Source organism: Novosphingobium oxfordense (assembly GCF_044029435.1).
In the GTDB taxonomy this organism is placed as follows: domain Bacteria; phylum Pseudomonadota; class Alphaproteobacteria; order Sphingomonadales; family Sphingomonadaceae; genus Novosphingobium.
On the sequence record NZ_CP147008.1, the window covers coordinates 2020801 to 2078471 of the forward strand.

The 57671-nt window shown below is 64.0% G+C and carries 50 protein-coding genes (2 of these 50 only partly in view); 22 read left to right on the forward strand and 28 right to left on the reverse strand.

The window, feature by feature from the left end; genetic code table 11:
• Positions 1-1244: the 5' portion of a sensor histidine kinase gene (locus tag WBP07_RS31410; protein ID WP_395397167.1), read on the reverse strand. The gene continues 130 nt to the left of window position 1, outside the view; 1244 of the gene's 1374 nt are visible here — the first part of the coding sequence; its start codon is at positions 1242-1244; the stop codon falls past the left edge of the window.
• Positions 1241-1909 carry a response regulator transcription factor gene (locus WBP07_RS31415; protein WP_395397168.1) on the reverse strand — a complete coding sequence of 223 codons (669 nt, stop codon included), beginning with the start codon at positions 1907-1909 and terminating at the stop codon, positions 1241-1243. The genes WBP07_RS31410 and WBP07_RS31415 overlap by 4 nt, the downstream gene beginning before the upstream one ends.
• A gap of 216 nt (positions 1910-2125) precedes the next feature.
• On the opposite strand from WBP07_RS31415, the gene WBP07_RS31420 reads away from it, so the two are divergent.
• The 4 genes from WBP07_RS31420 to WBP07_RS31435 are packed head-to-tail and all read left to right on the forward strand — an operon-like array spanning position 2126 to position 5886.
• Positions 2126-2926 (forward strand): hypothetical protein, encoded by an 801-nt coding sequence (locus tag WBP07_RS31420; RefSeq protein WP_395397169.1) that lies wholly within the window; start codon positions 2126-2128, stop codon positions 2924-2926.
• Positions 2927-2957: 31 nt separating this feature from the next.
• Positions 2958-3686 carry a nucleoside triphosphate hydrolase gene (locus WBP07_RS31425; protein WP_395397170.1) on the forward strand — a complete coding sequence of 243 codons (729 nt, stop codon included), beginning with the start codon at positions 2958-2960 and terminating at the stop codon, positions 3684-3686.
• Positions 3686-5053 carry a lipopolysaccharide biosynthesis protein gene (locus WBP07_RS31430; RefSeq protein ID WP_395397171.1) on the forward strand — a complete coding sequence of 456 codons (1368 nt, stop codon included), beginning with the start codon at positions 3686-3688 and terminating at the stop codon, positions 5051-5053. Before WBP07_RS31425 ends, WBP07_RS31430 begins: the two co-directional genes overlap by 1 nt.
• The gene (locus WBP07_RS31435) at positions 5050-5886 is read left to right on the forward strand and encodes a hypothetical protein (RefSeq protein ID WP_395397172.1); all 837 of its coding nucleotides are present in this window, start codon (positions 5050-5052) and stop codon (positions 5884-5886) included. Before WBP07_RS31430 ends, WBP07_RS31435 begins: the two co-directional genes overlap by 4 nt.
• A gap of 40 nt (positions 5887-5926) precedes the next feature.
• Here the strand turns inward: WBP07_RS31435 and WBP07_RS31440 are convergent, their stop codons facing one another.
• The 4 genes from WBP07_RS31440 to WBP07_RS31455 all read right to left on the reverse strand — a co-directional run bounded on the left by WBP07_RS31440 (position 5927) and on the right by WBP07_RS31455 (position 9039).
• A complete protein-coding gene (locus WBP07_RS31440; protein ID WP_395397173.1) occupies positions 5927-6637 on the reverse strand; it encodes a response regulator transcription factor in 711 nt (236 codons plus the stop codon).
• 67 nt (positions 6638-6704) lie between these two features.
• Positions 6705-7022, reverse strand: coding sequence for a hypothetical protein (locus tag WBP07_RS31445; RefSeq protein WP_395397174.1), 318 nt, complete (start codon positions 7020-7022; stop codon positions 6705-6707).
• 159 nt (positions 7023-7181) lie between these two features.
• Positions 7182-7736: a DedA family protein gene (locus WBP07_RS31450; protein ID WP_395397175.1), complete on the reverse strand. Its 555-nt coding sequence runs from the start codon at positions 7734-7736 to the stop codon at positions 7182-7184.
• Between the two features lie 100 nt (positions 7737-7836).
• The gene (locus WBP07_RS31455) at positions 7837-9039 is read right to left on the reverse strand and encodes a glycosyltransferase family 4 protein (protein WP_395397176.1); all 1203 of its coding nucleotides are present in this window, start codon (positions 9037-9039) and stop codon (positions 7837-7839) included.
• A 283-nt stretch (positions 9040-9322) separates the two neighbouring features.
• Here WBP07_RS31455 and WBP07_RS31460 point away from each other — a divergent pair, with 283 nt between their 5' ends.
• Both WBP07_RS31460 and WBP07_RS31465 read left to right on the forward strand, forming a co-directional pair.
• Positions 9323-10003, forward strand: a complete 681-nt coding sequence (locus WBP07_RS31460; RefSeq protein ID WP_395397177.1) for a response regulator — start codon at positions 9323-9325, stop codon at positions 10001-10003.
• The gene (locus tag WBP07_RS31465; RefSeq protein ID WP_395397178.1) at positions 10003-11328 is read left to right on the forward strand and encodes a sensor histidine kinase; all 1326 of its coding nucleotides are present in this window, start codon (positions 10003-10005) and stop codon (positions 11326-11328) included. The genes WBP07_RS31460 and WBP07_RS31465 overlap by 1 nt, the downstream gene beginning before the upstream one ends.
• A gap of 8 nt (positions 11329-11336) precedes the next feature.
• Here the strand turns inward: WBP07_RS31465 and WBP07_RS31470 are convergent, their stop codons facing one another.
• Both WBP07_RS31470 and WBP07_RS31475 read right to left on the reverse strand, forming a co-directional pair.
• Positions 11337-12872, reverse strand: coding sequence for an MFS transporter (locus tag WBP07_RS31470; RefSeq protein WP_395397179.1), 1536 nt, complete (start codon positions 12870-12872; stop codon positions 11337-11339).
• A 161-nt stretch (positions 12873-13033) separates the two neighbouring features.
• Positions 13034-13561, reverse strand: a complete 528-nt coding sequence (locus tag WBP07_RS31475) for a nuclear transport factor 2 family protein (RefSeq protein WP_395397180.1) — start codon at positions 13559-13561, stop codon at positions 13034-13036.
• 248 nt (positions 13562-13809) lie between these two features.
• Between WBP07_RS31475 and WBP07_RS31480 the strand changes: the two genes are divergently transcribed.
• Both WBP07_RS31480 and WBP07_RS31485 read left to right on the forward strand, forming a co-directional pair.
• On the forward strand, positions 13810-15318 hold the full coding sequence (locus WBP07_RS31480; RefSeq protein ID WP_395397182.1) for an arylsulfatase: 1509 nt from the start codon (positions 13810-13812) through the stop codon (positions 15316-15318).
• 160 nt (positions 15319-15478) lie between these two features.
• Complete coding sequence (locus WBP07_RS31485) at positions 15479-16786, forward strand: ATP-binding protein (RefSeq protein WP_395397183.1); 1308 nt, start codon at positions 15479-15481, stop codon at positions 16784-16786.
• An 18-nt stretch (positions 16787-16804) separates the two neighbouring features.
• On the opposite strand, the gene WBP07_RS31490 is transcribed toward WBP07_RS31485, so the two are convergent.
• Genes WBP07_RS31490 through WBP07_RS31500 form a run of 3 tightly spaced genes read right to left on the reverse strand, consistent with a single transcriptional unit; the run spans position 16805 to position 19142 of the window.
• Complete coding sequence (locus WBP07_RS31490) at positions 16805-17836, reverse strand: zinc-binding dehydrogenase (protein WP_395397184.1); 1032 nt, start codon at positions 17834-17836, stop codon at positions 16805-16807.
• Positions 17833-18348 carry a nuclear transport factor 2 family protein gene (locus WBP07_RS31495; RefSeq protein WP_395397185.1) on the reverse strand — a complete coding sequence of 172 codons (516 nt, stop codon included), beginning with the start codon at positions 18346-18348 and terminating at the stop codon, positions 17833-17835. The genes WBP07_RS31490 and WBP07_RS31495 overlap by 4 nt, the downstream gene beginning before the upstream one ends.
• A gap of 2 nt (positions 18349-18350) precedes the next feature.
• Positions 18351-19142, reverse strand: a complete 792-nt coding sequence (locus WBP07_RS31500) for an SDR family NAD(P)-dependent oxidoreductase (protein WP_395397186.1) — start codon at positions 19140-19142, stop codon at positions 18351-18353.
• A gap of 136 nt (positions 19143-19278) precedes the next feature.
• Here WBP07_RS31500 and WBP07_RS31505 point away from each other — a divergent pair, with 136 nt between their 5' ends.
• Entirely contained in the window at positions 19279-20187 is a 909-nt protein-coding gene (locus WBP07_RS31505) for a LysR family transcriptional regulator (RefSeq protein ID WP_395397187.1), read from the forward strand.
• A 110-nt stretch (positions 20188-20297) separates the two neighbouring features.
• A complete protein-coding gene (locus WBP07_RS31510; protein WP_395397188.1) occupies positions 20298-22175 on the forward strand; it encodes a bifunctional sugar phosphate isomerase/epimerase/4-hydroxyphenylpyruvate dioxygenase family protein in 1878 nt (625 codons plus the stop codon).
• A gap of 43 nt (positions 22176-22218) precedes the next feature.
• On the opposite strand, the gene WBP07_RS31515 is transcribed toward WBP07_RS31510, so the two are convergent.
• The 3 genes from WBP07_RS31515 to WBP07_RS31525 all read right to left on the reverse strand — a co-directional run bounded on the left by WBP07_RS31515 (position 22219) and on the right by WBP07_RS31525 (position 26286).
• Positions 22219-23091, reverse strand: a complete 873-nt coding sequence (locus tag WBP07_RS31515) for a shikimate dehydrogenase (RefSeq protein WP_395397189.1) — start codon at positions 23089-23091, stop codon at positions 22219-22221.
• 37 nt (positions 23092-23128) lie between these two features.
• Positions 23129-24481 (reverse strand): MFS transporter, encoded by a 1353-nt coding sequence (locus tag WBP07_RS31520; RefSeq protein WP_395397190.1) that lies wholly within the window; start codon positions 24479-24481, stop codon positions 23129-23131.
• A gap of 383 nt (positions 24482-24864) precedes the next feature.
• Entirely contained in the window at positions 24865-26286 is a 1422-nt protein-coding gene (locus tag WBP07_RS31525; RefSeq protein WP_395397191.1) for an aldehyde dehydrogenase family protein, read from the reverse strand.
• 496 nt (positions 26287-26782) lie between these two features.
• Between WBP07_RS31525 and WBP07_RS31530 the strand changes: the two genes are divergently transcribed.
• Complete coding sequence (locus WBP07_RS31530; protein WP_395397192.1) at positions 26783-29233, forward strand: TonB-dependent receptor; 2451 nt, start codon at positions 26783-26785, stop codon at positions 29231-29233.
• Positions 29234-29328: 95 nt separating this feature from the next.
• Here WBP07_RS31530 and WBP07_RS31535 read toward each other — a convergent pair whose 3' ends face one another.
• On the reverse strand, positions 29329-30546 hold the full coding sequence (locus WBP07_RS31535) for an MFS transporter (RefSeq protein WP_395397193.1): 1218 nt from the start codon (positions 30544-30546) through the stop codon (positions 29329-29331).
• Positions 30547-30701: 155 nt separating this feature from the next.
• Between WBP07_RS31535 and WBP07_RS31540 the strand changes: the two genes are divergently transcribed.
• From WBP07_RS31540 to WBP07_RS31565, 6 genes are all read left to right on the forward strand, one after another.
• On the forward strand, positions 30702-30875 hold the full coding sequence (locus WBP07_RS31540; protein WP_395397194.1) for a hypothetical protein: 174 nt from the start codon (positions 30702-30704) through the stop codon (positions 30873-30875).
• Positions 30872-31504 (forward strand): gluconate 2-dehydrogenase subunit 3 family protein, encoded by a 633-nt coding sequence (locus tag WBP07_RS31545; RefSeq protein WP_395397195.1) that lies wholly within the window; start codon positions 30872-30874, stop codon positions 31502-31504. The genes WBP07_RS31540 and WBP07_RS31545 overlap by 4 nt, the downstream gene beginning before the upstream one ends.
• A 2-nt stretch (positions 31505-31506) precedes the next feature.
• The gene (locus WBP07_RS31550) at positions 31507-33201 is read left to right on the forward strand and encodes a GMC oxidoreductase (RefSeq protein ID WP_395397196.1); all 1695 of its coding nucleotides are present in this window, start codon (positions 31507-31509) and stop codon (positions 33199-33201) included.
• On the forward strand, positions 33198-34625 hold the full coding sequence (locus tag WBP07_RS31555; protein WP_395397197.1) for an MFS transporter: 1428 nt from the start codon (positions 33198-33200) through the stop codon (positions 34623-34625). Before WBP07_RS31550 ends, WBP07_RS31555 begins: the two co-directional genes overlap by 4 nt.
• Positions 34626-34834: 209 nt before the next feature.
• On the forward strand, positions 34835-35863 hold the full coding sequence (locus tag WBP07_RS31560) for a Rieske 2Fe-2S domain-containing protein (protein ID WP_395397198.1): 1029 nt from the start codon (positions 34835-34837) through the stop codon (positions 35861-35863).
• A gap of 110 nt (positions 35864-35973) precedes the next feature.
• Complete coding sequence (locus tag WBP07_RS31565) at positions 35974-36306, forward strand: hypothetical protein (protein WP_395397199.1); 333 nt, start codon at positions 35974-35976, stop codon at positions 36304-36306.
• Between the two features lie 189 nt (positions 36307-36495).
• Here WBP07_RS31565 and rpoD read toward each other — a convergent pair whose 3' ends face one another.
• Entirely contained in the window at positions 36496-38526 is a 2031-nt protein-coding gene (gene rpoD / locus WBP07_RS31570) for an RNA polymerase sigma factor RpoD (RefSeq protein ID WP_395397200.1), read from the reverse strand.
• 282 nt (positions 38527-38808) lie between these two features.
• Here rpoD and WBP07_RS31575 point away from each other — a divergent pair, with 282 nt between their 5' ends.
• A complete protein-coding gene (locus WBP07_RS31575; RefSeq protein ID WP_395397201.1) occupies positions 38809-39477 on the forward strand; it encodes a cold-shock protein in 669 nt (222 codons plus the stop codon).
• 204 nt (positions 39478-39681) lie between these two features.
• Here WBP07_RS31575 and WBP07_RS31580 read toward each other — a convergent pair whose 3' ends face one another.
• Positions 39682-39936: a hypothetical protein gene (locus tag WBP07_RS31580; protein ID WP_395397202.1), complete on the reverse strand. Its 255-nt coding sequence runs from the start codon at positions 39934-39936 to the stop codon at positions 39682-39684.
• A 1-nt stretch (position 39937) separates the two neighbouring features.
• Here WBP07_RS31580 and infA point away from each other — a divergent pair, with 1 nt between their 5' ends.
• Positions 39938-40204, forward strand: coding sequence for a translation initiation factor IF-1 (gene infA / locus WBP07_RS31585; RefSeq protein ID WP_395397203.1), 267 nt, complete (start codon positions 39938-39940; stop codon positions 40202-40204).
• 656 nt (positions 40205-40860) lie between these two features.
• Here the strand turns inward: infA and WBP07_RS31590 are convergent.
• The gene (locus WBP07_RS31590; RefSeq protein WP_395397204.1) at positions 40861-41067 is read right to left on the reverse strand and encodes a ferredoxin; all 207 of its coding nucleotides are present in this window, start codon (positions 41065-41067) and stop codon (positions 40861-40863) included.
• Entirely contained in the window at positions 41064-42380 is a 1317-nt protein-coding gene (locus WBP07_RS31595) for a cytochrome P450 (RefSeq protein WP_395397205.1), read from the reverse strand. The genes WBP07_RS31590 and WBP07_RS31595 overlap by 4 nt, the downstream gene beginning before the upstream one ends.
• Positions 42381-42777: 397 nt before the next feature.
• Here WBP07_RS31595 and WBP07_RS31600 point away from each other — a divergent pair, with 397 nt between their 5' ends.
• Positions 42778-43665, forward strand: coding sequence for a sulfotransferase (locus WBP07_RS31600; protein ID WP_395397206.1), 888 nt, complete (start codon positions 42778-42780; stop codon positions 43663-43665).
• A 32-nt stretch (positions 43666-43697) separates the two neighbouring features.
• Here the strand turns inward: WBP07_RS31600 and WBP07_RS31605 are convergent, their stop codons facing one another.
• Complete coding sequence (locus WBP07_RS31605; RefSeq protein ID WP_395397207.1) at positions 43698-45896, reverse strand: GumC family protein; 2199 nt, start codon at positions 45894-45896, stop codon at positions 43698-43700.
• Between the two features lie 35 nt (positions 45897-45931).
• A complete protein-coding gene (locus WBP07_RS31610) occupies positions 45932-46981 on the reverse strand; it encodes a glycosyltransferase (RefSeq protein WP_395397208.1) in 1050 nt (349 codons plus the stop codon).
• Between the two features lie 127 nt (positions 46982-47108).
• Between WBP07_RS31610 and WBP07_RS31615 the strand changes: the two genes are divergently transcribed.
• On the forward strand, positions 47109-48284 hold the full coding sequence (locus WBP07_RS31615; protein ID WP_395397209.1) for a glycosyltransferase: 1176 nt from the start codon (positions 47109-47111) through the stop codon (positions 48282-48284).
• A gap of 253 nt (positions 48285-48537) precedes the next feature.
• On the forward strand, positions 48538-50652 hold the full coding sequence (locus tag WBP07_RS31620) for a putative bifunctional diguanylate cyclase/phosphodiesterase (protein ID WP_395397210.1): 2115 nt from the start codon (positions 48538-48540) through the stop codon (positions 50650-50652).
• A 6-nt stretch (positions 50653-50658) separates the two neighbouring features.
• Here the strand turns inward: WBP07_RS31620 and WBP07_RS31625 are convergent, their stop codons facing one another.
• The 7 genes from WBP07_RS31625 to WBP07_RS31655 form a co-directional block, all read right to left on the reverse strand.
• A complete protein-coding gene (locus WBP07_RS31625; RefSeq protein ID WP_395397211.1) occupies positions 50659-51684 on the reverse strand; it encodes a hypothetical protein in 1026 nt (341 codons plus the stop codon).
• Positions 51685-51839: 155 nt separating this feature from the next.
• On the reverse strand, positions 51840-53183 hold the full coding sequence (locus WBP07_RS31630; protein ID WP_395397212.1) for an O-antigen ligase family protein: 1344 nt from the start codon (positions 53181-53183) through the stop codon (positions 51840-51842).
• A 42-nt stretch (positions 53184-53225) separates the two neighbouring features.
• Positions 53226-54356: a glycosyltransferase family 4 protein gene (locus tag WBP07_RS31635; protein ID WP_395397214.1), complete on the reverse strand. Its 1131-nt coding sequence runs from the start codon at positions 54354-54356 to the stop codon at positions 53226-53228.
• Positions 54353-55528 (reverse strand): glycosyltransferase, encoded by a 1176-nt coding sequence (locus tag WBP07_RS31640; RefSeq protein WP_395397215.1) that lies wholly within the window; start codon positions 55526-55528, stop codon positions 54353-54355. Before WBP07_RS31640 ends, WBP07_RS31635 begins: the two co-directional genes overlap by 4 nt.
• A 131-nt stretch (positions 55529-55659) precedes the next feature.
• Entirely contained in the window at positions 55660-56052 is a 393-nt protein-coding gene (locus WBP07_RS31645) for a DUF6379 domain-containing protein (RefSeq protein ID WP_395397216.1), read from the reverse strand.
• Complete coding sequence (locus WBP07_RS31650) at positions 56052-56969, reverse strand: alpha/beta hydrolase (protein WP_395397217.1); 918 nt, start codon at positions 56967-56969, stop codon at positions 56052-56054. The genes WBP07_RS31645 and WBP07_RS31650 overlap by 1 nt, the downstream gene beginning before the upstream one ends.
• Positions 56969-57671, reverse strand: the 3' portion of a protein-coding gene (locus WBP07_RS31655; RefSeq protein ID WP_395397218.1) for a sugar phosphate isomerase/epimerase family protein. Its footprint extends 311 nt past the window's final position; 703 of the gene's 1014 nt are visible here — the last part of the coding sequence; the start codon falls outside the window, past its right edge — the gene reads right to left on this strand; it ends in the stop codon at positions 56969-56971. Before WBP07_RS31655 ends, WBP07_RS31650 begins: the two co-directional genes overlap by 1 nt.

Consider the following 57671-nt stretch of genomic DNA (forward strand, 5'->3'; position numbering starts at 1 on the left):
GAAGTGGATGCGCCGCGCTCGAAGCGGCGCAGCAGCCGTTCGCGATCTTCAGGGGCAACGCCTCCGCCGCGATCGCCAATGGTGATGACCAGATGGTCGAAAGTCCGCACGATGGCGATATCGATGCACCCGCCCGCGCGTGCATGCCGCACCGCATTGTCGATCACTGCCGAGAGCGCGATCTGCAGCGATGCGGGATCGCACTGCCACCGCACGACGTGATCGGGCAGAACGGTAAACTCGATGGCGTCGGCCGGAAGATTGACCACCGCGTCAGCCACGACATGGGCGACAAGGTCGTGAACGTCGACCGACCGGGCTGACACTGCCGTGGCATTCAACCGGGCGAGCGTCAGCATGCCGTCCACCAGATCGTTGGCGCGCCGGACTGTCGACAGCAGGCGGTTCACCTCTTCTGGCAGCGATGCCGGCGCGGTTCTGGCCAGCAGTTGGGCTTGGGTGCGGATCGCGGCAAGCGGCGTGCGCAGTTCATGCGCGACATCGTCGGTGAAGGCCTGTTCCAGTTCATAGGCCTGTTCTAGCCGCGCGAAGAGCTTATTGAGCGCGGTAATCAGTGGGCCGAGATCGCGCGACCAGTTTTCCGGCGCAAGCGGCGTAAGGTCCGCCAGAGAGCGCGCGTTGAGTGAGGATGCCAGGCGCTCCACTTCAGACAGGCTCTTGCGCAAGGTCAGCCACAGCACGCCCATGGCTACCGCGATCAGCAGCAGCAGCGGCAGTGCGAGCTTGCGCAGGACCGGCACGACCGAGAATTCGCGCATGGCGTCACGTTCGGCGACCACGACCAGCAAGCGCGCGTCATGGCCGGGAAGTCCGTAACTGCGCCAGCGTTCGCCCACCGCTGAAAAGTCGTGCAGGCCGGGCTGGCGCGGGATCAGGTCCAGCGGGGCACCCCAGCCCGATTGGGCGACGGGCTGACCTTCCCAGAATACGGCGAACATGCACCAGTCGTAGGATGCGTGGAAGGCCCGCTTCTCCTCGGAGGACAGCAGCGGATCGGAGGCGGTGGACAGTCCCTTTCCGCGCGCGGCAAGCACTCCGGCGGTCAGTTCGTCCTGCATCATCATGTAGAGCAGGCGCGATGCGTTCACGAGCTGGGCGTCGGACGCGCGGCCGATTTCCTTGCTCGCAACGGAGTAGAGTACCGCGCCCATGGCAAGGCCGGTCAGCGCCAACAGCACCAACACGCGGCGATAGAGCCGTGTCGAGAGTGAAGAGCGCCTCATGCGTCCAGGCCGCCGACCATATAGCCAAGGCCGCGCGCGGTACGGATGAAATCGCGCCCGAATTTGCGCCGCAGTGCGGAGATGGCGACTTCGATCGTGTTGGATTCCACCCACTGGTCCTGATCGTAGAGTTCGCCTTCCAGATCCGCCTTGGAGACGAACCGGCGCGAGCGGCGCATCAGCAGGGCGAGGATGCGGAATTCCTTGGCCGTGAGCGGAACGTCCTCCCCATCCATGCTGGCGATGTGCCCGGCGAAATCGAGCGTGACGCGGCCGACGCTGATGCTGTCGTCATGGCGGCGGTCGCGGCGGCGAAGCTGCGATCGGATGCGGGCCGCCAGCTCCTCAAGGTCGACGGGCTTCACGACATAGTCGTCAGCCCCAGCGTCTAGTCCGGCGACGCGGTGGGCGGTGCGATCGAGGGCGGTGATGACGATGACCGGCGTTTCGTTCCGTTGCGAGCGCAAGGCGCGCAAGGCCTCCAGGCCCGACATGTGGGGGAGCCCGATGTCCAGCAGGACCACGTCGTAGCTGGCGATGCCGATGGCGGCCAGCACGTCGTCCCCCCGCGCGACGAGGTCGACCACATAGCCGTCCAGTTCCAGGGCCCGCTTCATGGCCGGGCCCAGATCGGCATCGTCTTCAGCGACCAGCAGGCGGGGCAAGTTTGGCTCTCCGGCGGGGTTATGGGCCTTTGGCGAAGGCTGCGAAAGGCGGGATTACGCCAGCTGCGGGCGGAGCGTCAAACCATGGAAAAACTTTTCCGGTCCATCAGTTTCGCATCAGCTTCGCGGTCTAGGGCTCGCCGCTCGACCTGAATGCATGAGCCTGTGGCGTGGCGATGACCGCTCCGGAGGGCTACAGGAACGGCTGACGAAATCATGACCCTTCACAAGTCTCCGCGTGAGATTGCTTCCTATGCCTCGCGCGATTCTTCCCCTACGCCGATTTCCGCGCAGACGCGCGATGGCCTTGCCCCCTGCGTCGCGTTGATAGGCTGCGACGGTTCGGGAAAGTCCACGCTGACCCGCGATCTGGTCATGCTGCTGGACCGCAAGGCACCCACCCGTTCGATGTACCTTGGCCTGGGCACGGGTGATCTGGGCCGCCGGATCGGCGAAATCCCGCTGATCGGCCGCGCTTTCGAACGCTATCTGGACGGAAAGGCCAGGAAGGCGCACGACGGAAAACCGGGCGGTCAAACGGTCGGAAAGGCCGAGAAGCGCCTGCCCGGGCTGGCCACGGCGATCGCCATGTTCGCCTTTTCGCTGGCTCGGCAAAGGCGTTTTCGCCAGGTTCTGGCCTTTCGGCGCGACGGTGTTCAGGTGGTGACGGATCGCTATCCGCAAGCCGAAGTGCCGGGCAGCTTCGACGGCCCCGGCCTTTCATGGATGCGCAAGGGTTCCGCGGCGGTCGAGCGTCTCGCCTTGCGCGAACGCGCGCTTTACGAGGCGATGGCCGCCTATCGGCCCACCGTGGTGATCCGGCTGAACGTCGATGTCGACACTGCGCTTGCCCGCAAGGCCGATCACCAGCGCGACATGCTGGAGAAGAAGCTGGCGGTGGTGCCCACGCTGCGTTTCGGCGGGGCGCGGATCGTCGATATCGATGCGACCCGGCCCTATCACGAAGTCCTTGAAACCGTGCTGGCAGTGGTGCGGCGCCACGGTTTGCACGCCTGACGCTTCCGGCGTCCATTTCTCAGGTATGACAATGCACGACGATACAGTTCTTCCGCCCATCATCGCCGTCGTCGGTTGCGACGGTTCGGGAAAGTCGACCGTTACCGAAGCGCTTCGCGCATGGATGAACGAGAGCCGTCCCACGCAGATCTGCCATCTCGGCAAGCAGTCCGGCAATATCGGACGGCGCATTGCGCGCCTGCCGCTGTTCGGTGGCAAGCTCGACAAGTCGATCCATGCCAAGGCGCGCAGTGCCCAGACGGCCAAGGGGCCCGGCGTCGTGGCGGCGCTGGTGATCTATCTGTTCTCGATGCGGCGGGTGCGGCGGTTCGGGCGCATGATGGATTTGCGCCGCAAGGGGTATGCAATCATCGCCGACCGGTTTCCGCAGCTGGGCGTGCCCGGCCCGATGGACGGCCTTGGCCTGGCCAATGCCAGTCAATCCGGGATCGTGGGATGGTTGGCCCGTTCGGAACTTCGGCGATACCGGGCGATGGTGGCGACGCGGCCCGACCTTGTGCTGCGCCTCAACGTCTCGCTGGAGGTGGCGATCGCGCGTAAGCCGGATCACCGGCAGTCGTCGCTTGCACGCAAGGTTGCCGATGTGCCGCGCCTGACGTTCGAAGGCGCCCCCATCGTGGAGATCGACGCGGAACTGCCGCTTGATCAGGTGCTGGCGCAGGCGCGCGATGCCATCGGCGCCCACCTTGCCCATCGCCTGTCTGCCAAGGCGGATGCGCCGGCACGAAAGGCAGCGTGATGAAGGCCCTTTCCGCGAAGTCATGGAACATGAAGCACTGGTTTTCCGACGGTGTGTTCCGCACGATCGTGCGCAACGCCTCCTATCTCGGCTCCGGCAAGCTGGTTGCCGCGCTGCTTGGGCTCGTCGCGCTGGCCTGTGCCGGCCGGGGGATGACGCCGGCGCTGTTCGGCACGCTTGTGATCATTCATTCCTATGCCAATGGCGTGGGTGCGCTGGTCAAGTTCCAGACTTGGCAATTCATCGTCCGCTACGGGACGCCCGCAATGGGGCGCGGCGACCTTGACGAGCTGCGCGACGTTACCGGGTTCGCTTTCGGCCTCGATCTCGCCAGCGGATTGGTGGGGCTTGCGGGCGGCCTGATCCTGCTGCCGTTCCTGGCGGACTGGTTCGACATCCCGGCCGAGGATGTACACTTGGCCATGATCTACTGCGCCCTGATCCCGACGATGACGGCGGCGACGCCCACCGGGATCCTGCGCGTGCTGGACCGGTTTGACCAGCTGGCCGTTCAGCAGCTTGTCACCCCGGCGCTGCGCGCGCTGGGTGGTGCCATATCCTATTTCGGGGGCTTCGGCTTCATCGGCTTCATGGTCACCTGGTTCGTCGCCGATCTGGCGGGCGACCTGTGCCTCTGGATCATGTCGGTGATCGAACTGCGTCGCCGCGGCATTCGCGGGGCCCTGCGTCCCGGTCTGGTCGGACCGGGACGGCGGCTTCCGGCGGCGTGGGATTTCGTGTGGACCACCAATGTCGCCCACTCGGTATGGGCGGCCTGGGGGCCGGTGAGCAACCTGATCGTCGGCGCCATGCTAGGGCCCACCAGCGCTGGCCTGTTCAAGATCGCGGCGACATTCTTCGATTCCGCCAGCAAGCCGGCCGACCTGATGTCGCGCAGCTTCTATCCGGAGATCATGCGGCTTGACCCCGCCAGCCGCCATCCCTGGCAACTGGCGATCCGCAGCGCCTTGATGTCGGGCGGGATCGGGCTGGTTATCCTGCTGGTGGTGATCGTGGGCGGCGAACCGCTGATCGGCCTTGTCTTCGGCAAGCGCTATGTCGAGGCTTACGACCTTCTGCAGCTGATGACCGCTTCGCTGATCGTCACGATGGCAAGCTTCCCGCTGGAATCGCTGCTGTACATGGCGGGGCGTCAGCGGTCCGCGCTGCTGGCGGAAGGCACGGCGGCGGCCGGCTATGCCCTGCTGCTTTTGGTGCTGATCCATTTCTTCGGCATTACCGGCGCGGGGCTTGCCTACGTTGCGGGCGTGTCGCTGAAGGCATTGTTCATGCTCGTGCCCACGGTCGGGGCCTATCGGGACCGGCAAAGCCTGGTTTCGGTCATGACGCAGGGAGCCCGGGCATGAGCGCGCGGCACAGTTTCCCGCGTGAGACGCTGGACGCGCTGTTCCAGGCGGTGGAGTTGGACGATGTGGTCGATCCCGTGGTCAGCCTGCCCGATCCGATCCCGGTTTCCTGCACGGACGACGTGATGGTGCGGTGTTTCGACTTGTGCCTGCAGTTCTGGCAGGAGGGTGCCGACCGCGCCCGGATGTGCGATCTGGTGAATACTCTGCTGGTCACCGGCGATCTGCCGCAGGACGCGCGCGTTCGATACAAGCATATCCGCGCGGCCTACAAGCAGATGCGCTTCGCCGTCGTGCTCTATGGAAAGCGGCATAAGGCGCCGCTGCTGTTCCGGCTGACCGTCGCGATGATGGGCCATTTGCAGGATGCCTTCCGCAACCGGCGGCGCGCGGTGGTGTTGGGCTATGCCCTCACGCTTCGCGTAATGCTTTCGCTACCGCTGTGGATGGCGGTGCGGCGTGAGATCGAGGGGGTGGAAATCGATGACGCGAACGGCTTCCGCGCCTTTCACGAGAGTGAGTTCCGGCGCCTGAAAAGCTGGCTGGAGGGCGGGGCGCTGAACGGCCACCGTTTCCATATGATGCGCAAGGTCGTCAGCCGGCAGGTTTCGTTCTACGACGTCCGGCGCACGCTTCAGCCCGATGAGCAGGTCTATCGCATGTCGCGGTTCCTGAGCGCCATCAATGGCTTGATGGGCAGCATGCATGACGATCTGGTCGAACAGGCCGGTGCCGGCCAGCGCGACTACCATCGCGACGACTTTCCTTTGCCGCGTGATATAGGCGATCGGTTGAAGGCGCTGGTGGCGCGCAACCCCTTTCCTGCATCGTGAAGGGCGCGCCGCCGGGCGGCGCCGCGCTCAGTAGCCGCGCTCAGTAACCGCGAGCGCCTGCGCGGGAGCGTACTTCGGCGCCCCGGAAGGCCATTTGCGGTTCGTAAAGCGCCATCTCGCGCGCCATCACGGCAGCCTGAGTGCGGTTGCGCGCGCCCAGTTTGGTCAGGATCGACTTGACGGTGGCCTTGATCGCCGCTTCGCTGACATTGAGGGCATAGGCGATGGTCTTGTTCTGAAGCCCGTTGCGCAGGCTTTCCAGAACTTCCCGCTCCCGGTCGTTGAAATTGTAGGCGGTAAGGCTCGCGTTTCGCGGCGCGGTCGGGTTGGTGACGATCATCATGTGTTCGACCAGGTCGATGATTTCCGGCGGCGCCACCTTCTGTCCGATGGCGACCATCTGCATCATCGCGACCAGCGCCTGGCAGGGCGAGTTGATGAGGAAATAAGCGTGCGCGCCGGCCATGTAGAGCGCGACCATTTCCGAAAAATCGAACCTTTCGACCAGAACCACCACCCGCAGTTGGGGGCAGCGCTTCAGCAGGTTGGTCAAGGTACCGGCGCGATCGGCGTCCACCAGCGACTGGTCGACGATCAAGATGCAATTCTCGAATCGGTTGGTCGTCGCAGGCGAAAGGCCGGACAGGTTTTTCACCGGCTCGATGACCGGAAAGCCGGAATCGGTCAGAATGCGGCAGAGTCCCTCGTGGGTCAGGGAATTCCTTACGGCAATGAATATCGCGGTAGACATGGTGGCGTTGCCCCCTTGCTTGGAGCGCGTGATCCGGGAAACGGGAAAGGAACGGCCAGAACGCGGCCTACTGGGATTTTCCGTGGACCAGATGAAGCGATGTCTTGCCCGGGCGCAGCGAGGATCCGTCCGGATATTCGACCCTTCCGTCCGGTCTCAGGATAAAGAATTCCGTCGTGTCGACCGAGCCGTTGATGGTGATGGGCCAAGTCGTCGAGATCGGAACGTCGTCGCCGGCGATGCGGAAGGTATCGATGCGCCAGGCGATCACCTGGTCCATGCCCTCGGCGGCGGGAATATCCCTCGCTCCGCCTTGCATGGAAGGCGAGACATAGAAGCCGTCGCCCGCGGATACGCACGTTGTCGAAATCAGCTCGTGGGTCATGCGGTCCCCAGCCATTGGCGCCAATGCGCCGGATGTTCGCTCGGCCCGGCCGGCGGGATGCCGGCATCACGCCTTGCCTGCCCACCCTAGTGCACGCTGGCTTACGGCGACCTTACAAGGACCTTCCGTTTGGTTCCGAAGGCCCGTCTCTACCCCGTCTTACTGTTGCCGGGGACTGCGATCCGCACGGCGCCTGCGGCCCAGAAAACGGGAGCTTAGGACCGTGGCCACCATTGCCAGAATGGCCACCGCGAAGCCGAAGAGTATGAGATGTCCCTCATTGATCGATAGGATCTCGCCCAGCGGGCCGGCGGCCAGATAGCCCGGTGCGAACATCAACGGCACCCACAGCACTGCGGATGCTATATTCGCGATCTGGAAGGGGCGTTTCGGCATCGCCAACACCCCGGCCACGAGCGGAACCGTGGCCCTGATCGGCCCCAGGAAGCGGCCCATGAAGATGGCCGCGAACCCGTACTTGCGGAAAAACAGCCGCGTCCGGGCAACCGCCGGGCGATGGCGGTTGAGCGGCCAGCAGCGATAGACCTTGGGACCGATGCGGTTGCCGAAGGCGTAGGAGATCCAGTCTCCGATGACCGAGCCGAGCACGGCCCAGAGGAAGATCGGCCAAGCGTCCAGCGTATCGGTGCCGATCAGCCCGCCGATCGCCAGCATGACCGCCGTGGCAGGGACGAAGAGGCCGACGATGGCCAAAGATTCCCCCAGGCAAAGCAACCCCACGACTGGTCCAGCCCAAAAGCCATGGGTTGAGACGAAGTGGCCAGCTTGGGCGATCAGGTTTTCCATATGGGCGTCAGGCCGCCGTAGCGATTGCGGCGGTGCCGCGCAATGTCCGACGAGCAGTTCCGCGGCCCAATGCTTCCATGTAGCATTCCAGTACTTGGTGGGATGCGCTGTCCCAGTCATAGGCGGCGCTGGCATCGCGGGCGCGGGCGCCCATGGCGCGGCGTATGTCCCGCTCGTTCACCAGTTGACGCAGTGCGCGCAGCGCCGCTTCGGTATCGCCCGGCGCAAACAGGATGCCTGATCCGCCGTCGAGAAGATTGCGGCCGCTGGGCACGTCCACGCAGACCGTGGGCAAGCCGGATGCCATGGCTTCCAACGTCACGTTTCCGAAAGCCTCGGTCACGCTGGGGTTGAGGAACAGGTCCGCGCTGGCCACGGCCCTGCCGAGGTCCGCCCCCATCAGGTGCCCGGCAAAGCGGGCCTCCGGCAACTGGCGCGCCAGCCAGCCCCGCTCCGGACCGTTGCCGACGACCAGCGGGCGGATCGGCAACCCTTCGTCGAGCAGGCGCCGGCAAAGCGCGGCATATTCGCCCAGCCCCTTTTCGCGCACCAGCCGCCCGAAGTGCAGCACGGCCACCTCATCGTCGGCGATGCCCGTGATCCGGCGCCACGCGGTGTTCCGCCGTTGGGGGCTGAACTGCATGCGATCAACGCCGCGCCCCCAGATCCGGGTGGCGGCGCCAAGGCCGGCATCCTCGAACTCGCGGGCGATCCCGGGGGTCGGCACCAGAATGCGGTCGCTGCGCCGATAGAAGCGGGCAAGGTGCCGCTCCATCGCCGGGCGCAGAAGACGGGCGCCGTAGAAGGCGGCATATTTCTCGAAGCGCGTGTGCAGGCTGGCGACGACGGGTATCCCTGCCGCGCGGGCATGGCGCTGGGCGGCGGTGCCGGTCCAGTCCGGAGCGGAGAGGTGGACGATATCGGGCGCGAATGCGGCCAGATCGGCGCGGATGGCGCGGGGCAGGCCAAGGCCGAGCCGGTATTCGCCGCGCCCCGGAATGGAAATCGAGGGAACCGAGACGAGCGTGCCTTCGGGCGTAAAGGCAGGCGTATTGGAAGTGGGAGAATAGATCCTCACCGTGCAACCCCGCCGTTCAAGATAGTTCACCAGCCGGTTCAACGCCTGGTTGGCGCCGTCGCGTATGTAGTTGTAGTTGCCTGAAAAAAGCGCGACGCGGGGACGGGGCAGATTGTCGATCTTCGGTATCATCTTTTCACGTATGCAATCATTCGGCCGCCATGGCGGGGCCATCCGTTCCGGGTATTCGAAATCGGCTTACCGCAACCTTACAAGTTCGGCGGCGGCGCGTGCGTGCATATCGCGGCGCCCTGGATGAAATTGGCACAAGTCGGGAAGCGGGCGATACGCCTGTTGCGCGCGGACCGTAACCCCGCGATAGGAATGCGATGATGGCAACCCAGGGCATCGACCAAGGCTTGGAGACGCCGGCCGTGTTTCTGCCCGCAAGGCGCCGGTCCCGCGGGGACGCGGCATGAGGCTGCTGATCGTTGAGGACAATCCCGAACTGGCCGAATTGATCGGGCAGCATCTGGCAGAGGCCGGGTTCGCCAACGATATCGTCGCCACCGCCGAAGACGCGCGCGCCTATGTCGAGGCGGGGGACCATGCCGCGATGCTGCTGGACCTTGGCCTGCCGGACGAAGACGGCATTGTGCTCCTGCGCGAACTGCGCGGGGCCGGGCATTTCCTTCCGGTTCTGGTGCTGACCGCGCGCTCTGCGATTGCCGACCGTGTCGCCGGGCTCAATGCCGGCGCCGACGATTATCTTTCGAAGCCTTTTGCGGCCGAGGAACTGATTGCCCGCGTCGCCGCGCTCTTGCGCCGGTCGATGGGGGAGCAGGGGGGCGAGATCGCCTGCGGCCGCCTGCAATACCATGTCGCCTCGCAGACCCTGCGGGTTGAGGATGCCACGATCGTGCTGGCTCCGCGGGAGGTGCAACTGCTGGACCTCCTGATGCGCCATCGCGACAGGGTGGTGCGCAAGACGCAGATAGAATCCCTGTTCTTCGGCCTGGGGGACGAATTTTCATCGAACGCTGCCGAAGTGACCGTCCATCGCCTGCGGAAGCGATTGACGGCGGTCGACGGCGGGGCGGAGATCGTTACGGTGCGCGGCTTGGGATATCTGCTCCGCGCGGAACAGGCGAAGTGATGCGCACGCCGTCCGTCCTGCGGCGAATTCTGGTGCTTCATGCCGCAGCGACGCTGATAACTGCCATCGTCGCCGCGGTGGGCGCCTGGTTGCTGATCGACAGCACCGGGGACCGTCTGCAGCGGCAAATTCTCGACGAATATGTCCAGAAGATGCAGGCCGGCCTGCAGCGCCATGCCAAGGGGTGGATGATTTCGGAAGACGCCGCAGCCGGCTTGCGCGGTGGCGGCAGCAGCTTCAGTTTCTGGGTAGAGGACAGGGGGCACCGGATCGCGGTGGACAATCTGAAATCGGACCCATCCCTCATCGTTCCCATGCGAAGAGTGACGACGTATTTCCGGCGCGTCCGCGGTTCGAAGATCTATTCCGGTGTCAGCGTCCCCATGGCGCGCGAGCCCGGAAGCTGGATCGTGATCGTCCAGAATCTCGATCATCCGGACGTGATCTTCGACGATTTGCGGGCGCAGGTCGTGATGGTGGGCGGCGGGCTGCTGGCGATCTTTCTCGTCGGGCTATTGACCGTGGATACCTATATCATCCGGCAATCGCTGGCACCGGTGAAGCGCGCTTCCCGTGAAGTGGAGCAGGTCTCCCCGAACCAGTTGCAACAGCGCGTCGACACCGAGGGCATGCCGGAGGAGGTCCTGCCGCTGCTGCGCGCGTTCAACGCCACGCTTGACCGGGTGGAGGACGCCTATCGGATCGAACGCGAATTCGCGGCGGACGCGGCCCATGAACTGCGCACTCCGCTGGCCATATTGCGCCTGCTGGTGGCCCAGGCGGAGACATCTGAGGCGCAGTCGCGCATGCTGCGACAGATCGATGCGGTGGAGGCCATTGTCGAGCGGCTGCTTCTTTTGGCTGAAGTCGATGCCATGGCCTGCAATCCGGACGAGATCGTCGAACTGCGCGGCGTTGTGGAGGATCGCGTTGCTGCCATCGTTCCTTTGCTGATCGCGAACGGACAGACGGTGGAGATCGTCGGTTCTTCGCGGGTCGAGGCGATGGGGTCCGAGCATCTGGTGGGCCGCGTGCTGGACTCGCTTCTGGAAAACACGGCAAGGCACACGCCGGCCGGCACCCGCGTTACGGTGGCTGTCGGGCCGGGCGCCGAAGTCCACGTTGCCGATACGGGGCCGGGCCTGACGACGATCGATGCGCAGATGTTTGGCCGATTTGAAGCCGTCCGTCGCGATCTGTCACGCAGTTCCGGGCTTGGGCTGGCGATAGCGAGCGAGCTTATGCGCAAGGTGGGCGGTCAGTTGCAGGCCCGCCCCAATCTTCCGCAGGGTTCCATCTTCACGCTGCGGTTTCGCAACGCCTGAACCGTCGATCAGTGCTGCTGTTCGAGTTGCCGGCGGCCCGCCACACGCGCAGCCGCGTGGCCGCTGATCTCGGCCCCGGCATGTTCGGCGAACCGCACGTTCCAGAACGTGGCCGACAATGAAATCGCGGTGACCACCCAGAACGCGGTGGAGAAGTCGCCCAGTTCCGGTGCCTCGTGCCCGTGCACCAGCATCGCCAGGTGGAGCGCCAGCGCGGCCACACAGATCCCCAGCGACAGCATCAGTTGCTGGAAGGTGGAGTAGAACGCGGTCGCGCTGCTCATGTGGCGCTTGTCGATCCCATCGTAGGCGATCGTGTTGTAGGCAGTGAACTGGAACGACATGAAGAAGCCGGCCAGCGCCAGCACGCTGAACATCGCCCATGTCGGCCAACTCGGGCCGAACAGGCCGCAGACCGCGTAGCCCGCCGTCGCGATGAATCCGTTCACGATCAGGGCTTGGCGAAAGCCGAAGCGGCGCAGGATGCGCGGGGCGAAACTCTTCATCGCCAGCGAGCCCATGGCGGTAGCGACCGTGATCGTGCCACTGCGCGCCGCCGAAAAGCCGAAGCCCACCTGCATCATTAGTGGCAGCAGGAACGGCTGCGCACCTTGGGTGATACGCGTTACCGAACCGGCGATCACCGAAAGGCGGAACGTGTCGTCCTTGAGTAGATCCAGGTCCAGGATGGCACCTTCGCGCCCCTTGGCGTGGTAGATGTAGGCGGCACCGGCGATCAGGCCGATGGCGATCAGCATGCCGGCAAAGACGCCCTGACCGGGGCGGCTGACCATTTCGAAGCCGAACAGCAGGCAGCCCAGCGCCGTGCCGCTGAGCAGGAAGCCGCGCACGTCGAAGGGGTTGGGGCGCTCTTCGCGGATGTTGGCGATGAAGCGGCCGGTCAGCCACAAGCCCAGCAGGCCCATGGGCAGGTTGATGTAGAAGATCCAGCGCCAGTCGAGGTACGTCACGATCAGGCCGCCCAGTGGCGGGCCGACGATCGGGCCGATCAAGGCCGGCACCAGCAGCCAGGACATGGCGTTCACCATGTCCTGCTTGGCGACTGAGCGCAGCAGGACGAGCCTGCCCACCGGGATCATCATGGCCCCGCCAATCCCCTGCACGAAGCGGGAGAGGACCATAAGTTCAAGCGATCCGGACTGTCCGCAGGCAAGGCTGCCCAGCATGAACAGGCCGATCGCCGTGCGGAACACGGTGCGCGATCCGAAGCGGTCGGCCAGTGTGCCGGAGGCGGGAATGAAGATCGCCAACGCCAGCAGATAGGAGGTGAGCGCCACGCTCATGTCCTGGGCCCGCACGCCGAAATCGCGGGCCATGGTCGGCAGCGCCGTCGCCAGAACCGTCGCGTCCACGAATTCCATGAACAGGGCAGAGGCGATGATCAGCGCGATCAGCCGATAGTTCGATCCATCCGCATTGGCGCCCATCTCCGGCGTCATGGCGATTGCGCCCGCAGCAGGGACGATACCGTCGCGGACTTCGGCATTGACCGAGGCGATGCCGCGCCGGCGCGGCCTCAGCATGGAACGGGGACTTGGCGAATCGGTTGGGAAATCTTCATGGCTCAAGGGGCCATAGACCTTTCCGGGCCTGCTGAATCGATCGAACTATGCATCAGGTGTTTCATTTAGGCGAACGATCGCAACGATGATCCCCGCTCGCGCCGCTGCTGTGCGGCGCGATCCTACTCGATTTTCAGCAGCGAATAGCTGGGATCGTGTGGGTGCCGCCCGCCGAAATCGACCCGCTGGCCCAGCAATCCCGCCGCCCAATCGGCCGAGTCCGGATATTCGCGAAACCAGTCGGTCACCACCACTCGCCTGATGATCCGCCATTCGTCCCCGCGCTTTTCGAAACGGTCCAGATAGCGGCCGGCGCCGATCACATCGCGCTTGCCGCCCTCGATCGTTACGCGGTGATAGCCGTAGAAATAGGCCTCCACGTCGGCATGCTGACCGTGCAGTGCGATCAGGACATTGCCGATCATGTGCATCGTCTGGTCCATCGTGCCCATGATGGGAAAGGCCCAGGCGATGAAGGCTTCGGCATCGCCGTGGAAGTCCAGATGGGTATCCTCCACCTCCGGCCAGTAGGCGCTGCGGATCATGTCGGCATCGAGCCGGTCCACACCGCGGGTGTAGCGATAGAGGCATTCGCGGATCGCCTCGCGATCTGCCAGTTCGCTGAGAATGCGGGTGGTTCCGGTGGTCATCGGCAAGCTCCCCAAGGTCCGACCCGCTGATGGCAAACGGGAGCGGGGCGTTGGGATCATTGCGCCAAACGGGCAGCGTTTCAACGCGGGTAGGGTGCCGTGGCTTGCCTCCTGCGGAATGCGGGCCGGCCCTGCCGGGAACGTCGCGGATAAACCCGGGCGACCTTCAGGGACAACCCCGATTGAGGGCGCTTCCTCGGGAAGCGAGACTTCGCTCCGCGCATTCCAGCGTCCCAGAGGAGTGGATCATGGCCGGCGACAAGCCCAATATCCTGTTCATCATGGCCGACGACATCGGCTGGTTCAATCCTAGCTGCTATCATGGCGGCGTGATGGGATATTGGACGCCCAACATCGATCGCATTGCCAAGGAAGGCGCCCGCTTCACCGATTTCTACGGCCAGCAAAGCTGCACGGCCGGCCGCGCGGCCTTCATCACCGGCCAGTCGCCCATCCGCACCGGCCTTACCAAAGTGGGCATGCCCGGCGCTGCGCTTGGCTTGTCTGCAGAGGATCCTTCGGTCGGCCAGTTCATGAAGCATTTCGGCTATGCCACCGGCCAGTTCGGCAAGAACCATCTGGGCGATCGCAACGAACACCTGCCCACCGTCCACGGTTTCGACGAGTTCTTCGGCAACCTTTACCACCTGAATGCCGAGGAAGAGCCCTATTACGACAACTATCCCAAGGACCCGGCCTTCCGGAAGAAATACGGCCCGCGCGGCGTGCTGAAGTGCAAGGCGACCGACGTGGACGATACCACGGTCGACGAGCAGTTCGGCAAGGTGGGCAAGCAGACGATCGAGAACACCGGCCCGCTTCCCAAGGAGCGGATGGAGACGGTGGACGAGGAATTCCTGGAAGCCGCGCTCGACTTCATCGACCGCAAGCATGCCGAGGGCACCCCGTGGTTCTGCTATTTCAACCCGACGCGCATGCATGTCTTCACGCACCTGAAGCCGGAATCGAAAGGCAAGACGGGCCTTGGCATCTATCCCGACGGCATGGTGGAACTGGACGGCTATGTAGGGCAACTGCTCGACAAGCTCGACCAGCTTGGCGTGGCTGATAACACCATCGTCGTGTTCACCACCGACAACGGAGCGGAAGTCATGACCTGGCCGGACGGCGGCGCCACGCCGTTCCGGGGCGAGAAGGACACCAACTGGGAAGGCGGCTGGCGTATCCCTTGCGTAATGCGCTGGCCCGGCGTGATCGAGGCGGGGCGCGTCATCAACGACATCGGATCCTTGCAGGACTTCATCCCCACTTTCGCCGCCGCGAACGAGGAGCCGGGTCTGGTCGACAAGGTGAAGAAGGGCTTCGAGATGGGCGAGAAGACCTACAAGGTCCATCTCGATGGTTTCGATCTCCTGCCATTCCTATCCGGCAAGGCCGAAAAGTCCCCGCGCGAGGGCTTCATCTACTGGAGCGACGATGGAGAGTGCATGGCCGCCCGCGTCGGTCGCTTCAAGATCGTCTTCGCCGAACAGCGCAATGAAGGCATCGCCGTGTGGCGCGAGCCGCTGTCGGCCATGCGCATTCCGAAGTTCTTCGACTTGCGCGCAGATCCGTTCGAACGCGCGGAAGTCAGCATCAAGTACAATGACTGGTTCCTGGAGCAGAACTACCTGCTTTACGCCGCCCCGCCGATGCTGGCGCAGTGGTTGGAGAGCTTCAAGGAGTTTCCTCCGCGTGCCAAATCGGCCAGCTTCAGCATCGATCAGGTGGTGGAAAGCCTGATGCCGAAGAGTTGAAGCCGAACGGCCGACGCCGACAGCCCGGCCCACCCGGGACGTGTCAAAACATTGCCGGCAGGGCTTGCGCGATTGACGCAAGCCCTTGGCGATGAGAGGGCCTTGCAGAAGGCGCCGCAGCCGTGAGATGCGCAGGAAAATGCGGTGACCGTCGAGAGAGGTGTCCTTGTCCCGTTTCCGCTCCTCGCGCCTTCCGGTGCAGGCCGCGATCCTGCTGTTGCTGATCGGCCTGGTGCAACTGGGCGGCAGTCTGCTGTTCTATCAGGCGATCGACCGCCAGACCTTGCGTGAGGACCACGCACGGCGGATTGCCGAATTGCTGGTGGTTAGCGAACGGATCCATGCCATCGATCCGCTCCGGGTGGTGGAGGTGATGTCCACCCGGCATCTGGACGCGCAAGTTGCCGCGCGGCCGCAAGTGGTCGGTACGGCGAAGTCCGACCCGCTGAGCCTGATCGCGCAGCAGGTGGTCCGCTGGGAGCCGGCACTGGCCGGGCGCGATCTGCATCTGGCCTATTCCCCGGGCGCTTCCGGACGGCGCGACCTGGTGGGCTCCATGCAGCTTGCCGATGGATCGTGGCTGAATTTCCGCTCCAGCGACATCGGATCGATGTGGCCGGTTGCAACCCGGGCCATGGTGCTGACTTTGCTGACCGGGCTCGCCTGTCTGGCGGTGGGCCTGCTGGTGCTGGGTTTCCTGACGCGCCCCTTGCGGCGCCTCGCCCGGGCGGCGGATGCCATCGGCCATGGCCAGCGGGTGGAGATCGACGAGCAGGGATCGGCGGATTTGCGCGATCTGGCCCATGCCATGAACGTGATGCAGGAACGGATCGCCCGTCTAGTGGAGGATCAGGCCCGCTCGTTCGAGGCGATCAGCCATGACTTGCGCACGCCGCTGTCGCGCCAGCGGGTTGTCGTGGACCTGATAGAGGATCGCGAACTGGCGGAAATCATGGGGGGTAGCATCGATGAGATGGAAGGGCTCATCGGTTCGCTGCAGGGCTATCTTCGCGCCCAGCACATCACCGCCGAGCCTGCCGGGCTGGACCTGCGCGCGCTGGTCGATGCCGTCGCCGCGCAGCATGGCGATCAGGTTCGGGTCTCCGGTCCGGCGCATGCCGAAACCGTCACCTATCCCGAACCGGTGCGGCTGGCGCTTGGCGCGCTGGTCGAGAATGCGGTGCGGTTCGGCGGTTCGGCCGAGATCAGCCTGAGCCATGAGCCGCCGGGCTGGGTGATCGCGGTCGAGGATCCCGGCAGCGGCATTCCGCCCCGCCACTTCGCCGATGTGCTGACACCGTTCTTCCGCGTGGATGAGGCGCGCAGCCGCGACGTGCCGGGCTTCGGGCTGGGCATTCCCACCGCGCACCGGCTGATGATGCGCTTCGGGGGGACGCTTTCGTTCGAGGCACGGCCGCAGGGCGGCTTCATTGCTCGGATCGGCGTGCCGGAGGCGGCTCGGGATTAGATCTGAGCCGCCCGGCCATTACCGTCTGGGATCGACCACCGTTCGCACCGGCGCCGATGGCCCGGACATCGCAGCTATCGCATCGGCGACGCCGTCCACGCCGATCCGGTCGCCCAGCCAAAGGGAAACGTCGATGCTGCCATCGGCGATGGCGCGCATGGCAAGGTCCATGTCCTGCGGTTCTTCCCCGCCAGCGAACTGGACGTTCAATCGCTTGTTCTGCGCGGCGAAGACGAACAGTGCCTCTTCCTCCATGCAGTAGCCGCCCATGACGATACGCCCGTCGAACGGGGCCTCCGCAATGATCCGCGCCAGCATCCCTTTCTGGCCGACATTCTCGTAGACGAGATTGACGCGGCGCCCGCCAAGGCCGGGAAGCGGGCCATAGGGGCTGGTCTCGCGGGGATCGACGGCGATGTCCGCACCCATGGCCAGCGCGATCTCGCGCCGCCCGGCATGGAAATCGGCAGCGACGATCGGCCCGATTTCCGCCAGCTTCAGTCCGGCGATCACGCCAAGGCCGATGGCACCGCAGCCCAATACCAGCGGCACATCGCCTTTCTCCGGCCGGCCCCTGCGCGCGTGTTCCAGACCCACGGCCAACGGCTCGATCATGGCAGCGCGATCGTCGTCCAGGCCGTCGCTCACTTCCAGCAGCATGGTCTCGTCCAGCAGCATCAGTTCGCCGAAGCCGCCGGGGCATTCGTGGCTGAAGCCGATCACCGAATGGCTGCCGCCTGTCCGCATGATCGGCACCGAAGTAACGCGCCGGCCGGTCTTGATACGCCGATCGCTGCCGGGGCCGTAATCGAGCACTTCGCCCACATATTCATGACCCGGCACGAAAGGCCGCGCGAAGTCCAGACCGGCATAAGGCCCCCCGAACCGGCGCGAAAGGTCGATCACGTTCTGCCCGGCATGCAGGAAGTGCGCTTCGGACGCGCACATGCCGCAGCTATGCGTGCGCACCAGCGTTTGCCCCTTGGCCGGAACCGGCTCCGCGACGTCGCCGACGCGGACCTGACCGTTTTCGATATAGGCCGCCCTCATCGTCCTGCCTCCAGATCGAGCGCGGCGTAGGACGGGTCCGATCGGTCGCGCATGCCCCTGCTGCTGTGTTCCATCGGCGTGACGACCCGCATTTCCTCGTGATCGAACACGACGGTGCGATGGATCAGGCCCCAGCGCGCCTCGCGCCGCTCCCACCGGTCGCAATAGCGGCCCCAGACCCCGATATGCAGCACCTCGTCGCCCCGCTGCGCGCGCATCGTCCCGCTGACATAGGCTTCGCTTCCGGCCCGATCTCCATCCACCGTGATCAGCACATTGGCGACCTGATGCGAATGGCTGAGCATGCGGGTGTGATCGGCGCAGATCTTGTCGATCACGCCCTTGCCGAGGCCTTGATAATAGTCCGCGCCGTAATCGGCATGGCCGTCCTCGTGCCAGATCGAATGGCCTAGCGGCACATCCAGCCTGTCCACCGCGCGGCAGTAGCGGTGGATGAGATCGCGGATAGCGTCCTTATCCGCCAGTTCGCGCAGGAGTGCCTCGCTGTCCATCGTCACGCCTCCTGCCCGGCCATGGCGGCGGCGATCTGTACGATGCGGGCGCGCCGCATGGCCGCCGAAGTGCCTGCGTAACCAACGTCTTCGTCGGCCAGTCCCCAATTGCAGACCGGGCCTTGCGCCATGCGGGCAAGCCCCATTGCGGCGACATCCTCCGGCGCAGCGCAGTCGGTGGGGAACGGGCGGCCCATGCGCTCCATCAGTTCGCGGTGCGCGGGCGTATCCGTGCGGCCCAGGATGAGGTTCAGCACATCCACCCCGTACGGCTTCAATTCGACCCAGAGCGCCTCCCCGAACACAAGGTCGAACGCCTTGCTGCCGGAATAGGCGGCGATGCCCGGTAGCCCGCCATAGCAGGCGCCCGAACCCACCAGCATGATCCCACCGCGCCCGCGTTCGCGCATCGGTTGGGCAAAGCGATGGCAAGCCCGCATCACTGTCATGACATTGCGCGTGACCAGCGCTTCCCAGTTCTCCAGCCCGCCGTCGAGGAACCGCGCGCCGACGCTGTCTGCCCCGGCATTGAGGATCAGCAGCCCCACTTCGCGCCCGCCCGCCAGTTCGGCCATGCGATCGGCGGCATCGGGAAGGGCAAGGTCGATCGATCCTGTGACGCAGGCAACGCCATGATCGTGCGTCAGCTCCCCGGCCAGTTCTTCCAACGGCCCCTCACGACGTGCGATCAGGATCAGATCGAAGCCTTCGGCGGCCAACTGGCGCGCAAAGGCTGCGCCGGTCCCTTCCGAAGCACCGGCGACAAGGGCCCACGGGCCGTAGCGTTCCCGCATTTCCAATTCCTCTTCCCGTGCTCCCGGCTCTCGGGGGCCGGCGCGTTTCCATTCGCTGTGAGGATATCGATGCGGAGCCATGCCGCCATTTCAAAATACGGCAGACTGGTATCTCGGATTGAGATACCCAGAGCGCATGGAAATAAGACGCCTGCGTTACTTCCTGCGGATCGCGGAGGATGGATCGCTCACCCGATCCTCAAGCATGTTGCGGATCGCCCAGTCGGCGCTCACGCGGCAAATGCGACTGCTGGAGGAGGATCTGGGCGTAAAGCTGTTCGTCCGTTCCGCGCGCGGGATGGTGCTGACGGAGGACGGGGAGCAGTTGCGCGCCTCCGTCGCGGCGCCGCTGCGCGAGTTGGAGCTGGCGCTCGACGCGATCCGCAGGCCGGGAGAGGGCGCGCGTTCGACTGTGGTGATTGGATTGCCGCCGGGCCTGGCGGACGTGCTGGCCTTGCCGCTGGCGCTCGATCTGGAGAGCCGCGTGCCCGATATCGCCGTGCGGATGGTGGAAGGGCCGACCGGAAGTCTGGTCGATTGGCTGAACCGCGGCGTGATCGATCTTGCCCTGCTGGAAGATGCCGCGCGCGATGGCCGGATAGAGGAACGGCTGCTGCATGAGGACCCGCTCTGGTTGATCGGCCCGCCCGATGCCGGCTTAAATGGCCCACTCCGGTTCGAGGATGCGGCGCGCCTGCCGCTGATCGTGCCTTCCCATCACCTCGGCATCGGTGGCGCAATCGACGATGCGGCGCGCGCGCATGGACTGACGCTCAATGTGCGCATGCACGTGGATGCGGCTCGACTGGCCCGCGATCTGGTTGCGCAAGGCGCCGGATATGCGATCCTGCCGCGCAGTTATTGTGCCGAGGGGATCGGGGAGGGGCGCTTTGCCGGATGCGAATTGGCGGAGCCGGCGATGACGGTGGGTCTCTACCTCGCTTTCCGGAGGCATCGGCGGGCCCGCAAAGGCGATTTCGACCGGTTGCAGGAAGCCGTGATCGCAATTGCGCAGGCGCAGTTTTCACGGGCATGCCCATCGTGATCTTTGAATGAGATAACCATAACAAGAAGGCATGATTGAGTGCGTCGCTGTCGCTTCAAACTTGGCGGCACGAAACCGATATCGGAACGGAACCATTACAGGAGGCCGTCATGTCGAACGCCATCGCCACCGTTTCCCTGCGCGGCACGCTGGAAGAAAAGCTCAAAGCCGCTGCCACTGCCGGTTTCGAGAGTGTCGAGATTTTCGAGAACGACCTGATCGGCTCCGCCTTGCGCCCCGCCGAAGTACGCGCCCTGATGGGCGATCTCGGCATCCGCTGCTCGCTCTATCAGCCGTTTCGCGATTTCGAAGGGATGCCGGGCGACATGCGCCAGCGCGCCATGGACCGCGCCGAACGCAAGTTCGACCTGATGGCCGAACTAGACACCGACCGCATCCTCGTCTGCTCGAACTGCTCTCCCCATTCGCTGGGTGATCGGCAGCAGATCGTCGACGACTTCCGCGAACTGGGCGAACGCGCCGCCAAGCGCGGCATCCTTGTCGGGTATGAGGCGCTGGCCTGGGGCCGCCATGTCAACGATCACCGCGATGTCTGGTCGATCGTGAAGGAAGTGGACCACCCCGCCATCGGCATCATCCTCGATAGCTTCCACTCGCTGTCGCGCCGGATTCCCAGCGAGAGCATCCGCGAAATCGCGGGCGACAAGATCGTCTACGTCCAACTGGCCGACGCGCCGCTGCTGGACATGGACTTGCTCTACTGGAGCCGCCACTTCCGCAATCTGCCGGGGCAGGGGGGGCTGGACTTGCCCGGCTATGTCGCGGAAATCCTGCGCACGGGCTACGACGGGCCGCTCTCGCTGGAGATATTCAACGACCGTTTCCGCTCCACCTCGTCGCGACTGGTGGCGCAGGACGGGCATCGCTCTCTCGAATACGTGCGCGATGCCGCGCAGCGTCTGCTGGGCACGGAAACCGCCATGCCCGCACCGCAGGCGCCCCTCTGTGCCGAGTTCGTGGAGTTTACCGCCACGGGCGAGGATGTCGAACGCCTTGGTGAGACGTTCGCCTCGCTCGGCTTCGCGCAAGTGGGCCGCCATCGCACCAAGAAAGTGACGCGCTGGCGGCAGGGCAACGTCAACCTCGTCATCAATGCCGAGATGAAGGGCTTCGCCAAGTCCTATCGCATCGTCCATGGCACATCGATCTGCGCGATCGGCGTGCGCGTGAAGGACGCCGCGGCCGTGATGCGTCGCGCCGCCGCGCTGGGCATTCGCGCCTACAGTCCGGAGGGTCGCCCCGGCCGCATGGCGATGCCGGCGCTGCGCGGGGTGGGCGGCAGCCTGGTCTATCTGGTGGAGGACGATGGCGCCGAAGCGCTCTGGGCCCGCGAGTTCGAGGCGCGATCGGTGGCCGAGCCGGAGGATGATGCCGGCGTGCGCGACATCGATCATCTCGCGGCGGTGGTTCACAATGACGAGTTCTTGTCTTGGCAGCTCTATTGGCGTGCGCTGTTCGGGCTGGAAGGCCGCGATGCCAATGACGTGATCGATCCTTCCGGCCTCGTCCACAGTCAGGCCCTGCAATCGCCGGAGGGCGGCTTCCGTCTTACGCTCAATGCGTCGGACGCGCGTGAGACGCTTTCTTCACGTTTCCTCGCCCAGGGCCTTGGCGGCGGGTTCCAGCATGTCGCGCTGACGTGCGAGGACATCATGGCCACTGCCGGGATCATTCGTGGGCGCGGTGCGGCGATGCTGGATATCCCAGCGAACTACTACGACGATCTCATCGCCCGCTTCGGGTTCGACGACGAGGCTTGCTTGCGGATGGAGCGCGGCGGCGTGCTCTACGACGAAGATGGTGCGGGCAATGCCTATCGCCAGCTTTACAGCCGCGCGTTCGACAAGCTGTTCTTCTTCGAATTCGTCGAGCGTGGCGGAACCTATGCTGGCTATGGCGCGCCGAATGCCGGTGTCAGGCTGGCGGCGCAGAACCGCTTTCGCGAACCGGAAGAAGTGACGGAATAGGGCGCTACGAAAAGGCCCGGCTTTTGGCCGGGCCTTTTAAGTGTCAGTTTGCGGCGAAATCCGACAGCATGCGCGCGCTGTCCGGCTCCCGGCCGGTGAACAGCGCGAAGGCGTGTGCGGCTTGCATCACTGCCATCCCGCCACCGTTCAGCGTCGCGCAGCCCATCGCTTTCGCGGTCTGCAGCAGTTCGGTTTCCAGCGGGAAATAGATCACGTCCGAAACCCACATGCGCGCAGAGAGCAGGACCGGGTCGAACGGAAGGCCCGGATGGCTGAGCATGCCCACAGGGGACGCCTGAACCACACCATCGACATCGGCAAGCGCTTCGGCGGCGGATGCGCTGGCCACGACTTCCGCCTCTGGGAACAGCGCGCCCAGCCGCTTTGCCAGCGCTTCGGCCCGTTCATTGGCCGGATCGAAGATGGCAAGGCGCTTCGCGCCGAGGTCGAGATGCGCATATCCAACGGCAGAGGCTGCACCGCCCGCGCCGATCATCGCCACTTTTGCGCGCGGCAGCACGCCCAGCCCGGCTAGGAAATGCGCGCGGTATCCCGACCAGTCGGTATTGTCGCCGATGGTGCGGCCTTCGCGGAACAGAACCGTGTTTACCGCGCCGAGCCGATCGGCGGCTTCGGAAAGCTCATCCAGCAGCGGCACCACGGCTTGCTTGAAGGGATGGGTGACATTGACGCCGTCGAAGCCGAGCTTCGGCAGCGTTGCCAGGAACTGCCCGAGATCGGCGGCCGTGAAGCCCACGACCTCGCTATCGAGAATGCGGTAGACCAGCGGCAGCCCCAGCGCACGGGCCTCGCGCTCGTGCATTTCGGGGCTGCGCGATCCGCCGATACCCGATCCGACGAGCCCGCAGAGGACGGACGCGTGGGTGGGGCCTATGGCGGCGGCTGACTGGGGCATGATCGATGTCGGTCCTGAAGAAGAGGGGGGAGGGCGTTCAGCCCTTGGAGGGAAGCCGGATAAAGGTGACGCACAGGCCCGCCAGCACTGCCGGAACCGCGAAGATCGCAAAGATCACCGGCAGCGGCACCTTGTGGGCCAGCAGCACGCCGCCCAGCATCGGCCCGATCACCGCGCCGATGCGGCCGACGCCCATCGCCCAGCCCAGGCCGGTGCTGCGCACGGCGGGCGGGTAGAAGCTGGTGGCGAGCGGATAGCAGCCGTTGAAGCCGCCCTGGATGAAGGCGCCGATGAAGAAGGCGGCAAGCAGCGTCGCCGCGATCGGCATCGCAACCGCCCCGAACACGACCAGCGCGGCAGCGGCGAAGATCATGTAGACTAGGATCAGGCGGCGCAGGTCGACGTGGGTGGCGATCAGGCCCAGCGAAGTGATGCCGACGAAGGCGCCGATGTTGTATACCGCACCGGCATAGATCGCCTGCGTTGCGGGCAGACCGGCCTCGACCGCAAGCTTCGGGATCCAGCTGATGACGAAATAGAGCGTCATGAAACCGAAGATCGTCGCCATCCACAGCAGGATGGTGCCGGCACGGCGACCTTCACCCAGCACGCCGCGCAGGCCCACTTCGCCGCGCTCGGCAGCGCGGCGTTCGGGCAGGGCGGATAACGGTTCACGGCCGATCGAGACCAGCAGCTTGTTGACGCGGGGCAGCGCGTTGCGCGGTTGGCGCGAGATCAGGAAATCGACGGATTCAGGCAGCATCACCCAGACCAGCGGCAGCGAGATCGTGCAGAGGATCGCTGCACCCAGCAGCATCGCCTGCCACCCATGCGCGTCAATCTGGTGGGCAACGATGAAGCCCGTGATCGTCGCGCCGACAGGATAGCCGGCCTGAAGGAAGCCGACCGCGAAAGTACGGTGCTTGGCGGGCGCATATTCGGCCGTCAGCGCAGCCATCGTGGCCAGCACCGTGCCGATGCCGATGCCGACGAGGAAGCGCGAAGCGACCAGTTCGGCGATGCTGGTGGCAAGGGCGGATCCGAACATGGCCGTCGCCATCATCACCAGCGAGGCGATGATCAGCTTGCGGCGGCCGAACCGGTCGGCCATCGGCGCGATCAGCAGTCCGCCCGCGGCCATGCCGGCAAGGCTTGAACTAAATACGACGCCCAGGCTTTCCGGGCTGACCTTCCAGTCCGCCGAAAGCGCCGGTGCAATGTAGGAGAGGATGAGCACATCCATGCCGTCCAGCATGTTGAGGACGAAGCAGATCGCCACCACCAGGATCTGGCGCATGCTCCAGCCATCCGCGCCGGACGCTGCGGGCTTGCCGCTGACGGTCACGTAAGGTCGCACGGAAACCGATCCGGCTGCGGAATATGTGGCCATGGTCTTGCCTCTTCCCACGCTCTGCAGTGCTTGGTCGCGCTGCCTGTTCTGTCCAGCGATCCGATGCCGGTTTCGCTATCCGCTGCCATTCTGCGCATCACGGACACTGGAAGGGTGTTGCAAGGCCGGCGGCTTTGCCAGAGGGCGTAACGAGGTCGGTCATGCCCTTATGTTATGCAATTTGCCGGCGCAGTCTCCTGTCAATCCGGTATCGTCCGGTGTTGTTCCAATTCCACGATGCGGTCGCTGTTCCATCCGTGCTCAATCCGTGATCGGCAGGTTCTGCGGATGGCGAGGCACCCGAAAGAGGGCATCGTCATTCGCAGGCCCTTGGCAGATGAAGCCTGAAATAGCGCGGTTCCGCAATCCAATTCGCGCTGGAGCTAGAAGCCTCCTCCTATCGCCTTGAACTCCAGATGATCCTCGATGCCGGACAGTCCATATTCGCGGCCGATGCCCGATTGCTTGAAGCCGCCGAAAGGCGCCAGCGGCTCATGAGAGAGGCCGTTGATCGCCACGCGTCCCGCATCGATGCGGGCTGCCATGTCCCGCGCCCGCCGGATGTCCTTGCCCAGAATGTAGGCGTGAAGGCCGTAGGGCGTGTCGTTGGCGATCCGGATCGCATCGGCATCATCCTCGTAGGCGATCACGCAAAGCACCGGCCCGAAGATTTCTTCCTGGGCGATGGTCATGTCGTTGGTGACATTGGCAAAGACCGTGGGTCTTACGAAATAGCCGCGCTCAAGCCCTTCGGGGCGTCCTTCGCCGCCGATGATCGGGCGCGCGCCTTCCTCCAGCCCCTTGCGCAGATAGCCGAGCACGCGCTCGTACTGGCGCCGATTCACCAGCGGGCCCAGCGTCGTGCGTGGATCGCGCGCGTCGCCCTGCACGATGCCTGAGGCGGCCTTGCGGATGGCCTCAGAGAACGCCTCGACTTGTCCGCGCTGCACCAGGATGCGGGTGCCGGCGATGCAGGCCTGGCCATTGTTGGCAAATCCGATGGCCAGCGCCTGCGCGGCCGCCTGTGCGAGATCCGCGTCATCGAGCACGATGGTCGGTGCCTTGCCGCCCAGTTCCAGCGTCACGCGCTGAAGGCGATCGACACTTCCGCGCAGGATGGCCTTTCCGACGGGAGTGGAGCCGGTGAACGAGATCTTGCGCACATCGGGATGGGCGGTCAGCGCCTCTCCGGCGACGCTTCCCAGCCCCGTCACCACGTTGATGACGCCCGCCGGCGCGCCCGCCGCGTGAAGGCATTCGCTGAGCAGTTCGGTCTGCCAAGGGCTGAACTCGCTGGCCTTGACCACGACCGGGCAGCCGGCGGCCAGCGCGCCCGCCATCTTCACGCTGATGGCGTTGTATACGCTGTTCCATGGCACGATATGCAAGGCAACGCCGGCGGCCTGGCCGACCACCTCGGTATCGTTGATCCGGCGCGAGAAGGGAAAGTCCGCAAGCAGGCGCGCCGCCACCCGGAAGTTGGTCGCGGCGAGGCCAGCGCGCCAACGGGCTTGCTCAACCGGGCCGCCATACTCCGCGATCGTCGCCTCGGTGAGCGCGTCCGATCGTGCTTCCACGGCATCGGCAAGCGCGTTCAGCAGATCGATCCGCTCGCCGCGTGAAGACGTCGACCAACCGGCAAAGGCCCGGCTCGCCGCCTCGACCGCGATCCGGGCATCCTCTGCGTTTGCGAGGACGAGACGGCCGTTTTCCTCCTCGCTCGCCGGGTCGACGATCGCCATCTCCTCGCGGCCGAGAACGGGTCGAAAGGCACCGTCGATGTAGGCCTGGTCAAATCTGCGCATGGATCGGTCCTTCAAGGGCTGCATGTCCCGGCCAGGATAGAGTGCGGACGCCGAAGGCGCCCGTTATACGGCGTGAGCAGACATCAGCGATTGATCGAACTTGCGGCGGAGGCGTTGGCTTCGCATCGATGATTCGCCCGGACTACGCTCCGCATCATGGGCGCACGCGCGGGTGCAGCGGAAAACCGCTTTTCCTCACACACTTACGCGTCACACACGATCATATCGCCGCCGTTTCCATCATCACAGCGATCAGTAGCTGCTGCCGGTGATCTGTGATGGCTCAAGGGCGGCAGGCTGCGTATGGGGCCCGAACAAAGTACCGAATAGATTTGAGGGAGCACCAGTAGAAAGCTGGGTAGCCGCGGTGCGAGCGGAATTGGCTATAATTTATCAATATATAAACGGAGAGGACCGCGTGTTTAGTGCATTCAAATATGTTCCGATGATGTCTAGTGCGAGCATCATTGCAATTTCTCTCGCGGCTTCTCCTGCAATGGCGCAATCGCAAGGTTCGGATGAAGCGACGGGTAACGATATTATTGTTACCGCACGTCGCGTAGAAGAACGCCTGCAAGACGTTCCGATCTCCATCACTGCCTTCAACCAGAGCCAGCTTGCCGATCGCAACGTGGTCAATGCGCAGGATCTTGCGCGTTACACCCCGTCGCTTTCCGCTAACTCCAATTTCGGCAACGAAAACTCCACCTTCGCTCTGCGTGGCTTCGTCCAGGACACCGGCACCGCGCCGTCGGTCGGCGTCTACTTCGCCGACGTCGTCGCGCCGCGCGGCGCTTCCAACAACGTGCCTGTCGGCGATGGCGCCGGCCCCGGCAGCTTCTTCGACCTTGCCAACGTTCAGGTCCTGAAGGGCCCGCAGGGCACCCTGCAAGGCCGCAACACCACGGGCGGCGCCGTCCTTCTCGTTCCCCAGCGGCCGACCGGCAATCTGGAAGGGTACGTGGAAGGTTCGATCGGCAATTACGACCTGCGCCGTATCCAGGCCGTGTTGAACATCCCGGTCATGGACTCGCTGCGCGTGCGTCTTGGCGTCGACCACCAGACCCGCGACGGATACATCCATAACAACAGCGGCATTGGCCCGAAGGACTTCGGCGACGTCGATTACACCGCGCTGCGCTTCAGCGCGGTGGCGGATCTCGCGCCGAACCTCGAAAACTACATGATCGTGTCCTACAGCCGCTCGCACACGAACGGCACGTTCCAGAAGCTGATCGCCGCCGACCCGGCGGAAGGCTTCGGCGCGTTCGCGGGCGACCAGCTGACCCGCCAGGGCTCCGGCTTCTACGATGCCTGGCAGACGATGGAAAATCCCTCGTCCAAGATCGAGCAGTGGCAGATCATCGACACGATGACCTGGCAGGCCAGCGACACGCTGACCGTCAAGAACATCGCCAGCTATGCCGAATTGCGCGACAATCTGGTTTCGCCGCTGTTCGGTACCGACCTGAATACCGCCAATATCGGCCTACCCAACGGCTCGTTCGGTTTTGCCACCGTCAACCCGCTTCCGGGCGGCGCGACCGGCAGCCAGTCGACCTTTACCGAAGAATTGCAGCTTCAGGGCCGCGCCATGGGTGATCGCCTCACCTACCAGGCCGGTGGTTACCTTGAAATCAGCGATCCGCTCGGCCTGTCCGGTTCGCAGTCGCCGGTCTATGGCAATTGCACCGATGTGGTGGCCATGGTCTGCACCTCGCCGTTGTCGCTGCTGCCGGTTCCCGGGATCCCGGCCGGTGTCGTCAACTACACCGCATCGCGGACCTCGTTCCGTGACGTTGGCCTCTATGCCCAGGCGACCTACAAGCTGACCGAACAGCTGAAGCTGACCGGCGGCTTCCGCTACACCTGGGACCGTGTGACCAACGACAGCCAACTGATCACCTACACCGGCTTCCCGGCGATCGGCTATGGCACCCCCACCGACATCTATTGCAGCAATCCCGCCACCAGCAATGCGGCGAGCGTGACGTTCGCCACGTTCAATCCCACCACCGATTGCCGCATCAACCTGACCCAGAAGTCGAGCGCGCCTACCTGGGTGATCGACCTGGACTACACGCCGATCCGCGACGTGATGATGTATGCGAAGTACTCGCGCGGCTATCGCACGGGCACGGTATCGCCCACCGTTCCGCTCAGCCTGGCCTATGTCCAGCCGGAGAAGGTCGATACCTACGAAGTTGGTCTGAAGGGCAGCTTCCGCCAGTTCCTGCGTAGCACCCTGAACGTGGCGGCGTTCTACAACGACTTCTCGAACCAGCAGATCCAGCTGGACTTCCTGCAGTACTCCGATCCCACCGGCGCGACCAATCCGCCCAGCGTGTCGCCCACGACCGCCCCGGCAAACGCCGGCAGCTCGCGCATCTGGGGTGTGGAAGTGGACGGATCGATTTCGCCGTTCCACGGCCTCACCATCCAGGGTTCCTATGCCCACCTGGATACCAAGATCCGCTCCATCCAGACTTTCTCTGTGGACGGTCCGACGACCGGCTTCGTGGTCTATGGTCAGGCCCGCGTGGGCGATCCGCTGCTGCTGTCGCCGAAGAACAAGTACTCGGTTACGGCCACGTACGAACTGCCGCTGGATGAGGATATCGGCACCGTCTCGATCGGCGCCACCTTCACCCATTCGGACAAGGCGCTGGGCAACTATTCCAGCCGCTTCTACGTCAGCCCGGATCCGGTGCTGCAGGCTGAGTTCCGCAGCCTGAGCTGGCTGCCTTCGAGCAACCTGCTGAACCTGAACGCAAGCTGGAATTCCATCGGCGGCTCGCCGGTCGACCTTTCGCTGTTCGCGACCAACGTCACCAAGGAAAAGTACTACACCTTCCTTCCGGGCGTTTCGGGAACCGGCCTCATCGTCGCTTCGCTTGGCGAACCGCGCATGTATGGCATGCGACTGAAGGTCCACTTCGGCCGCTGATCGGTCTTTCCTTGACCAAGCAAGGAAGCGGGCGTCCATCATCTGGACGCCCGCTTCTTTTTTTGCCGCTTATGCGGCTCTTCGGCTGATCAATTTCACATGAGGTTCGTCGCCAGGGTCCTGCCACGCGTGATCCCCATGCCCAGCGCGCCGATGGCGACCACCAGCGAGCATATGCCCGCCGTCACGAAGGCACCTTGCATGGATCCGGTCGCGCCGCTGGCCTGATGGACCAGCACGGGCGAGATGAACTGGCCGAAGAAGAATGATCCGGTCCAGATGCCCATGCCCCGGCCGCGATGCTCGAAGGGGAACTTGGTTTGGGCCCAGGCAATCAGGGAGGGCACCGCCATGCCTGCGCCGGTTTGCTGGATGGCGAGGCCGACGATCATCTCGCCCGGATTGCGCGCCAGCCCGATCACCGCAAGACCGGTGCCGAGGATGGCCAGGAACGCGCCCAATTGCACGCCGTTGGAGCGTCCCGACAGAATGCGGAACAAAAGAGCGCCCAGAATGACGAAGAGGCTGGGCAGGAAGCTCATCTTGGCGACGGCGGCGGGATTGGTGACGCCCACCTCGCCGAAAGCGATGCTGCCGTTGACGATGAAGACATAATACTGCGCGGCCGAAAACAGCGTCAGCGCGGCAACGCCAAGCGCCGCGCCCAGCGGGAAGGGAGCCTTCTCTCCGCTCGATTCCACAGGCGCCTCGTCATGCGCGGCACGGCCCTTGGGCTCGTAGAGGAAGGCCAGCATCGCGAAATAGATCGGGAACGCGACGAGGTAGACGAGGAAGCCGCCGTTCCACTTCATCGATGCGACGAGACCGGAAAGCAGGATCACGCCGGAAGCGAGGAATGGCCCCACCACGCCTTGCAGGAACAACCAGTTGCGGCGGCTTTCGTTGTCCCAGTAGTCGCCGATCAGGGTGTTGACGATGGTAAGGATGCCCGCCTCGCACACGCCCAGCGCCAGGCGGCTGGCGAAGATGTGGTTCAGGTCGTCCAGGAAGAAGGGCAGGGTGCCGAACAGCCCGTAGAAGAACGTGCAGATCAGCAGCAACCGCCGGCGACCGAACTTGTCCACGAACCAGCCCGCAAACGGGGCGAGAATGGCGATGGTGAGGCCCGGCGCGGTGACCATCAGCGGCACCTTGGCGGCGGCATCCGGGTCCGTCTGGAAGTGCGCGATCATCGATGCCACGATCGGGAACATCGATACGATCGCAAAGATCGGAAGGAAGGCCGCGATGACGATCGTCATGCCCTGCGGCTTCATGGTGAGCTTGCTGAAGAATCGGGAAACCGGGTTCATGCCTCTCCGCCCGCGCCGCTGACCGGCGCTATATATTAGAATTACTATTCGCGTTTCCTATCGGCGATTTTGATCGCGGTCAATGCAATCGAAGGCCTTGACCGACCGCCCTCTCTAAAATTAGAACCATAATTACAAATTATACGAGAGGAAGCATGACGAAAGCGCGCCTGCGGATGGGCATGGTGGGCAGAAGCCCGGGGTTCCTGATGAGCCCGATGCACCGAATCGCTGCCGAAATTGATCACGAGACTGAGCTGGCGGCGGCTGTCTTCTGCCGCGACGGCGAACCGGCGCTCGCTGCCCGCTTGATGGCAATTGGCGCATGAGCGGTGCGAAGGACGGCTGGAGCCGCCGCGAATTCACCGCCGGCGCGGCATTGCTGGCGCTTGCTCTGGGCATCCCTATTGCAGGGGTGAAGCTGACCGACCTCGACACCGCCGATTTGCCGAGCGATCGCCAGCGCAGGCTGATCGCGGATGTGTCGGACCTCGTGATCCCGCGCACCGACACGCCGGGCGCGATGGATGTGGGCGTGGGCGATTTCGTCGTCCTCGCGCTGGCCCATGGGCTTTCCGGAACGCGCGCGCCGATGGCATCGGAAATGATAACGGCGGCCATCGAGCCCTTCCGCCGCCGCGACGGATCGCTGCGACATCTGCCCTGGCTGGAGCACACGCTCGACCGTGCGGCAGGCGGCGACTTCCATCGGCACGACCTTGCCGGGCGCACGCGCCTGCTGGCTGCCCTCGATGCCGAGGCTTTCGCGCAAGGCGCGCCGCCCTCTCCGTGGACCGCGCTGAAGGGCCTGATCCTGACGGGCTATTACACCAGCGAAGCCGGCGGATCGCAGGAACTTCGCTACGAACTGGTCCCCGGCAAGTGGGAGTGGGACATCCCCATCAAGCCCGGGATGCGCGCATTTTCCAGCGACTGGACCGCGGTGGATTTCGGCTGACCATGACCAATACTACGAAATTCGATGCTATCGTCGTCGGCTCCGGCATCACTGGCGGCTGGGCGGCCAAGGAACTGACCGAGGCGGGGCTCACCGTCCTGATGGTGGAGCGCGGCCGCAATATCGAGCATCAGACCGGCTACGAAACCGAACTCAAGGCCCCATGGGAAATGGAGTTTCGCGGGCAGGGCGATGCCGAGCTTTATGCGCGGGAATACCCGGTGCAGATGCTCAACCGTCACTTCAACGAGTTCACCGAGGGGCACTTCGTCAACGATGCCGATCAGCCTTATCAGAAGGCGCCGGGCAAGGATTTCGACTGGTTTCGCTCCTACCAGCTCGGCGGTCGCTCACTGACCTGGGGGCGGCAGTGCTATCGCTGGTCTGACTATGATTTCGGCGCCAACAAGCGCGATGGCTTCGGCACCGACTGGCCGATCCGCTACGCCGATCTTGCCCCGTGGTATGATAAGGTGGAGGAGTTCGTCGGCGTTTCAGGCGCGGTGGAGGGGCTGCCCCAGCTTCCCGACGGTCGCTTCCTGCCGCCGATGGAGCTGAACTGCGTGGAAAGCGCGATGCGGGAACGGATCCGGGCGAAATATCCGGACCGGGTGATGACCATCGGCCGCACTGCCAACCTGACCGAAGCGCGCCCCGAACAAGGCCGGGCCCACTGCCAGTACCGCAGCATCTGCGCGCGGGGCTGCTCCTACGGCGCCTATTTCTCGACGCAATCGGCCACGTTGCCGGCCGCGAAGAAGACCGGGCGGCTGACGGTCGTTACCGACGCGCAAGTGCACAAGGTGGACTATGACGCGAAGACCGGCCGCGTCACCGGTGTGCGCTGGATCGACACCAAGACCGGCGAGCACAAAGTGGCCTACGCGCGCGTGGTGTTCCTGAACGCGGGTGCGTTCAACTCGGTGCACCTGATGCTGAACTCCGCCAATGAGGCGATGCCGCGTGGCCTTGCCAACTCCAGTGGCGTGCTGGGCACGCACATCATGGATCATGCCAATACGATGGCGGCCATGGCTGTAGTGCCCGGTTTCGAGGGGCGGACGAGCTTCGGCAACCGACCCACTGGCATCGTCATCCCCCGCTTCCGCAATCTCGACACGCTGGATGGTGACGGCTTCACGCGAGGCTATTCATTCCAGGGCGGCGCGCTGCAAGGCACCTGGACGCGCGGCAAGCGGATGGGCGGCATCGGCAAGGACTTCAAGGAAGAGCTGCACCAGATCGGGCCCTGGACGATGGTGCTGGTGGTCTTTGCGGATTCGATGCCGCGCGCCAGCAATCGTCTGACGCTGAGCAACCGCACCGACCCGCGCGGCGTCCGCCAGCTTGAGATTGCCTTCGAGCATGGCAAGGAGGAAATGGCCGCGCTTGCCGACGCGCACCGCGAAGCGACCAAGATGCTCACCGATGCGGGCGGCCACGTCATCATGGGCTTCGACAAGCCCGGTCACGGCGGCACCTCCATCCACGAAATGGGCGGCGCCCGCATGGGCTGGGACCCGAAGACCTCGGTTCTCAACCGGCTTAGCCAGGCGCATGACATTCCGAACCTGTTCGTCACCGATGGCGCGCAGATGAGTTCCTCGGCCTGTCAGAATCCCTCGCTCACCTACATGGCGCTGACGGCACGAGCCTGTGCGACGGCGGTCTCGATGTTGAAGGAAGGCGTGATTTGACGGCACGTGCGTCGCCGGCGCTTCCGGCGGAATTGACCGAGCGGCAGAAGTCGCTCGCCTACCTGACGCTGATGGTGGCGCTGGTTCTGGAGATCGTGGACGTCACCATCGTCAACACCGCGCTGCCGGTGATCGAGCGGGATTTCGGCGCGGCGGCAGCGCAGGCGCAGTGGGTGGCGGCGGGCTATTCGCTGGCCTTCGCGCTGCTGCTGATGCTCGGCGGGCGACTGGGCGACGCATTCGGCTACAACCGCCTGTTCATTGGCGGGGTGGCCGGGTTCACGTTCGCGTCGTTGCTCTGCGGAATGTCCGCCACACCGGACCAGCTGATCGCCGCGCGCGTGCTGCAAGGCGCGGCGGGGGCGATGATGGCGCCGCAGGTCATGGCCCTGATCCAGGTGCTCTTCGAACCCTTGGAACGCGTGGCCAAGCTGGCGTGGGTGGGCGTGATCGGCGGACTTTCGGCGATCTGCGGGCCGATCATCGGCGGCGTGCTGATCCATGCGAACCTGTTAGACCTTGGCTGGCGGAGCGTGTTCCTGATCAACGTGCCGGTCGGCGTCGCCGCCGTGATGGTGGCGTGGCGACTGCTTCCCGCCGCGCGGTCGCCGCTCGCGCGGGGGATCGATGGGGGCGGCACCATGCTGTTCTCCGCGTCGATGGCGGCTCTGCTCTATCCGCTGGTGCGTGGGCATGACCTGGGCTGGCAGCCGTGGCATCTGGCGCTATTGATTGCCGCGCCGGTGCTGCTGGCGCTTGTCTGGCGGCGTACGCTGAGGCGTCAGCGTACGGGCGAACCGACGCTGTTCGCGCCCGAATTGTTCCATCAGCGGCAATTCTCGTTCGGTCTTGCCATCGCCCTTTGCTTCGGCGCGGCGACGGGCGGATTCCTGTTCGTCTTCGCCTTTGGCGCGCAGAAGCTGCTGGGCTTCTCTCCGCTCCAGACCGGCCTGCTGCACATTCCGTTCAGTGCCGGGGTAATGCTCGGCATCGCCTTTCTTGGCCGCAAGCTGGTAACCAGCCACGGCAAATGGGTGCTGGTCGGCGGGATCGCGCTGATGGCGCTGTTCGCGGGCGGAACCTTGCTGTGGATCGAGAGCGGTGTGCCGTTCTGGTGGGCGCTCCCTTGCCTTGCTCTCGCCGGGACCGGCATGGGCATGACCAACGGGCCGCTGACGCCGGTGATCCTGGCGCGTGTCGACCGCAGCCACGCGGGTGTCGCCAGTGGGTTGATCAAGACCGTGCAGGAACTGGGCATGGCGCTTGGCATCGCGGTGGTGGGCACGGCCTTCTTTGCAGGCGCACCCGCTGGAGAAGTGGGCGCGATTTTGCCGGCAGTAGCGGCGATCGAGGGACTTATGCTGATCTGTTTCGTGCTCGCGCTTCAGCTTCCCGCGCCGCTTTTTCCAGAGCACGATGCTTGACTGGAATTTGCGTTCTATTTAAAGCTGGATCGAGCCTGGTAGCGGAGTTTCTCCGCTTGGGAAGTCGGCGCAGCCTTTAAAGCCGCGCCTTCATGCTGCGGGCCGCTTTGTCCTTCGGGACGCCCTTTCGGGGGTGGCGGCGCAGCATGTGAACACCCGATATGTGAGCACATCGTCCCGACACTCCCGAAAACCAATGGGAGAAGACGATGTCCGATTACGTGCGCAACCTCTGGTATCTGGCCGCGTGGGACCATGAAGTGCCCGAGAGCGGCATGCTGTCTCGCACGCTGCTCGACGAGAAGTGGCTGATCGCCCGTCTGTCCGACGGGACATATGCGATGCTGGCGGACCGGTGCCCGCATCGTTTCGTGCCGCTGAGAAAAGGGCGGCTGGAAGACGATGTGATCCACTGCCCCTACCACGGTCTCGGTTTCGACCGGAGCGGAGCCTGCGTGCACAATCCATTCCCCGCGCCGCCACCCGCCCATGTTCGTGCGCGGACGATGCCGATTGTCCACTGCCATCGCGGGCTGTGGTTCTGGCCCGGCGATCCCGATCGGGCCGATCCTGCACTGATCCCGGACTTCGCGTTCGTCGATCGCGACGGCATGCAGCGCAGCCGCCTCGTCATCCAGGGCCACTATGAACTGGTGACGGACAACCTGATGGACCTGACCCATGCGGAGTTTCTCCACGTCACCAGCTTCGGCGTAAACGGCTCGATCTTCTCGGGCCGGCAATCGGTCGTCGCCGACGAGAGCGGGGCGATCTGGAACAATTGGGACATGGAGGCCGTCACGCCGCCGATGTGGGCTGCGCCTATGCTGGGCGAGGGGGACCGGGTGGATCAATGGCTGCACATGCGCTGGCATGCGCCGGCTGCGATGGCGCTGACGGTCGGGCTTGCCAGAACCGGAAGCGACCGGGCGGACATGGTCGTGCCGCAGATGATCAACCCACATATCATCACCCCGGAAACTACAACCAGCAGCCACTACTTTTACGATCACGAGGCGACCCCGGAAGCTGAAGCTCTGGCTCGTCAGGTCTTCGTCGAGGAAGATGAGCCCATGATCGAGGCGGCTCAGGATGCGCTTGGAAATCAAAACTTCTGGGAGGCTCGTCCGGCGATCCTGGAGACCGATGCCGGTGCGATCCGCGCTCGGCGGCGGCTCATGCAGTTGCGTCGGACGGAGGGGGCGATGCGGCGCGACAGGGATGATGAAATTTTGTGAGCCGGGGACTTTCTCGATGCTTTCCAACTTGCTAATCGCAATTCCAGCGCATTTTATTGCGCAATCCGAGCATGTGCCCCGAAAGCCAGAACATGAAAAATGCCGGGCAAATGAGCCGTCCCGACCTTCAGGTTGCCGTTCTGCGCGTATCGCCGGCTCGGATCGACGGGCGGGTGGCGAATGACATGGCGGCGAACGCCTGGATCCGGGCCGATGCCGACGTCACGGTATTCCTGAACCCGCCACATACCGGTTTTCGCGATGCAGGGGTTTGTGGCAATGGGCGGATCTACGAAGACCGGATCGAGATCGATCTCGTCCTCGTACCCGAACGTGCCGCAGCGCTGCTTGCCGCGCTGACGGAAGGCGCGACGCTTCAGTTCCAGACCGAGAGCATTACCGAAAGCCTGTTCCGGATAGAGGCTGTTACCGCCAGTCGCTGAAATGCGCTCTTCTGGCCGAACTGCGACGGGTCGCGGTCTATTCGCGCCAGCATAATGGCTAAAGGCAAGCGGCCGCTTCCAAAAGAAGCGGCCGTCTTGGCTGTTACGCTGCCATTCGAAGCATCACACCATTGCCACCGCGATCGGTACCTCGTTGTGCGAAGCACCGATCGAGGATGGCAGACGTGATCAATCCAGGAAGGCGCGCATGATGCGCGACCTGCTCGGGTGCTTGAGCTTGCGCAGGGCCTTCGCTTCGATCTGGCGGATACGTTCGCGGGTGACCGAGAACTGCTGGCCGACTTCCTCAAGCGTGTGATCGGTGTTCATGCCGATGCCGAAGCGCATGCGCAGCACGCGTTCCTCACGCGGGGTGAGCGTGGAAAGCGTACGGGTGATCATTTCCTTGAGGTTCGCCTGGATAGCCGCGTCGACCGGGATGATCGCGTTGGCATCCTGAATGAAATCGCCCAGGCTGCTGTCTTCCTCGTCGCCGATCGGCGTTTCGAGGGAGATCGGCTCCTTCGCGATCTTCAGAACCCGCTTAACCTTTTCAAGCGGCATCGACAGGCGCTCGGCCATTTCTTCCGGCGTCGGTTCCCGGCCGTTTTCGTGCAGGAACTGGCGGCTGGTGCGGACCAGCTTGTTGATCGTCTCGATCATGTGGACCGGAATACGGATCGTGCGGGCCTGATCCGCGATCGAACGCGTGATCGCCTGACGGATCCACCAGGTGGCGTAAGTCGAGAACTTGTAGCCGCGGCGGTACTCGAACTTGTCGACGGCCTTCATCAGGCCGATGTTGCCTTCCTGGATGAGGTCCAGGAACTGCAACCCGCGGTTCGTGTACTTCTTGGCGAGCGAGATCACCAGACGCAGATTCGCCTCGACCATTTCCTTCTTGGCGATGCGCGCCTCGCGCTCACCCTTCTGGACCATGTTGACGATGCGACGGAACTCGGCGAGCTGCATGCCGGTGGTGGCGGCGATGTCCGAGACTTCCAGGCGAATACGCTCGGTCGAATCGACCTCCGCTTCCGCGAAGGCGGCCCACTTCTTGTCCTTCTTCGACATCTCGGCGAGCCAGGTGTCGTCCAACTCGCGGCCCATATAGGCTTCGAGGAAGTCGGCGCGCTTCACCTTGTGACGCTCCGCCAGGCGCAGCATCTGGCCGCCAAGGGCGGTCAGGCGGCGGTTGAAGGCGTAGAGGTTGTCGACAAGGTATTCGATCTTCGACGCGTGGAACTTCACCGATTCGACTTGCGCGGTCAGTTCCTCGCGCAGCGACTGGTACTGTTCTTCCTTGGCGGCGGGGAAGTCGATGCCGAGTGCCAGTGCCTCGAGTCGCTCCGACTGAAGACGCTCGAAAGTCTGGAACAGCTCCGTGATGAGCATGAACTTCTCAAGCGCTTCGGGCTTGAGGGCCGCTTCCATCTGGGCGAGGCTGAGGGTGTTGTCCTCTTCCTCTTCCTCGGCCTGGCGCTTGGGGATCGGGTTGCCGTCCTCGTCCAGCTCTTCCGAGCTGTCCTCGTCCGAATCGTCCTCGTCCTTGAACGAGGGGCCGGCAGTCTTTTCGCTGATCTCGCCGTCGTCGGCGCTCTCGCCGTCCTCGTTGAGGCTTTCGGGTGCGGGTTCCTTGGACAGCATCGCATCGAGATCAAGGATCTCGCGCAGCTGCATCTCGCCGTTGTTGAGTGCTTCGGACCACTGGATGATCGCGTGGAAGGTGATCGGGCTCTCACAGAGGCCCAGGATCATCATGTCGCGGCCAGCTTCGATTCGCTTGGAAATGGCCGCTTCGCCCTCGCGGCTGAGCATTTCGGCCGCGCCCATTTCCTGCAGGTACATACGTACCGGGTCATCCGACCGGCCGGCGTTGTCGCTGCTCTTGGTTCCGGCGGCGCGACGACGAAAACCCTCGTCGCCATCATCGCCTTCTTCCTCTTCATCGCGATCGGCGTCGTTCTGCGAATCGGTTTCCGAATCGGAATCCTCGCCGTCGTCCTCATTTTCGGTGATGGTGATGCCCATCTCCGAAATGGCCGCCATGATGTCCTCGATCTGATCGGTCGACATCTGGTCCTGCGGCAGAGCGGCATTCAGCTCGCTTGAAGATATCGTGCCGAGCCGCTTGGCGCGCGCGATCATTTTCATGATCGAACCACCGTTCAGATCGATAAGCGGACCATCGTTGTCCGCGTTGCGGTCGTCTTTGTTCATTCACTCGCAATCGTTTTGTGTGCTTTCCCATGGCGGACATGCCGTCATGGGAAGGAGGTGGTTTTCATAACGCCTTGCCCGAGAGAGAGGCCGAGGGCCAGCCCTCTCTCTTACAGTGGCTATTCAAGCAAAAAACTGGTATCCCGTCGCCAATGCCTATTTACGGCATGATCCCATCAGGGGATGCGCTCAAATATGAAGCCTTTGCCCTGCCGTCTTTGCGTGCTGCGTTCGCACGCAGGGGCAACATATCCCAGAGCGCAGTGAAAGTACATTTTTAGCATGTCGTTCGACAGAGGAAACCGTGGCGGCAGCCGTGACAGGTTTGGCGGTGGTAACGATCGATTCGGTGGCAATGACCGATTCGGCGGTGGCGATCGCTTTGGCGGCAATCAGCGTGGCGGCTTTGGTGGCTCCCGCGGTGGCGGCGGTTTCGGCGGTGGTTCGCGTGGCGGCGGCGCGCCGGCACAGGTTGTTGGCCAAGGTCGTGGCACCGTGAAGTTCTTCAACCCGGATAAGGGTTTCGGCTTCATTCAGCTCGAAGACGGTGGGGACGATGCCTTCGTTCACATCAGCGCCGTCGAGGCAGCTGGCCTCAGCACGCTGGCCGAAGGCCAGCAGCTTGAGTTCCAGTTGGTGGAGCGTGGTGGCAAGATTTCCGCAAGCGATCTGACGATCGTTGGCGAAGTGATCGTTGCACAGCGCCGCGAATCGGCTCCGGCGGAGCGCCAGCTGACTGGCGAGCGGACCACCGGCACCGTGAAGTTCTTCAACGCCACCAAGGGCTTTGGCTTCATCAGCCGTGATGATGGCCAGCCCGATGCCTTCGTGCACATCAGTGCCGTGGAGCGCTCGGGACTGGGCGCGTTGTATGAAGGTGACCAGCTGGAATTCGAAATCGAAATCGATCGCCGCGGCAAGAGCGCAGCGGTCAACCTGATCCAGCGCTAAGAACATGAAACCCTGGCCCGACTGCGGGCCAGGGTTTCATTTTGCACGTTTGTGCATGGCGCCTACCAGTGAGGCGCTGTCCGGATTATTCCGCTGCCTGCATGGCGGATCGGAAATGGTCAGGATCATATCTCGAGCCAGGTCTCGACGATACGGAGCGCCATCGCGACCCCGTCCTCGCGCAAATGCGCTCTGAATTTCCGCTCAGAAGCCCGAAAAACATTTGTCGCTGCGCCCCATAGACATTCGATGTGTCATTGAATGCTTGAGGTTCGGAAAGCCCACGGGATTGAAATTTTCATTTTCCCTGCTATATGGCCGGGTGCTACGTCGCTTTTTGGCGAGATAATTTTCAGCCTCTGGCTGCGAACTCGATTTCCTTTTCAGCTTCCTGGCAATCGTTTCCGGAGCACCTTGGTGCCTCCGGCCGTTGGGCAATGCATATTCAGGATCGAGCATAGTGGCTAAAGAAGAACTGCTGACCATGGAAGGGTTCATCGAGGAAGTGCTTCCCGATGGCCGATTCGCTGTCCTGCTCGATAACGAGCATCGCATTATCGCCTATACGGCGGGAAAGATGCGGAAGTTTCGGATACGCACCGTGGCCGGCGACCGCGTTCACGTCGAGATGACGCCTTACGACCTCAGCAAGGGTCGGATCGTGTTTCGCGAACGCTCGCCGGGCCAGGCCAGCCCCAGCAAGCAGCGCAGCAATTTCAGAAGATAACGAGATGCGGCAGAAGGCCGCGAAAACAGGAATAGATGATCAAGAATATTACGACTGCCTTCGGGCGTCCTTTCAACAAGAACGGCGGCCGAGAGCTGCCCATTTCGACCAAGCATGCACTGACAGGAACAACCGGTTCGCTCTCCAGGCATGAGCTGCGACTTCTTGTCGCGGGAATGGTCGACTAAAATCCGCTCACTCCGTCCGCTGACGGGGTTGAGACAGAGATAGATCGAGGCTTTGCGCCGACTGAAGCATATCACTCCTTCAGGGAGTGATTTTCTCAAATTTGGTCCGCCTCACGATTCGTGAACACTCTGCTTAAGAGTCTTCATTGACGCCTATGCCGGTGCCAATCGCATTAGGCTGGCAATATAGATTGCAACTTGGTGCGATTGGCGAGCCAAGGCGTATTCAAGAAATGGCCTTCTCGCGTTGGCAGGACTGAGCTTACCTCGATCAATCGAGCAGTTCAGTGGCAAGAGCGTGACCGCCACTTTCGTCGATTGCTGCAGAAGTCCATTTGGACCTCGGATTCCCTTGGCTCGCACACGAGGCTAATTTGCCGCATGCGAGCCAAGTAAATCAGCACTTTTATGCGCCTCGATCTTCATCGAGGGGCACCATCTTCCGGTCCGTCGACGCTTCGCCCCGGTTCATTGGGGCGAGGAGTCCTCGGTGATGGAAATGGCTTGCGCCGGGCATTGGTTCGCGGCCCGCCGCACCAGATCCTCTAGCTCCGACGGTACCTCCCCAACCAGCACGGTGGCGTATCCATCATCATGAAGTTCGAACACTTCCGGGCAGATTCCGACACAAATGCCGAAACCGGCGCAGAGGTCCGTGTCGACATGGACCTTCATTGCGCGCTGGCCTCCACCGGATCGAATTCCAGGGCGATGTGGGTCAATCCCCGCAGGATAAACGTCGGCAAATAGCCGTATCGCCGTGCGTCGGCCGGTCCGTGCACCTTTTCGGAGATACGGATGTCGCTGGTCCGGTCAAACATGCGATTGAGGCTGACGACTGCTTCGGCCCTCGCCAGAGGGGCGCCCGGGCAGGCATGACGGCCAGCACCGAATGCCACATGCAGGCGGGCATTCTTCCTATCCAGCTGGAATTCGCCGGGGTTTTCGAATTTGCGCGCGTCTCGGTTGGCGGCGCTGTTGGCGATATAGAGGAAGGCACCGGCGGGAACGTCGACCCCACCCACGGTCGTTGGCATTTTGGCCAGGCGGAAGTCGCCTTTCACCGGACCTTCGATTCGCAGACATTCCTCCACGAAATTGGGGATCAGGCTGCGGTCGTCACGAAGCCGCTTCTGAAGATCGGGACGCTCGCCAATGACCTTGAACGCGTAGCTCAGCAAACGCACCGTGGTCTCCTGCCCGGCGGCAAAAAGATTGGCGGCAATCCGGGCAACGTCGATCGGTTCCGGCACCTCGCCCCCCGGAAAGGTCGCGTTTGCGAGCCCGGTCAGGATATCTTCCCTGGGGTTTTGCCGGCGGTCCTCGATATATTTGGTGAACTTGTCATAGAGCCAGACGAGCGGCCCGTGGGTAACCTCGCCGTCCGTGCCGCCGACCACTGCGCCGCCGCTTTCCTGCTCTACCCGGATCAGGTGCTTGCGGAACTCCGTCCGGTCTTCGGGCGGTACGCCCAGCAGGTCGGAGACGACCAGCACGGCGAAGGGCTGCGCGAAATCGTCCATGAACTCGCACTCGCCGCGCGCAATGAACGTGTCGATCTGCTGGTCGGCCAGCTTCCACATGAAGTCCTCATTTTCCTTGAGGCGCTTCGGGGTGATCAGCGACATCAGCAATGCCCGATGGGCGGAGTGAGTCGGCGGATCCATGGTCGGCAGCTGATCGCTGAACGGCGTCTGATCGCGATAGGCTTCGATCAGTTCGGAAATATCTTCGTTTTCGTGACCCTCGATCGGAATGGGGCAACCGGCGAAGGGGCCCGTCGTCGACATGCAGGAGGAGAAGCGGGCGGGATCATTGTAGACCTCGAGCGCTTCGGCATAGCCCGTTACCATGATGATCCCCTGGTGCGGCTCTTTCAGAACCGGAGACTGGTCTCTCAGGTGATCGAAATAGACGTAAGGATCATCGATGAAGCGATCCGTACGGAAGAAATCATGCGCTTCAAAGTCGCTGGCCGTATCGTTCATGTTCCCTCCTGCAACGCGCTCCGGCATGTTCCGGCTTCACGATCGGCTAAAAGCCTGGAGGAAGTATACGGCTGTCACGCGGTGTCGACTAATGGTTCGCACGCGGCGGGAAGGGCATCGCCCTAACGATCCACTCTACGTGCCAGGGCCTGCTGCCGGAGCAGTGTAAACGCTTGCAGAAACCCGCGTTGCCGTTGGCATGGTAATCCCGCTGAAGAGATAGTCCTTATTAGTCATTGCGACTGCGCCCGCCGCTGACATGATCTCCTCAAAGCTCCACGTACGGCAACGCATCTCGTTTGGCTCCCGCTTGGCTGCTCGCGAGTTTCCAGCCCGCCGTGCATGGCAAAAAGCAATGGTTTGTATCTGATTTAAAGGGATTAAATCAGTTTGCCGTATGCAGGAAACGCCTAAACGCAAACTTCGGATCAACAAGCTGCTGCGGCCGCTGGGCTATGAGGTCGATCAATTGGACGATCGGCCCTACTGGCCAAGGGCACGTGCGAAACGGATAGAGCGGCCGTTTCTGTTTCTTCTGACGCCGGCAGGTTCCGGCTCTGCCGATATCGCCTGGCACCTCAGCCGCCGCAGCGACATCGGGGCGCTCCACCATAGTTTCGAGGGGCAGCGCCTTGTCAGGGGGTTGATGGACAGCGACCGGTGGTGGCCGGAGAAGTTCGTGGATTACGAAGCCGTCCTTGGCGCATGGAGCCGCCGGATCGCCGAAACCGATCCCGCCGGCCGCTATAGATTCTGGCTGGAGAAAAGCCCGGCCAATCTGGTCCGTCACCGGCAGCTTTTCAGCTATTTTCCCGATCATCGGGTGGTGGTGAACAACCGCGCGCCGGTGGACAATATCGCCGCTCAGGTGCGGCGCTATCTGTTCAAGGAATATCATGGCGCGCATCGGCCGCTGGTGGTGCGGCATCTTGCGCGAATATGGCTGTGGCGCAGCCGGCTGTTGATGCAGGCCGCGCAGGAGCATGGCTATCCTTGCGTCAGTTACGAGGCATTCCGCCGCGCCCCTGACAGCATCGTGGAGGCATTCGGCCTGGACTTTGCGGCGCCCGCAGTCATCGGTGCCACGGGGGCAGCCGTACCCGGCGGGGAGGCGAAATCCAGTCAGGAGATCGCCCGGAATCTCACTGAGCATGAGCGGGAAATGGTGGTCGACGAGCTATCGGGAGCGCCCGAAGTACTGGCGTTTTTCGGGTACGATCTCGCAACCGAGCTGGCTGGCGAGTTCGAGGGCGCAGTGTCGCCCGATTTCGGCGGGACCGCATAGTCCGGCTTCGATAAAGGCGAAGGGATCGAAAGTCAGTTCGGGGCCGTGCGGGAATAGTAATACTGGTAGTAGGCCATTTCCTCGCCCAGCACGGCTGACGAGCGGGTGTCGACTTGCGTCAACACCACGCCGAAGACATTGGCCTCGGCACGTTCCAGCTCACGCAAGGCCGTCCTGATCACATTGCGCGGTGTGGTGCGCCAGCGCACCACCATCAGAACGGCATCGGCCATCGCGGCAACGGCGCGGGCCTCCGCAACGGGAATGGTCGGCGCGATGTCGAGCACGATCAGGTCGTAGAACTGCTTGCACCGGTCCAGCAGCGCGGTGGTGGCGTCGGACTGGACGATGTCAAAATTGCCCGCGGCGGCGGAGTTGAGCGGCAGGACATGTGCACCGGAAGCCGGATCGGTAAGAATCACATCGTCAAGCTTCGCCTGCCCGGCCAGGACTTCGACCAGTCCCGGTTTGCCGGACAGCCCCAGCGCCAGCGTGGTACCCAAACGGCGGAAGTCGCAATCCACCAGCAGCGTCCTGCGTCCGGCGAGCGCGGCGGAGCGGGCCAGCGCGATGGCGGTGCTGGTCTTGCCTTCGTCCGGGATCGAGGAGGTGAGCCCCACCGTGCGGGCCAGCTGTCCCTTCTGCCCGATGCGCAGCGCGGTCCAGATCGCGCGTACCGATTCCGAGAATGGCGATTCGCGATTGTGGACCAGAAAGTCCGGCACGGAGAGAGGTTCGCCCTTGTGGAAGTCAGGCTCATCCATCGTGCCGATGTCGGGCAGGCTGCTGATGACCTTGAAGCCGGTGAACTCCTCCGCCTCGGTGCGGGTGCGGATGCCGCGTTCGCGCCATTCGAGTACCAGCGCCAGCAGGATCGCCGCAATCACGCCGGCAATCAGGCCGCCCAGCAGATAGACCAGGATGTCGGGCGAAGTGGGCAGCGTGGGCGGCTGCGCGCGCGAAATGATGTCGGCCTTGCTCTTTTCGGTGCCGCGCGTTGCCAGTTCGACGCGGTAGCGGTCGAGGAAGGTCTGGTAGAGCTGCCGCGAGCTTTCGGCCACGCGTTCCAGTTCGGCAAGGCGAACGGAGGCATTGTTGCCTGCCAACAGCCGGCCATGGGTGCCGCCGAGCGCGCCTTCGAGTGCGCCGACGCGCTGGCTGGCCACGCGCACATCCTGGCTCACGCCGGTGCTGGCGCGTGCCAATTCGCGGTTGAGCGAGGCACGGGTGGAGGCCAGTTCGGCTTCCGTGCGCATGCGGTCCGGGTGGTTCGGCCCCAGCGTGGACGACTGTTCCGCCAGCTTCTGTTCGAGCGTGGCGACCTGCCGCCGCAAGTCCGATATGACCGGGCTGGCATTCACCACCGACCCGCTGTCGCCGGCATTGGCGCTGGCACGGCCTTGCGCTGCGGCTAGGTCGGCCCGGGCTGACGCCAGTTCGGTATTCAGTGTGGACATTTCCTGCTGGCCGACGGTGTTGTCGTCGCTGGCGCCGACCAGGTTGGCGGCTGCCTTGTAGCCCGCGACGGCCGCTTCTGCGCGCAGCACATCGCCGCGCAACTGGTCCAGCCGGGTTCGCAGCTGCTGGATGTCGACCGTTCGGGCGGCCTGCGCGGCCTGAACCTGCCCGCCGACGTAGGCGTCGGCAACGGCATTGGCGACCAGCGCGGACACTTGCGGATCGTTCGAGCTATACGCGAGATTAATGGCGTAGGAGAGGCCTTTGCGCTCCACCGTCAGCCCCGAACGGACGAGGTTGGTGGCGGCCTCCACCGTGATCGGCCCGGTGGCATTGCGCACCTTGGCACGCAGGAAGCCCGGATTGGTGTGGAGCATCGCGCGCTCCACCGCAGCCCGCGCGATTTCCGGAGAGAGCAGGATCTGCACCTCGGTATCGACGGCGGGTGAATCGATCACATCGTCCCGGTCGCTCTGGGCGGTGCGGACGATCTGCTGGTCGTTGCGGTCTAGCGCGAGGACGACGTTGGCATCGTAGACCTTCTGCGCAAGCAGGTAGGCGATCATCGTCACCGCAAGGATCGCGGCGATCACGCCGAGCATGACCCATTTGTAGCGCCACGCCAGCGTCGCCATCCAGGCAAGGTCGATGACGCGATCCGGCTGCGGGTGCGCCGCCGAAGCGGCGCGCCCCTCGGCAACGGGGGAAGCATCCTGCCCAGTAGAAGCGCCGCGCGCCGGAGGGGGATCGAGCTGCTGGGATCCGAGATGCAAGTCCGCAAGCTCCTGAGGCCGGAGGAACGCCGCGCTCATCTTTGGGGGGAAGGCGTTCCTTGTTCCATTAGAAACAGGTAGTAATTCGAAATCTCCCGCACGATCCGACCGGGTGCGCGGCGGGCAACGAATTCCCGATCGACCTTGCCGGCGACATCCCGCGCATCTTCGAAGGCGCGGGCGATCTGCGCGTGGGTGAGGGGGCCTTCGATCACGGCTGCGCGCGGCGCGCCCAGTTCCTCCAACATTGGCTCGAACGCAGGCAATGCCGATACCAGCATGGGCGTGCCCCGTTCGGCGGCAAGCACTGCCAGGCCGCTGTTCTCTCCGCTGTGATAGGGCAGGACGAGCAGGCGGCTTTGCGCCAGGCGATCGGCCATTTCCTGATCGCTCAATCGTTCCAGCACGTAGTCGATATGCCATCCCCGCCGCCGCAGCGCTTGCAGTCGTGCCGTGAGGGTTTCGGGATCGAGACCGTCGGCGGGCAGGCCGTGCACCAGATAGTGCCGGGAATCCGGGGGCGCCGATTCAAGCGCGGCCAGCAAGGCGTCCAACCCCTTGTAGGCCTTGAGGTCGCCGAGAAAGGCGATCGTTTCCGGTCCCTCGGGTCGCTGTGCGGCGGCGGGATAGGCCCCATCATAAGTCCAGTGCGGGGCGACGAGGCGGTGTTTGGCCGTCACCGCAGGATAGATGACCCCGGCTTCCCGCAGGCTGATATCGGACAAGGCGTGGATACCGTCCACAAGACCCAGCAGCCGGGTCATCCACCAGCGTTCGAGACGGGGGCGATGCGCCTCGTGCGAGGCGGCGTTGTGGATGGTCCAGACGATCCGCGCACCGCGCGCCTTTTGCAGTGCAAGAAACGCCAGCCACAGTGCGATCGAGCGCAAGCTACGCGGGAGGCTGTCCTGTACCACCTTCTGCGGCCAATGCAGGTGGATGATGTCACACCGCCCCAGCAGGCGCCGGGGCCAGTCTGGCGAGAAAGCGACATGGCCCAGATTGCGCAGTTCTGCGATCAGGGTCGAGGTGTAGGGATTGCTCTTGCGGTTTTCTTCGCCTGGGAACGACCAGATTACGGCCATCGGCAATTCGCCCCGTTTCCGTGCCATCTGGCGCTATACCTAATTGCACTGGATAGATGTTCTGGTTGCGCTGCACAATGACCAGAAAGTGTAGTGTCCGGCCACGGCCGGCAGGAGGCAGCACGCGATGCCGGCCAGACGGGTCATCTTCCCTTTCACCAATGCGAAGATCGGCGGCAGCCACGTTTCGTCCTTCACCCTGGGCGAATGCCTGCAGCGCGACCATGGTGTGGAAGTCGTCGTTGCCGCACCGCAAGGTAGCCTGATCTGCGAAGTCGCACGGGAAAGAGGCTTTACCGTCTGGCCGCTAGCGGAAGAGCCGGCCTTTCGTCATGGGCTGGCGGCGGAAGCCCGCCTGCTGCCCAGCCGCCTGCATCTGCTGGGGCGCCAGCCACCGGGAACCATCGTTCACAACAACGACCTTTCCGCGCTTCAGAGCTGGGGCCCGGCCGCCAGAATGCGCGGGTTGCCGGTGATCTATCACAACCGCGCGTGCAATCGGCCGGTCTTGCCGAACCTGATGGTCATGGCGCTTGCCCAGCGCATCATCTGCATTTCGCGCACGGTGGAAGAGCGGCTGCCGCACTGGATGGCGCGGCGGTCGGCGCTGGTCGACAACCCATTCGAACTTGCATCCGGACAGGACCAGCAAGCGCTGCGTCAGGCGCTGGCGCGGGATTATACGGCGGTGGGCGAAGGTGGCCCGCTGATCGGCTTCATCGGCAACTTCGCGCATCGCAAGCGGCCGCGGTTTTTCCTGGAAATGGCGAAAGCGGTTCTGGTCCACCGTCCCGACGCCACGTTCGTCATCTTCGGGCGTGAAGTGGACGAGACGCAGCAGGATCTGGAGCGGCATGCTGCGCAACTGGGCATTGCGAACCGGGTCGTGTTCGCGGGCTTCAGGATGCCGGTGGAGGACAATATCGCCGTGCTTGACCTGCTGGCGATCACCGCCCTTGAAGAGCCGCTGGGCCGCACCCCGCTGGAGGCGCTGCTGCTGGGCGTCCCTTACGTAACCACCGACGATGCCGGGCTTGGCGAGACGGGCCGGCGTTTCGGAGGCGGCCTGCTGGTTCCGCGTGAGGCGGATCCCGCCAGCTTCGCCAAGGCCGTGCTGGAAGGGCTGGAGCACTACGACCCGACGCAATTGGCCGAAGCGCGCCGCCACGCCCGTGAGGCTCTCAGTGCACGGCGCCATACCGAGCGGGTAATGGCACTCTACGACGAACTGACCTCCGGGTTCGGTCGGTCCAAACAGTTTCGCGACGCGCTTGCTCGTCTGGAAACACCGCCTTCTCAATAAGTTGGAAAGTGCCGATTAGCTCCGAACCAGTCTCGTTCATTTGACAGCGTTCAGGAATGCCATGACATCGGCAAATACCGGCTGCGTCACGCCAACTTGCCGGCACGGAAAAACGATCCCGTTTGGCCGTGGGAGCCAGTTGGGCACTATAATTTAAGACGTGAGTTCTATTCCCCGAAACATGCTTCTCATGCACCATCCTCTCCTGAGGCGTCTTAGCTTTGCGTTGAAGGCGAAGCATTTCTGGCCCGTCATGCTCCTGCTGGTGGCCTGCTTTGGATCGGTGCTTGTCCTGCTGGAAATCACCACGCGCGCGCAGGACGATCTGCAGCGCCAGCGAGAGGAACAGGCGCTGCAAGGGGCCGTTCGCTCACTGGCGCTGGGCGTGCTGCGCGACCTTCAGGACTATGCGAAATGGGACGATGCGGTGCGGCACATCAGCATGGGCCTGCAACCGGCTTGGGTGGACGACAATGTCGTGGCCTATCTCGGACGCATTCAGGGCTATGAGCATATCTTCATCCTGAACGACCGGGACCGTACGATCTACAGCTTCAACCAGCCCGATCCGGCTCCCTTCGCGGCGCATGAACGACTGGGACCGGCATTCGCGCGATCGATCGGGCAAGTGCGCAAGATGCCGCGCAGCGGCAGCCCCATCCAGGCCGGTTTCAGCCGCACCGGCAACAGCGTGGTATCCTACGCCACGGCGGCGATCGTTCCATTGACGCCCAAGATCACAGTGCCCGCCGACAAGCCCACGCACATGCTGGTTATCGCCCACGCCATCGACGAACGCGTTCTCGGCCGTATCACGCAGGAACTGCGCCTTTCGAACGTCAGGCTCAGCCTTGTTCAGCCCGATCCCGCATCGGCCTCGATCGCGTTGCAGGGAACGGACGGAACGCCGGTAGGCTGGCTGGAATGGACGCCGCACAAGCCAGGCACCCGCCTGCTGGAACAGGTTGCGCCGGCCATCGTGGTCCTTGGGCTTCTCTCGCTGGCTGCGGCAGTGCTGATCCTCCAGAACGGCAGTCGTGCGATCGAGGCGATCCGGCAGAGCGAACTGCGCGCGCGGCACCATGCGGATCACGATTCCCTCACCGGGCTGCCCAATCGGCGCGCCTTGCTTTCGCGGATTTCAACGCATCTGGCAGTCGGCGACGATCTGGTCCTGCTGTTCATGGACCTGGATGGCTTCAAGGATGCGAACGATGTCTACGGCCATGCCGCCGGCGACCTGCTGCTGAAGGAAGCCGCCGCGCGGATCCGGCGCATTGCGAAGGGCGAACTGGTCGCCCGGGCCGGGGGTGACGAGTTCGCGGTCCTGCTGACTTGCGACATGGCGGGGCAGGCCGGATCCATCTGCGAAAGCATTATCCAGTCGTTCCAGGCGCCGTTCGTCATCGGTTCCTATCGCGTGATCCTGGGCATCAGCATCGGCTGCGCGGACGCAGAGGACGTGGGTGCGGAAGGGCAGGACGAACTCATGCGCCGCGCCGACGTGGCGATGTATGCGGCCAAGGGCGACGGCAAGAACTGCACGCGCCGGTATGCCACCTCGCTGGATGAAGGCCACTTGCTGCGCATGAAGCTGGAGCGGGACCTGCAGGCTTCGATCGCGCGCAAGGAACTCTATGTGTGCTATCAGCCGATCGTCGCCGCCGATACTGCCGAAGTGGTCGGGGTGGAAGCGCTGGTGCGGTGGCGCCACCCGGAGCATGGCGACGTTCCGCCGGATGTCTTCATTCCCATCGCCGAGTTGAGCGGCCTGATAAATGCGGTCGGCCGGCAGGTGCTCTATCAGGCCTGTCTGGCGATGCGGGAAACCGCGCTGGAACTGGCGGTCAACATTTCGCCCGTGCAGTTCTGGGATCACAACCTGCTGGAAGACGTCCGCCACGCGCTACAGGAGACGAAGTTCCCGCCGGAGCGGCTTGAACTGGAAATCACGGAAAGCCTGCTGCTGCGGCGGCCCGACAAGGCGGCTCAAGTCATCAATCGCCTGCGGGAACTGGGCATTCGCATCGCACTGGACGACTTCGGCGCGGGCTACGCCAGCATCGGCTATCTCCAGCGGCTGAAGCTGGATCGCATCAAGATCGACAAGGCGTTCATCGCGCCCCTCAGCAACGATGCAAGGTCGCGGGAGATGATGCTGTCCATGGTCGCACTGGCAAGCGCCTTCGATGCGCAAGTCACGGCGGAAGGGATCGAGACGGCAGAACAGGCACGGATCGCGCGGGCGGCCGGCTGCACCCGCATGCAGGGATGGTACTTCGGCCGGCCGGCCACGGGCCAGGATCTCTGCGCCTCGCTGGACGCCTTGGCGCAAGCGCACCCTTGCCCCAGCGTGGGTCTTTCGTAAGCCGCGTCAGCTTGTGATCCGCTGGTCCACGATCACGTCCGATCCCGAATAGCTGCCACTGGCGCGCAAGACCTGCCCGGGCTTGGCGACGAGCCGACCGATGTGCAGGGTCACCTTGCCTTCCTCCGCCCGGAACAGCGGCACGGAAGGGTCGCCCGAGGCAATGAGCACGTCGATCTCTATGGTTCGCGTTTCGCTGGAACTGCCCTTGCCGATGATGCCGACGTAGTTGTTGGTGCCCAGTTCGATCAGCCCGTGATGCTGGCTTTGCCAGACCTTGAGGCCTTCGCGGCAGCCGGAAAGGTAGACATTGTCCACTTTCACGTCGCCCTTGATATCAAGGCAGGCATCGCTTGCATTCATTACGCGTCCGTTGGAAATCGTGCCGGAATAGCCCTTCTCGGTCGAGATGCCGTCGACATTACGATAGTTCGTGCCCTCCGCCATGAAGAGGTTCTGGAAGTCGAAATTCCGGATCTCGAAGGTGCCGACATCGTCGGCGTTCTTGCCCTTCAGCGTGATGGCACCCCATGCATCGTCGCCGTTGATCGCCGGCGAGGCGGGATCGCCGATCCAGACCAGATCGTGGAACACCGCATGGCCGATCCCGTCGCTGACGTTGGCAAGGCCAAGGCCCAGCGTGGGGTCGGCGCGCGCGCCGGTGGCGGAAACGCGCTCGATGCTGATATCGGGGACGTTCGTGCCGCGCAGCACTGGCCCATAGTTCCGCGTGATCACGTCGGCCATGACGAACCCTTGCGCATTGCTGCCATTGACCAGGATCTTCCCGTCCGCCGCGCAAACCGCCTTCAGCGGCGGCGTGCTGGGGCCAAGCCGGATAGTGGACCTGGTCGGGCAACTGGACGTATCGGCCGCCGGCGCGGCGATCTGCGGCATGCTGAAGGCCGTTAGGCTTGTCGCCGCGGCGGAAGCTGCACCCGTCAGGCCGAGCAGTTCCGGCGCCGTGCCCTGCGTGTCCATTGCTGGACCGATGAGAAGAAGGGGAAGCGCAAGGCCGAAGGTCCGGATCATGAGGTTCCTCGAAGTTTCGTCGAACGGTGCCTCACCCCTCATGCAGAGTGGTCGCCGAGGCGCGGGATTGCAAGATTACCTCCACCGCAGCCGCCGCCTCCGTCTTGCGACGGAAATTGCATGGTTTTTCCAGTCAGATGGCGGGGCATCGGCGATCAAACCGGGTGAGGACGAAGCGCATTTGCGGCAGGCCGTTCCGCGGGAAGCCGATTCAGGCGCGCATAGACCGTGAAACCGCAAAGCAGGCCATAGAACAGCAGCCCCTCGATCATCCACAAGGGCATTGTCGCCATGTTGAGCACGAAAAAGCCGAGATGGGCCAGAACCAGCATGATGCGCGTCGATCCCGAGGTGGAAAGCGCCAGCGCGAACATCCATAGCCACAGCAGCAGCATGGCCGCCACGCCCAGCGTGCCCAGTTCGTAGAGCGTGGAGATCAGCGTGTTGTGGGCGTAATAGCGATACCGCCCCTCCCACGAATTGGCGCCGTAGCCCAGCACGTGCTGGCGCTTCGACCCGTGCCTCCACGCGTCGATATATTCGCTCCAGAGGAACAGGCGGCCAGACATGATCGCCCGGTCCAGCTTTCTGAATTCATCGGGTGTCTTCGTCAGCACTTCGGGTTCGGAAGTGAGGGCGATGATGGTATCGAACCGGTCGCCGGCCAGGTGCGGAACGATGGGAACGGCCGAGAGCATCAACAGGAAACCCAGGATTCCGGCCATGCCCCGCTGGCGCGGCGGGACCACGGCCATGATCGCGCCCAGCAGCAGTCCCAGCAGCAGCGGTGCGGCGGCGATGATCGCGGTGCGATAGTTCGCCGCCAGGATGCCGCCCACGCAGACGGCGGCGACGGCCAGCTTGTATCGGGCCTTCAGGGTGGGATGGAGCAATCCCGCCAGCAGGCCGGTCAGCAGGATGATGGAGAAGCTGGCCTCATGGTTGTAGCCGCCGATGTAGGAGGTTGACCCGTCGCTTTCGGTGGCCTTGGCGATGTGAAGCGCAAGGCTGGCGGCTTGCAGGACCAGCGGTAACGTGAAGGTGAAAAGCAGGCGCGACAGCACTTTGCCCGGCCCATCCGCCACGAAGGCATCGTATGCGGTGAGGACGATCATCGCGAGGTAGGCGTATTTCACGAAGCTCTCGATGGCGCCGGATACGTCCTTGTTGAGCAGCAGGCTGGCGCAGACGACGAGCGTCAGCGGGGTCAGCGGGATCAGCACCAGCGGCACCGCGCGGGACCGACGCAGGAGCAGGATCCCCACGAGAACGACCAGCACCGAGGCCAGCGCGTTCCAGCTAAGCCCGGCGGGGGAGGAGGAGAAAGAGAAGCGGGGCTGCGCCGACATCGCCAGGCGAACGGCGAAGGCAATTACCAGAAAGCCGGTGGATGCACTGGCGCGCATCGAAACCACCACCATCAGCGCCAGATAGGCCATCAGCACGGGGAAGACGACGAAGGCGGGGAGCGACGGGCTGCCGGCGGTCAGTGCAAGCACGGGGACACCTCCTGACGGTTCCAGGCTGTTGCGTGGCGGGGCTCAGCGGGCATTGTGCAATTCCGGTGAGAACCGTGCCCGTCCGGCCATTTCCCTATAGTACGGCGACGTGCGCGCGGCCACTTCGTCCCAGCTCATCAGCGCGGTGCCGGAGGCCCCTGCGTCGCGCGGAATCTGGCCTCCGGCAAGGCGCCCTGACAGCGCATCGACATTGCCTACCGGGAAGTAGCACTCCACCGGCAGGCCCAGGTCGAGGTTGGGCTGAATGTCGCTCAGCAAAACGGGGCATCCGCAGGAAAGCGCCTCCAGCGCGGCGATCGGCAGGCCTTCGTGGAAGGAAGGCAGCACGAACAGCGAGGCATGGCGATAGAGCACGCCCAACACGCTGCGCGGCTGCATTCCCAGCATGCGCACTTTGCCGCCGGCCTGTGCCATCAGGTCTTCCGCATGGCGATCGCCTTTCCGGCCGGCCCCGGCGATCACCAACTGGCGATTGTCGCCGCTGCGGCGGTGGGCCTCGATCAGATAGTCAATTCCCTTTTCCGGCACGAGCCGGGCCGCGCACAGCACGAAGTTCCCGGTTTCGCATCCAAGCCGCTCCAGGATGGTGCTGGCCGGTTCCGCCGGCGCCTCTGGCGGATCGACGCCATTGGGAATGAACACCACTTTGCCGGCGGCGGTGGGATAGCGATCGCGCATGTTCGCCGCGAGCGAGGGCGAAACGCAAATGACGCGGTTAGCGAACTGCATGCCCAGCCGTTCGCCCAGCCGAAGCATCGACTTCGCCATGTAGCCCCATTTCGCCCGGTTGTAGTCCGCGCCGTGGTGGGTCAACAGCACGCCCAACCCCAGCAAGCGCGCGAGCGGAGCCAGCAAGGCCGGGCCCACGGCATGGATATGGATGGCGTCGGCGCCCTGGCGCCATGCATGGACGATCGCCACTGCGGTCGAGACGAAGGCCTCGCTGCTGTTGCCCGGCGGCGAATAGAGCGCCATCAGCCGCACCCGCCGGAAGCTTTCCATTTCCGGATCCACATAGCGTGCGCGGCAGCAGACCTCGATGTCGATATCGGGATTGATCTGGGCAATGCGGGGCAGCAGTTCCTCGCAATGCGTCTCTACGCCGCCGATGACGCCGGGGATGCCGCGCAATCCGGTTACGCAGATCTTCATCCCGGCAGCACTCCGTTGCCGGCGGCGGCCGCCGATATGGTCTTGCGAAAGGCTTCGACGGCATGCGCGACCGAAAAGGCGTCGACCCGGGCCAGTCCTTCGCGAATGCAGCGTGCCCGCGCAACGGGCTGCAGGAGGCGGTCCATGCAAAGCGCCATCGCGCGATCGTCGTCCATGGCGACGAGCGCTCCACCGGTGCCGAACGCGGCGCCGTCTTCCGCGCTTTCGAGGCTGGCCTGCAGAATTTCCGCCGGGCCGGACGGGCAGTCCGTCGCGATCACCGGCAAGCCGCAGGCCATGGCTTCCAGCATCGCGTTGGGAAACCCTTCCGCGTTCGATGTCAGCAGGTAGGCGCCGGCGCGGGCCAGCACGGCATAAGGATTGGCAACGAATCCGGCCAGCCTGACCCTGTCCGCAAGGCCCAGCGATGCGGCCAGCGCGACGAGTTCATCGCGCAGCGGACCTTCGCCCAAGACGATCAGCCTGCCGTCAGGCCGACTTGCCGCCAGCGCCCGGATGGCCATGGCCGTGTTCTTGTTGGGGACGAGGCGGCCCATCGTCACGAAGTCTTGCGCAGAGACCCCGATTTCCGGCTTATGGGCGGCCAGCATCCGGATGCGGTCGATGTCCACCGGGTTGTAGATCACGCAGATCCGCTCCGGCTCCACGGAGAAATCGCTTTCCAGCGTGCGGGCGACGCCTTCGGAGACGGCCACGATCCTGCTGGCTGCGGGGTATGTGCCGCGGATCAGCAGGCGGCTCAGGAAGCCGAACCGGCCCGATTTCAGATGGGCAGTGGTGTTCACCCTTTCGCTGATGACGGCAGGGCCGCCGGTTCGCCGCATGGCAACGATCGCTGCGACATTGGCGCGTGAGAGGAACGATACGGTAACGTCGGGCCGAAGGCGGCCGACCAGCCGGCGTAACTGGGTGACGCTGCGGAACATCCCGCCGCCGGTGTCGAGGCGCATCACCGGGACTGCTTCGGGAAGGCTGTAGGCTTCCTCCGCCTCTTCATCCAGAAGGGCGACGGTGATGGCGAAACCGCTGGCCGGCCCGTCCAGTTCGCGAACCAGCGTCGTGAACACGCGCTCCGCACCACCCCCGGCCAGGGAGTTGATGACGAACAGAACTCGAAGTTGCGACCGGGGACTCATGGTCGGTGCCGTCATCCCTATGTTGCGTTGCGGGATGACACGTTAGTCGCGACCTTGGCAGCGTACGACCCCGCCATAGGGAGTGTGTGGAAGGCGCAAAAGGGGTGCCCCGCCGGCCTTTGCCGACGAGGCGTGCTCTCTGCGGGTTATCCCGGGAATGACACGGACTTGGCATCCGTGTTGATGGAAGGGAAGGGCAGGTAGGAAACACGAAGCTGCTGCAGCAAAGCAAGCTCGTGATCGCCTGGGGGGAAGCCACCCGGCCGGTCCACAAGGATCGTTGCAGGCGTGCCGAATGGCCAGCGGCGGTCGTAAGCCCGTTCCATCTCGTCGAGCGAGAGCGGGCCTTCGCCTTCATCGAAACGCACGGCGTCGCGCGGCAGGGCCTCCCCGTCGATGGAAACGTCCAGCTTCTCGATCATGGAGAGGCCAAGCCCACGATAATAGCCCAGCTTTGCCTCGAACGCGAAGCCGGTGGGCGCTTCGGCCGGGCCGGTGTTGCGCAGCGTGGCGGCGTCGATCAGGTACTTGTCGAACATCACTTCTCTCCCGACAGGAAGCTGCCGGAAGCCAGCCACCTGTACAATTGGTCCATCCACCCCTCCGTGGGGGTTCCGGGCTTGCCCAGGCCGAATCCGTGGCTGCCCGATGCGTAATAGTGGAATTCCACCGGCTTTCCGGCGGCCCGCCAGCTTTCGACCAGCCCGAACGGGCCCTTGCCGAACAGCGGATCGTCGGCGGCGAGGGCCACGAACATCGGCGGCGCATTGGCGGGCACCTGCACCGCATTCATCATCGGATAGATCGGCGCGATGAAGGCTGGCATGTATTGGCCGGGATGTGTGGCCAGGCTGCGGGTCAGCATCGCCCCTGCCGAAAAGCCCATCATGCCAATGCGATTGGGATCGACGCCGAACTCCGCGGCTCGATCATGGACGAGAGCAAGGGCGGCACGCGCATCTTCCAGCGCGGGGTCCGGCGTATCGGCAGGTGGCGCGAAGCTGGCCCGGCCGCCGGTGACGACTTGGGCCATTTCGCTGGCGAACACCGCCTGATCGGGCGGTGTGGGCAGCACCCGGTACTTCAGGACGAAGGCGGCGATGCCATGGTTCGCCAGCCAGCGGGCGACGTCCCAACCTTCCTTTTCGATGGCGAGCCCCAGAAATCCGCCGCCCGGCGCAACGATCATCGCCGCGCCCGTGCCCTTGCCGACCGGCAAGACCGGGATGAGGGTGGCGCGGGTGACATTGCGCACGGCAACTTGCGTGCCGTCCAGATGCCATACCTCGCGCTGCGGCGTGCCCTTGGCCACCGGCAGATCGATGGCGCCGGGCTGGTGCGGCGCGGCAATGGTCTCCCGGCTGACGGCAGGTTGTGCGAGGGCGGGCGCCACTCCACCGATCACCAATGCTGCACCCGCGAAAAGCGCGGCCACGCGCTTCGACGGCGCGCGCATCAGGCGGTTGCCCGTTCCGCTTCGGCCTTTTCCGCCTCGCCAATCAGCCGTTCGAACATCACGTGCTGGCGGCGCACTTGTTCGCGGCTGTCCACCGGCATCACGTCCTGTATCCAGCGATTGCCTTCGTATTCGCTGGAAAGCGTGCCTTCCCAGCCACATTTGACGAGTTCGGGGATCACTTCGTCATAGGCGATGGTCGGATCGGTGCAATCCTCGGTCATGCCGTAGAACTTCGCCTGGATATGGCGGAAATAGGGGGCATAATCGCCGATCCGCTTGGGATTGGCGTAAGGCGCATGGCGCAGCGTTTCGGCCATCGCGATCTCCGCCTTGTTGCCGCCCATCTTCACCGCGACTTCGTAGATCGTGTATTCGCACATGATCTTCTGTTGGTGCTGATCGACGATGAACTGCGTCACTTCCGGCCGCGCACCCTGGCGTTCGAAGCGGGCGCGGAATTCCGGCGGGTAGTGCTTCATGAAGATGCCCATGTCGGGCAGGATGCCGAGGTGTTTCGTGCCCAGCCGGTCCGCCACCTCGATCGTGCGCAGGATCCACGCATGTTCCAGATGCCAGGGCGCGTGGACTTCCACGCCCATGTGGACGTCCAATTCCTCCGCATAGGGCACGCACTTCTCAAGGATATCCGGCCGAACGAAGACCAGCACGCGCATGTTGCGGATGCCCAGGCGGTTGCAC

Bases quoted from the DNA above. Each gene is read 5' to 3' on its own strand.
- WBP07_RS31420 (WP_395397169.1), top strand. From the start codon at position 2,126: ATGACCCTTCACAAGTCTCCGCGTGAGATTGCTTCCTATGCCTCGCGC.
- WBP07_RS31425 (WP_395397170.1), top strand. From the start codon at position 2,958: ATGCACGACGATACAGTTCTTCCGCCCATCATCGCCGTCGTCGGTTGC.
- WBP07_RS31430 (WP_395397171.1), top strand. From the start codon at position 3,686: ATGAAGGCCCTTTCCGCGAAGTCATGGAACATGAAGCACTGGTTTTCC.
- WBP07_RS31435 (WP_395397172.1), top strand. From the start codon at position 5,050: ATGAGCGCGCGGCACAGTTTCCCGCGTGAGACGCTGGACGCGCTGTTC.
- WBP07_RS31440 (WP_395397173.1), bottom strand. From the start codon at position 6,637: ATGTCTACCGCGATATTCATTGCCGTAAGGAATTCCCTGACCCACGAG.
- WBP07_RS31445 (WP_395397174.1), bottom strand. From the start codon at position 7,022: ATGACCCACGAGCTGATTTCGACAACGTGCGTATCCGCGGGCGACGGC.
- WBP07_RS31455 (WP_395397176.1), bottom strand. From the start codon at position 9,039: ATGATACCGAAGATCGACAATCTGCCCCGTCCCCGCGTCGCGCTTTTT.
- WBP07_RS31460 (WP_395397177.1), top strand. From the start codon at position 9,323: ATGAGGCTGCTGATCGTTGAGGACAATCCCGAACTGGCCGAATTGATC.
- WBP07_RS31465 (WP_395397178.1), top strand. From the start codon at position 10,003: ATGCGCACGCCGTCCGTCCTGCGGCGAATTCTGGTGCTTCATGCCGCA.
- WBP07_RS31470 (WP_395397179.1), bottom strand. From the start codon at position 12,872: ATGCTGAGGCCGCGCCGGCGCGGCATCGCCTCGGTCAATGCCGAAGTC.
- WBP07_RS31475 (WP_395397180.1), bottom strand. From the start codon at position 13,561: ATGACCACCGGAACCACCCGCATTCTCAGCGAACTGGCAGATCGCGAG.
- WBP07_RS31480 (WP_395397182.1), top strand. From the start codon at position 13,810: ATGGCCGGCGACAAGCCCAATATCCTGTTCATCATGGCCGACGACATC.
- WBP07_RS31490 (WP_395397184.1), bottom strand. From the start codon at position 17,836: ATGAGGGCGGCCTATATCGAAAACGGTCAGGTCCGCGTCGGCGACGTC.
- WBP07_RS31495 (WP_395397185.1), bottom strand. From the start codon at position 18,348: ATGGACAGCGAGGCACTCCTGCGCGAACTGGCGGATAAGGACGCTATC.
- WBP07_RS31500 (WP_395397186.1), bottom strand. From the start codon at position 19,142: ATGCGGGAACGCTACGGCCCGTGGGCCCTTGTCGCCGGTGCTTCGGAA.
- WBP07_RS31505 (WP_395397187.1), top strand. From the start codon at position 19,279: ATGGAAATAAGACGCCTGCGTTACTTCCTGCGGATCGCGGAGGATGGA.
- WBP07_RS31510 (WP_395397188.1), top strand. From the start codon at position 20,298: ATGTCGAACGCCATCGCCACCGTTTCCCTGCGCGGCACGCTGGAAGAA.
- WBP07_RS31515 (WP_395397189.1), bottom strand. From the start codon at position 23,091: ATGCCCCAGTCAGCCGCCGCCATAGGCCCCACCCACGCGTCCGTCCTC.
- WBP07_RS31520 (WP_395397190.1), bottom strand. From the start codon at position 24,481: ATGGCCACATATTCCGCAGCCGGATCGGTTTCCGTGCGACCTTACGTG.
- WBP07_RS31525 (WP_395397191.1), bottom strand. From the start codon at position 26,286: ATGCGCAGATTTGACCAGGCCTACATCGACGGTGCCTTTCGACCCGTT.
- WBP07_RS31530 (WP_395397192.1), top strand. From the start codon at position 26,783: ATGGCGCAATCGCAAGGTTCGGATGAAGCGACGGGTAACGATATTATT.
- WBP07_RS31535 (WP_395397193.1), bottom strand. From the start codon at position 30,546: ATGAACCCGGTTTCCCGATTCTTCAGCAAGCTCACCATGAAGCCGCAG.
- WBP07_RS31540 (WP_395397194.1), top strand. From the start codon at position 30,702: ATGACGAAAGCGCGCCTGCGGATGGGCATGGTGGGCAGAAGCCCGGGG.
- WBP07_RS31545 (WP_395397195.1), top strand. From the start codon at position 30,872: ATGAGCGGTGCGAAGGACGGCTGGAGCCGCCGCGAATTCACCGCCGGC.
- WBP07_RS31550 (WP_395397196.1), top strand. From the start codon at position 31,507: ATGACCAATACTACGAAATTCGATGCTATCGTCGTCGGCTCCGGCATC.
- WBP07_RS31560 (WP_395397198.1), top strand. From the start codon at position 34,835: ATGTCCGATTACGTGCGCAACCTCTGGTATCTGGCCGCGTGGGACCAT.
- WBP07_RS31565 (WP_395397199.1), top strand. From the start codon at position 35,974: ATGAGCCGTCCCGACCTTCAGGTTGCCGTTCTGCGCGTATCGCCGGCT.
- rpoD (WP_395397200.1), bottom strand. From the start codon at position 38,526: ATGAACAAAGACGACCGCAACGCGGACAACGATGGTCCGCTTATCGAT.
- WBP07_RS31575 (WP_395397201.1), top strand. From the start codon at position 38,809: ATGTCGTTCGACAGAGGAAACCGTGGCGGCAGCCGTGACAGGTTTGGC.
- WBP07_RS31580 (WP_395397202.1), bottom strand. From the start codon at position 39,936: ATGCTCGATCCTGAATATGCATTGCCCAACGGCCGGAGGCACCAAGGT.
- WBP07_RS31590 (WP_395397204.1), bottom strand. From the start codon at position 41,067: ATGAAGGTCCATGTCGACACGGACCTCTGCGCCGGTTTCGGCATTTGT.
- WBP07_RS31595 (WP_395397205.1), bottom strand. From the start codon at position 42,380: ATGAACGATACGGCCAGCGACTTTGAAGCGCATGATTTCTTCCGTACG.
- WBP07_RS31600 (WP_395397206.1), top strand. From the start codon at position 42,778: ATGCAGGAAACGCCTAAACGCAAACTTCGGATCAACAAGCTGCTGCGG.
- WBP07_RS31610 (WP_395397208.1), bottom strand. From the start codon at position 46,981: ATGGCCGTAATCTGGTCGTTCCCAGGCGAAGAAAACCGCAAGAGCAAT.
- WBP07_RS31615 (WP_395397209.1), top strand. From the start codon at position 47,109: ATGCCGGCCAGACGGGTCATCTTCCCTTTCACCAATGCGAAGATCGGC.
- WBP07_RS31620 (WP_395397210.1), top strand. From the start codon at position 48,538: ATGCTCCTGCTGGTGGCCTGCTTTGGATCGGTGCTTGTCCTGCTGGAA.
- WBP07_RS31625 (WP_395397211.1), bottom strand. From the start codon at position 51,684: ATGATCCGGACCTTCGGCCTTGCGCTTCCCCTTCTTCTCATCGGTCCA.
- WBP07_RS31635 (WP_395397214.1), bottom strand. From the start codon at position 54,356: ATGAAGATCTGCGTAACCGGATTGCGCGGCATCCCCGGCGTCATCGGC.
- WBP07_RS31640 (WP_395397215.1), bottom strand. From the start codon at position 55,528: ATGACGGCACCGACCATGAGTCCCCGGTCGCAACTTCGAGTTCTGTTC.
- WBP07_RS31645 (WP_395397216.1), bottom strand. From the start codon at position 56,052: ATGTTCGACAAGTACCTGATCGACGCCGCCACGCTGCGCAACACCGGC.
- WBP07_RS31650 (WP_395397217.1), bottom strand. From the start codon at position 56,969: ATGCGCGCGCCGTCGAAGCGCGTGGCCGCGCTTTTCGCGGGTGCAGCA.